At 71.1% G+C, this 56,433-nt stretch carries 53 protein-coding genes and 1 pseudogene (2 of these 54 cut by a window edge); 38 read left to right on the forward strand and 16 right to left on the reverse strand.

What is annotated here, in order from left to right; translation table 11 throughout:
- The 11 genes from ML340_RS00240 to ML340_RS00290 all read left to right on the forward strand — a co-directional run.
- Positions 1–326, forward strand: the 3' end of a protein-coding gene (locus ML340_RS00240; protein ID WP_240095488.1) for a prolyl oligopeptidase family serine peptidase. The gene continues 1,765 nt to the left of window position 1, outside the view; 326 of the gene's 2,091 nt are visible here — the last part of the coding sequence; its start codon lies beyond the left edge, outside the window; it ends in the stop codon at positions 324–326.
- A complete protein-coding gene (locus ML340_RS00245) occupies positions 323–2,515 on the forward strand; it encodes a S9 family peptidase (protein ID WP_240095489.1) in 2,193 nt (730 codons plus the stop codon). Before ML340_RS00240 ends, ML340_RS00245 begins: the two co-directional genes overlap by 4 nt.
- Before the next feature lie 20 nt (positions 2,516–2,535).
- Positions 2,536–2,910 (forward strand): YbaN family protein, encoded by a 375-nt coding sequence (locus ML340_RS00250; protein WP_425608245.1) that lies wholly within the window; start codon positions 2,536–2,538, stop codon positions 2,908–2,910.
- Positions 2,911–2,935: 25 nt separating this feature from the next.
- On the forward strand, positions 2,936–3,097 hold the full coding sequence (lptM, locus tag ML340_RS00255) for an LPS translocon maturation chaperone LptM (protein ID WP_240095490.1): 162 nt from the start codon (positions 2,936–2,938) through the stop codon (positions 3,095–3,097).
- 3 nt (positions 3,098–3,100) lie between these two features.
- Entirely contained in the window at positions 3,101–3,943 is an 843-nt protein-coding gene (dapF, locus tag ML340_RS00260; protein WP_240095491.1) for a diaminopimelate epimerase, read from the forward strand.
- Positions 3,940–4,638 (forward strand): DUF484 family protein, encoded by a 699-nt coding sequence (locus ML340_RS00265; RefSeq protein WP_240095492.1) that lies wholly within the window; start codon positions 3,940–3,942, stop codon positions 4,636–4,638. Before dapF ends, ML340_RS00265 begins: the two co-directional genes overlap by 4 nt.
- Positions 4,635–5,516, forward strand: coding sequence for a tyrosine recombinase XerC (gene xerC, locus ML340_RS00270; protein ID WP_240095493.1), 882 nt, complete (start codon positions 4,635–4,637; stop codon positions 5,514–5,516). Before ML340_RS00265 ends, xerC begins: the two co-directional genes overlap by 4 nt.
- Before the next feature lie 144 nt (positions 5,517–5,660).
- Positions 5,661–6,212: an ATP-dependent protease subunit HslV gene (gene hslV, locus ML340_RS00275; RefSeq protein ID WP_240095494.1), complete on the forward strand. Its 552-nt coding sequence runs from the start codon at positions 5,661–5,663 to the stop codon at positions 6,210–6,212.
- A 103-nt stretch (positions 6,213–6,315) separates the two neighbouring features.
- Positions 6,316–7,689 (forward strand): ATP-dependent protease ATPase subunit HslU, encoded by a 1,374-nt coding sequence (gene hslU / locus ML340_RS00280; protein WP_240095495.1) that lies wholly within the window; start codon positions 6,316–6,318, stop codon positions 7,687–7,689.
- A 32-nt stretch (positions 7,690–7,721) separates the two neighbouring features.
- The gene (gene ubiE / locus ML340_RS00285; protein ID WP_240095496.1) at positions 7,722–8,489 is read left to right on the forward strand and encodes a bifunctional demethylmenaquinone methyltransferase/2-methoxy-6-polyprenyl-1,4-benzoquinol methylase UbiE; all 768 of its coding nucleotides are present in this window, start codon (positions 7,722–7,724) and stop codon (positions 8,487–8,489) included.
- Between the two features lie 43 nt (positions 8,490–8,532).
- On the forward strand, positions 8,533–9,408 hold the full coding sequence (locus ML340_RS00290; protein WP_240095497.1) for a GGDEF domain-containing protein: 876 nt from the start codon (positions 8,533–8,535) through the stop codon (positions 9,406–9,408).
- Between the two features lie 18 nt (positions 9,409–9,426).
- Here the strand turns inward: ML340_RS00290 and ML340_RS00295 are convergent, their stop codons facing one another.
- Positions 9,427–9,681 carry a hypothetical protein gene (locus tag ML340_RS00295; RefSeq protein ID WP_240095498.1) on the reverse strand — a complete coding sequence of 85 codons (255 nt, stop codon included), beginning with the start codon at positions 9,679–9,681 and terminating at the stop codon, positions 9,427–9,429.
- Between the two features lie 118 nt (positions 9,682–9,799).
- On the opposite strand from ML340_RS00295, the gene ML340_RS00300 reads away from it, so the two are divergent.
- Genes ML340_RS00300 through ML340_RS00310 form a run of 3 tightly spaced genes read left to right on the forward strand, consistent with a single transcriptional unit; the run spans position 9,800 to position 13,497 of the window.
- Positions 9,800–11,794: a M1 family metallopeptidase gene (locus tag ML340_RS00300; protein WP_240095499.1), complete on the forward strand. Its 1,995-nt coding sequence runs from the start codon at positions 9,800–9,802 to the stop codon at positions 11,792–11,794.
- A 6-nt stretch (positions 11,795–11,800) separates the two neighbouring features.
- Positions 11,801–12,778, forward strand: coding sequence for an alpha/beta fold hydrolase (locus tag ML340_RS00305; protein WP_240095500.1), 978 nt, complete (start codon positions 11,801–11,803; stop codon positions 12,776–12,778).
- Positions 12,775–13,497 carry a hypothetical protein gene (locus tag ML340_RS00310; RefSeq protein ID WP_240095501.1) on the forward strand — a complete coding sequence of 241 codons (723 nt, stop codon included), beginning with the start codon at positions 12,775–12,777 and terminating at the stop codon, positions 13,495–13,497. Before ML340_RS00305 ends, ML340_RS00310 begins: the two co-directional genes overlap by 4 nt.
- Before the next feature lie 1,170 nt (positions 13,498–14,667).
- Here ML340_RS00310 and ML340_RS00315 read toward each other — a convergent pair.
- Positions 14,668–15,603 carry a carbohydrate kinase family protein gene (locus tag ML340_RS00315; protein ID WP_240095502.1) on the reverse strand — a complete coding sequence of 312 codons (936 nt, stop codon included), beginning with the start codon at positions 15,601–15,603 and terminating at the stop codon, positions 14,668–14,670.
- 208 nt (positions 15,604–15,811) lie between these two features.
- On the opposite strand from ML340_RS00315, the gene ML340_RS00320 reads away from it, so the two are divergent.
- The 16 genes and pseudogenes from ML340_RS00320 (at position 15,812) to rarD (ending at position 33,007) form a co-directional block, all read left to right on the forward strand.
- Positions 15,812–16,855, forward strand: coding sequence for a rod shape-determining protein (locus ML340_RS00320; RefSeq protein WP_240095503.1), 1,044 nt, complete (start codon positions 15,812–15,814; stop codon positions 16,853–16,855).
- Positions 16,856–16,943: 88 nt separating this feature from the next.
- Positions 16,944–17,780: pseudogene (gene mreC, locus ML340_RS00325) on the forward strand (rod shape-determining protein MreC); the annotation flags it as partial.
- Positions 17,781–17,830: 50 nt separating this feature from the next.
- Entirely contained in the window at positions 17,831–18,310 is a 480-nt protein-coding gene (gene mreD / locus ML340_RS00330) for a rod shape-determining protein MreD (RefSeq protein WP_240095504.1), read from the forward strand.
- A gap of 3 nt (positions 18,311–18,313) precedes the next feature.
- A complete protein-coding gene (gene mrdA / locus ML340_RS00335) occupies positions 18,314–20,308 on the forward strand; it encodes a penicillin-binding protein 2 (RefSeq protein ID WP_338064396.1) in 1,995 nt (664 codons plus the stop codon).
- The gene (gene rodA, locus ML340_RS00340) at positions 20,305–21,432 is read left to right on the forward strand and encodes a rod shape-determining protein RodA (protein ID WP_240095505.1); all 1,128 of its coding nucleotides are present in this window, start codon (positions 20,305–20,307) and stop codon (positions 21,430–21,432) included. The genes mrdA and rodA overlap by 4 nt, the downstream gene beginning before the upstream one ends.
- A gap of 61 nt (positions 21,433–21,493) precedes the next feature.
- The gene (gene mltB, locus ML340_RS00345; protein WP_240095506.1) at positions 21,494–22,627 is read left to right on the forward strand and encodes a lytic murein transglycosylase B; all 1,134 of its coding nucleotides are present in this window, start codon (positions 21,494–21,496) and stop codon (positions 22,625–22,627) included.
- The gene (locus tag ML340_RS00350; RefSeq protein ID WP_240095507.1) at positions 22,624–23,817 is read left to right on the forward strand and encodes a septal ring lytic transglycosylase RlpA family protein; all 1,194 of its coding nucleotides are present in this window, start codon (positions 22,624–22,626) and stop codon (positions 23,815–23,817) included. The genes mltB and ML340_RS00350 overlap by 4 nt, the downstream gene beginning before the upstream one ends.
- Positions 23,818–23,896: 79 nt before the next feature.
- A complete protein-coding gene (locus tag ML340_RS00355) occupies positions 23,897–25,108 on the forward strand; it encodes a D-alanyl-D-alanine carboxypeptidase family protein (RefSeq protein WP_240095508.1) in 1,212 nt (403 codons plus the stop codon).
- A 227-nt stretch (positions 25,109–25,335) separates the two neighbouring features.
- The gene (locus ML340_RS00360) at positions 25,336–25,983 is read left to right on the forward strand and encodes a hypothetical protein (RefSeq protein ID WP_240095509.1); all 648 of its coding nucleotides are present in this window, start codon (positions 25,336–25,338) and stop codon (positions 25,981–25,983) included.
- 120 nt (positions 25,984–26,103) lie between these two features.
- Positions 26,104–26,760 carry a CPBP family intramembrane glutamic endopeptidase gene (locus ML340_RS00365; protein ID WP_240095510.1) on the forward strand — a complete coding sequence of 219 codons (657 nt, stop codon included), beginning with the start codon at positions 26,104–26,106 and terminating at the stop codon, positions 26,758–26,760.
- A 64-nt stretch (positions 26,761–26,824) separates the two neighbouring features.
- On the forward strand, positions 26,825–27,103 hold the full coding sequence (locus tag ML340_RS00370; protein ID WP_240095511.1) for a DUF493 family protein: 279 nt from the start codon (positions 26,825–26,827) through the stop codon (positions 27,101–27,103).
- Positions 27,091–27,792, forward strand: a complete 702-nt coding sequence (gene lipB / locus ML340_RS00375; RefSeq protein ID WP_240095512.1) for a lipoyl(octanoyl) transferase LipB — start codon at positions 27,091–27,093, stop codon at positions 27,790–27,792. The genes ML340_RS00370 and lipB overlap by 13 nt, the downstream gene beginning before the upstream one ends.
- Positions 27,789–28,781 carry a lipoyl synthase gene (lipA, locus tag ML340_RS00380; RefSeq protein WP_240095514.1) on the forward strand — a complete coding sequence of 331 codons (993 nt, stop codon included), beginning with the start codon at positions 27,789–27,791 and terminating at the stop codon, positions 28,779–28,781. The genes lipB and lipA overlap by 4 nt, the downstream gene beginning before the upstream one ends.
- A 157-nt stretch (positions 28,782–28,938) precedes the next feature.
- A complete protein-coding gene (locus tag ML340_RS00385) occupies positions 28,939–31,128 on the forward strand; it encodes a carboxy terminal-processing peptidase (protein WP_240095516.1) in 2,190 nt (729 codons plus the stop codon).
- Between the two features lie 98 nt (positions 31,129–31,226).
- A complete protein-coding gene (yedA, locus tag ML340_RS00390; protein WP_240095518.1) occupies positions 31,227–32,111 on the forward strand; it encodes a drug/metabolite exporter YedA in 885 nt (294 codons plus the stop codon).
- Positions 32,108–33,007 (forward strand): EamA family transporter RarD, encoded by a 900-nt coding sequence (gene rarD, locus ML340_RS00395; RefSeq protein WP_240095520.1) that lies wholly within the window; start codon positions 32,108–32,110, stop codon positions 33,005–33,007. Before yedA ends, rarD begins: the two co-directional genes overlap by 4 nt.
- Positions 33,008–33,016: 9 nt before the next feature.
- Here rarD and ML340_RS00400 read toward each other — a convergent pair whose 3' ends face one another.
- The 4 genes from ML340_RS00400 to ML340_RS00415 are packed head-to-tail and all read right to left on the reverse strand — an operon-like array spanning position 33,017 to position 37,513.
- Positions 33,017–34,324 carry an ABC transporter permease gene (locus ML340_RS00400; RefSeq protein WP_240095522.1) on the reverse strand — a complete coding sequence of 436 codons (1,308 nt, stop codon included), beginning with the start codon at positions 34,322–34,324 and terminating at the stop codon, positions 33,017–33,019.
- Between the two features lie 10 nt (positions 34,325–34,334).
- Positions 34,335–35,492, reverse strand: a complete 1,158-nt coding sequence (locus ML340_RS00405; RefSeq protein WP_240095524.1) for an ABC transporter permease — start codon at positions 35,490–35,492, stop codon at positions 34,335–34,337.
- 13 nt (positions 35,493–35,505) lie between these two features.
- On the reverse strand, positions 35,506–36,198 hold the full coding sequence (locus ML340_RS00410) for an ABC transporter ATP-binding protein (protein WP_240095525.1): 693 nt from the start codon (positions 36,196–36,198) through the stop codon (positions 35,506–35,508).
- 55 nt (positions 36,199–36,253) lie between these two features.
- Positions 36,254–37,513, reverse strand: a complete 1,260-nt coding sequence (locus ML340_RS00415) for an efflux RND transporter periplasmic adaptor subunit (RefSeq protein ID WP_240095527.1) — start codon at positions 37,511–37,513, stop codon at positions 36,254–36,256.
- 207 nt (positions 37,514–37,720) lie between these two features.
- Here ML340_RS00415 and ML340_RS00420 point away from each other — a divergent pair, with 207 nt between their 5' ends.
- Together ML340_RS00420 and ML340_RS00425 are read left to right on the forward strand one after the other, a co-directional pair.
- A complete protein-coding gene (locus ML340_RS00420; protein ID WP_240095529.1) occupies positions 37,721–38,923 on the forward strand; it encodes a sensor histidine kinase in 1,203 nt (400 codons plus the stop codon).
- Entirely contained in the window at positions 38,920–39,522 is a 603-nt protein-coding gene (locus ML340_RS00425) for a response regulator transcription factor (RefSeq protein ID WP_240095531.1), read from the forward strand. The genes ML340_RS00420 and ML340_RS00425 overlap by 4 nt, the downstream gene beginning before the upstream one ends.
- Positions 39,523–39,589: 67 nt before the next feature.
- On the opposite strand, the gene ML340_RS00430 is transcribed toward ML340_RS00425, so the two are convergent.
- The 10 genes from ML340_RS00430 to ML340_RS00475 form a co-directional block, all read right to left on the reverse strand.
- A complete protein-coding gene (locus ML340_RS00430) occupies positions 39,590–40,831 on the reverse strand; it encodes a type II restriction endonuclease (protein WP_240095533.1) in 1,242 nt (413 codons plus the stop codon).
- Positions 40,828–41,274, reverse strand: a complete 447-nt coding sequence (locus ML340_RS00435) for a very short patch repair endonuclease (protein ID WP_338064397.1) — start codon at positions 41,272–41,274, stop codon at positions 40,828–40,830. Before ML340_RS00435 ends, ML340_RS00430 begins: the two co-directional genes overlap by 4 nt.
- A 5-nt stretch (positions 41,275–41,279) precedes the next feature.
- On the reverse strand, positions 41,280–42,539 hold the full coding sequence (gene dcm / locus ML340_RS00440; RefSeq protein ID WP_275672545.1) for a DNA (cytosine-5-)-methyltransferase: 1,260 nt from the start codon (positions 42,537–42,539) through the stop codon (positions 41,280–41,282).
- An 83-nt stretch (positions 42,540–42,622) separates the two neighbouring features.
- The gene (locus tag ML340_RS00445) at positions 42,623–43,999 is read right to left on the reverse strand and encodes a leucyl aminopeptidase family protein (protein WP_240095535.1); all 1,377 of its coding nucleotides are present in this window, start codon (positions 43,997–43,999) and stop codon (positions 42,623–42,625) included.
- Positions 43,996–44,742, reverse strand: a complete 747-nt coding sequence (locus ML340_RS00450) for an HAD family hydrolase (RefSeq protein ID WP_425608246.1) — start codon at positions 44,740–44,742, stop codon at positions 43,996–43,998. The genes ML340_RS00445 and ML340_RS00450 overlap by 4 nt, the downstream gene beginning before the upstream one ends.
- Entirely contained in the window at positions 44,739–45,845 is a 1,107-nt protein-coding gene (locus tag ML340_RS00455) for an AI-2E family transporter (protein WP_240095539.1), read from the reverse strand. Before ML340_RS00455 ends, ML340_RS00450 begins: the two co-directional genes overlap by 4 nt.
- Complete coding sequence (locus ML340_RS00460; protein ID WP_240095542.1) at positions 45,842–46,174, reverse strand: hypothetical protein; 333 nt, start codon at positions 46,172–46,174, stop codon at positions 45,842–45,844. The genes ML340_RS00455 and ML340_RS00460 overlap by 4 nt, the downstream gene beginning before the upstream one ends.
- Positions 46,165–46,656 carry a phage holin family protein gene (locus tag ML340_RS00465; RefSeq protein ID WP_240095544.1) on the reverse strand — a complete coding sequence of 164 codons (492 nt, stop codon included), beginning with the start codon at positions 46,654–46,656 and terminating at the stop codon, positions 46,165–46,167. The genes ML340_RS00460 and ML340_RS00465 overlap by 10 nt, the downstream gene beginning before the upstream one ends.
- A 5-nt stretch (positions 46,657–46,661) precedes the next feature.
- On the reverse strand, positions 46,662–47,018 hold the full coding sequence (locus tag ML340_RS00470; RefSeq protein ID WP_425608247.1) for a hypothetical protein: 357 nt from the start codon (positions 47,016–47,018) through the stop codon (positions 46,662–46,664).
- Between the two features lie 77 nt (positions 47,019–47,095).
- Positions 47,096–48,532: a trypsin-like peptidase domain-containing protein gene (locus ML340_RS00475; protein ID WP_240095547.1), complete on the reverse strand. Its 1,437-nt coding sequence runs from the start codon at positions 48,530–48,532 to the stop codon at positions 47,096–47,098.
- Positions 48,533–49,019: 487 nt separating this feature from the next.
- On the opposite strand from ML340_RS00475, the gene ML340_RS00480 reads away from it, so the two are divergent.
- The 6 genes from ML340_RS00480 to ML340_RS00505 all read left to right on the forward strand — a co-directional run.
- On the forward strand, positions 49,020–51,170 hold the full coding sequence (locus ML340_RS00480; RefSeq protein WP_240095549.1) for an adenosylcobalamin-dependent ribonucleoside-diphosphate reductase: 2,151 nt from the start codon (positions 49,020–49,022) through the stop codon (positions 51,168–51,170).
- A gap of 112 nt (positions 51,171–51,282) precedes the next feature.
- On the forward strand, positions 51,283–51,771 hold the full coding sequence (locus tag ML340_RS00485; RefSeq protein ID WP_240095551.1) for a hypothetical protein: 489 nt from the start codon (positions 51,283–51,285) through the stop codon (positions 51,769–51,771).
- Between the two features lie 61 nt (positions 51,772–51,832).
- Entirely contained in the window at positions 51,833–52,567 is a 735-nt protein-coding gene (locus ML340_RS00490) for a TSCPD domain-containing protein (RefSeq protein ID WP_240095553.1), read from the forward strand.
- Between the two features lie 604 nt (positions 52,568–53,171).
- Positions 53,172–54,710, forward strand: coding sequence for a type I restriction-modification system subunit M (locus ML340_RS00495; RefSeq protein ID WP_240095556.1), 1,539 nt, complete (start codon positions 53,172–53,174; stop codon positions 54,708–54,710).
- Entirely contained in the window at positions 54,707–55,915 is a 1,209-nt protein-coding gene (locus ML340_RS00500) for a restriction endonuclease subunit S (RefSeq protein WP_240095558.1), read from the forward strand. The genes ML340_RS00495 and ML340_RS00500 overlap by 4 nt, the downstream gene beginning before the upstream one ends.
- Before the next feature lie 2 nt (positions 55,916–55,917).
- On the forward strand, positions 55,918–56,433 hold the start of the coding sequence (locus tag ML340_RS00505; protein ID WP_240095560.1) for a GmrSD restriction endonuclease domain-containing protein. The gene runs 1,221 nt beyond the window's last position; the window shows 516 of its 1,737 coding nt (coding positions 1–516); its start codon is at positions 55,918–55,920; its stop codon lies off the right edge, out of view.

The raw sequence follows: 56,433 nt of genomic DNA on the forward strand, positions 1-56,433 counted from the left end.
GCCACCTCTTGGCCGGCGCCTCGTGGATGGCCGAATACGGCAACCCGGACACCGCGGACTGGGAATTCATCAAGACCTTCAGTCCCTACCACCTGTTCGACCCGGCGCGCCGCTACCCGCCGGTGCTGCTGCTGACCTCGACCAAGGACGACCGCGTGCACCCCGGGCATGCGCGCAAGATGATGGCCAAGCTGGAAGCGGCCGGGAAGGACGCGCACTACTACGAGAACATCGAGGGTGGCCACGGCGGCGCCGCCGACAACGCGCAGGCCGCGCACATGGCCGCGCTGGCCTACACCTTCCTGTGGCAGCGGCTGGCGCGATGAACGCCCGCCGCCGCGCCGCCGCCCTCGCCCTCCTGATCGCAGGCGCCCTGTCGATGAGCATGCCCGTGACCGCCCAGACCCCGCCGACTCCGCCCCAGGCCGCGCAGCGCCCGCACGTGGTGAAGGCGCCATTCGGCGCCGAACGCAGCGACCCGTACTACTGGCTACGCGACGACCGCCGCCAGGACCCGCAGGTGCTGGGCTACCTCGCGGCCGAAAACGCCTATGCCGATGCGGTGCTGGCGCCGCTGAAGCCGCTGCAGGACGCGCTGTACGCCGAGTTCACCGCGCGCATCCAGCAGGACGACGCCAGCGTGCCCTACCGCGAGCGCGGCTGGTGGTACTACACCCGCTTCGAGGCCGGCAAGGATTACCCGATCCACGCCCGCCGCGCCGATGCTGCGGGCGTGGACGCCGCGGCCATCTTGGCCGCCAACGCCGCCGGCGACTTCGCCGGCGAACAGGTGCTGCTGGACGTCAACGCACTGGCCGCGGGCAAGGACTACTACGCCATCGGCGGGCGCGCGGTCAGCCAGGACAACCGCTGGCTGGTGTACGCCGAGGACACCAACGGCCGCCGCCAGTACACCCTGCGGATCAAGGACCTGGACAGCGGGCGGGTGCTGGACGAGGCGATCCCCGGCACCGCCGGCGACGCGGTGTGGGCGGACGACAACCGCACCTTCTTCTACATCGAGAACGATCCGGTGACCCTGCTCGGCAACAAGGTCCGCCGCCACGTGGTCGGCACCGATCCCAAGCAGGATCCGGTGGTGTACGCGGAGCCGGACGACAGTTTCTACATGGGCTTGGGCCGCACCCGCGACGACCGCTACCTGCTGATCGTGCTCGACAGCACGGTCTCCAACGAGGTGCGCTATGCGCCGGCCGACGCGCCGGACGCGTTCGCCGTGCTCGCTCCGCGCGAGCGCGGGGTGGAGTACGACGCCGACCACCACGGCGGGCGCTGGGTGATCCGCACCAATGCCGACGGCGCCACCAACTTCAAGCTGGTCACCGCCGCCGACGGCAGCACCTCGCGCCGCGACTGGCAGGACTGGATCGCGCACGACCCGCAGGTGTTCATCGAGGGCTTCGAGCTGTTCGACGGCTTCACCGCGGTCGCCGAGCGCAGCGGCGGGCTGGAGCGCGTGCGCGTGCATCGCGCCGACGGCAGCGAAGAGTACTTGGCCGCCGACGAGCCGGCCTATGCGATGGGGCTGGACGTCAACAGCGAGCCGGACAGCGACTGGCTGCGCTACGGCTACACCTCGCTGACCACCCCGGCCACGGTGTACGAGACCAACGTGCGCACCGGCGAGCGCCGCCTGCTCAAGCGCCAGCCGGTGCCGGGCTACGACCCCGCGCAGTACGTCACCGAGCGCGTGTGGGCGCCGGCCCGGGACGGCACCCGGGTGCCGGTGTCGATCGTCTACCGGAAGGGCTTCGCGAAGAACGGCAAGGCGGCGCTGCTGCAGTACGGCTACGGCAGCTACGGGCTGTCGATGGACCCGGCGTTCTCGCCGACCGTGGTCAGCCTGCTCGACCGCGGCATGGTCTATGCCATCGCCCACATCCGCGGCGGCCAGGAGCTGGGCCGGCAGTGGTACGAGGACGGCAAGCTGCTCAAGAAGCAGAACACCTTCACCGACTTCATCGACGTCACCGACTTCCTAGTGCGGGAAGGCTATGCCGCGCCCGACCGCGTGGCCGCCTACGGGGGCAGCGCCGGCGGGCTGCTGATGGGCGCGATCGCGAACATGGCGCCGCAGAAATACCGGGTGATCCTGTCGCAGGTGCCGTTCGTGGACGTGGTGACGACCATGCTCGATCCCAGCATCCCGCTGACCACCAACGAATACGACGAGTGGGGCAACCCGGAGCAGCCGGAGTACTACCGCTACATGCTGGGCTATTCCCCGTACGACAACCTGCGCGCGCAGGCCTACCCGGCGATGTTCGTCGGCACCGGGCTGTGGGACTCGCAGGTGCAGTATTGGGAGCCGGCCAAGTACGTGGCGCGCCTGCGCACGCTGGACACCTCCGGGCAACCGGTGGTGTTCCGGATCAACATGGAGGCCGGCCACGGCGGCAAGTCCGGGCGCTTCCGCCGCTACCGCGAGCAGGCGGAGATGTACGCCTTCCTGCTCGATCGCCTGGGCGTGCCGGCGCGCGCGGACGCGCGCTGAGGGCCACGCGCGGGGGGCGCGTGACGCCGCCGGCCATGCGCGCGCTGTGGTGGCTGCTGGCGTGGGCGAGCCTGGCGCTCGGCCTGCTCGGGGTGCTGCTGCCGGGACTGCCGACCGTGCCGTTCGTGCGGCTGGCCGCGTTCGCGGCGGCGCGCGGCTCGCCGCGGCTGCGCGCGCGCCTGCTGGCGCACCGCCGGTTCGGGCCGCTGATCCGCGACTGGGAGCGCCACGGTGCCGTCGGCCGCCGCGCCAAGTGGCTGGCCACGGCGATGATGGCGGCCAGCGCCGTGCTGCTCGGGCTGTTCGCCGCGCGCGCCTGGCAGGCCGCGCTCGGTATCGCCGCGATGGCGGCCGTCGCGGCCTGGCTGTGGCGGCGCCCGGAGCCGCCACCGTGAGCGGGCACGCAGGTACACTGCCGGCATGACCAAGCGCCTGGCCCTGCTGACCGTGCTCGCCTGCCTGCTCGCTGCCTGCGGCAACAAGGGGCCGCTGGTGCGGCCGCCGCCGGCGGAGCCGCAGGACGCGCCCGCGCCGAGCGCCCCGGCCGCGGAGCCGGCCACCGGTGACGGCGCCCCGGCCTGAGCCATGGCCGGCATCCGCCGCTTCAGCAAGATGCACGGGGCGGGCAACGACTTCGTCGTGCTCGACCTGCGCGACGGCCAGCCGCCGCCGACGCCCGCCGAGTGCGCGCGGATCGCCGACCGCCATCGCGGGGTCGGCTGCGACCAGCTGCTGACGATCGAGCCGGCGTCCGGCGCGGACGCGGTCGCGGCCTACCGGATCTGGAACGCGGACGGCAGCGTGGCCGGGCAGTGCGGCAACGGCGCGCGCTGCGTGGCGGCCTGGCTGGTGCGCGCGGGCGCGGCGCCGGCCGACGGCGGCTTCGCGATCGCCAGCCCGGCCGGCCTGCATCCGGTGCAGCGCGACGGCTCCGGCGAGTTCGTGATCGACATGGGCGCGCCGCGCTTCGCCCCGGAGGCGATCCCGCTGCTCGGGTTCGCGCAGGCGCAGGACGCCTACCCGCTGCAGGTGGACGGCCGCGTGCTCACGGTCGGCGCGGTCTCGATGGGCAACCCGCATGCGCTGCTGGAGGTGGACGATCTCGCCGCCGCGGACGTCGCCGGGATCGGCGCCGCCCTGCAGCGGCACCCGGCCTTCCCGCAGTCGGTCAACGTCGGCTTCGCGCAGGTGCTCGCGCCGACGCGCATCCGCCTGCGCGTGTACGAGCGCGGCGCCGGCGAGACCCTGGCCTGCGGCAGCGGGGCCTGCGCGGCGGTGGCGGTGCTGGACCGGCGCGGGCGGGTGGCGGCCGCGGACGGGGTGGCGGTGGCATTGCCGGGTGGGGTGCTGCGGATCCGCCGCGACCGCGACGGCCACCTGTGGATGGCTGGTCCGGCCGTGTTCGTATTCGAGGGAGAATGGGCGTGAGCAAGGACCTTGACGGCATCACCGAGAAGCTGGGCGCGCACGAGGTCGCCGCCTGGCTGCGCCGGCATCCGACCTTCCTGCAGCAGTTCCCGGATCTGGCGCTGACCCTAGTGGTGCCGCGCGAGCAGGGCCAGACCGCCTCGCTGGCCGGCTACCAGCTGGAGATCCTGCGCGAGAAGAACCGCGAGCTGACGCGCCGCCTGCACGAGCTGATGGCCAACGCGCAGGAAAACGAGCGGCTGGCCGTGCGCACCCACCAGCTCACCCTGGCCCTGCTCAAGCAGCCGACCGCCGCCGCCAGCGTGCGCGCGCTGGCCGCCGGGCTGGCCGAGGATTTCCACGGCGATCTGGTGCGGGTCGTGCTGTTCCACCCCGTGCCGGGCCTGGGCGAGGCCGACTGGCTGCAGGTGATCGCCGAGGACGATCCGCGCCTGGCCGGTTTCCGCGACCTGCTGGCCAGCGGCGAGCCGGTGTGCGGGCGGCTGCACCCGGACAAGCTCGCGCTGCTGTACGGCGCGCAGGCGGGGCAGGTGCACAGCAGCGCACTGCTGGTGCTGCCGGGCACCGGCCTGGTCGCGGTCGGCAGCCATGATCCCCACCGCTTCTACCCGGGGATGGGCACGCTGTTCCTGCGCATGATGGGCGAGGCACTGCAGGCCGCGCTGCAGCGCGGGGACTGCGTGCCGCCGCGATGAGCGCGGCGGACGACCCGGTCGCGGCCTACCTGGCGCACCTGGCCGAGGAACGCCGCGGCTCCCCGCATACGCTGGACGCCTATCGCCGCGACCTCGGCGCGCTGCAGGCCTGGGCCGCGGGGCGCGATCTGCTGGCGCTGGGCGAGGCCGACCTGCGCGCCTTCATCGCCGCCGGCCACCGCGCGGGGCTGGCCCCGACCTCGCTGCAGCGGCGGCTGTCGGCCTGCCGCGGTTTCTACCGCTGGCTGCTGCGGCACGGCCGGGTCGCGACCGATCCCTGCGCCGGGGTGCGCGCCCCGAAGGCCGCGCGCAAGCTGCCGCAGGTGCTGGACGTGGACGAGGCGGTGCAACTGGTCGAGCTGGCGCCGGACGGCCCGCTCGGCCTGCGCGACCGCGCCCTGCTGGAGCTGTTCTATTCCTCCGGGCTGCGCCTATCGGAGGTCTGCGCGCTGCGCTGGCAGGACCTCGACCTCGACGGCGGGCTGGTGACGGTGCTCGGCAAGGGCAGCAAGCAGCGCATCGTGCCGGTCGGCCGCCACGCGCGCGCGGCGCTTCAGGCCTGGCGCGCGGCCTGCGCGGCGGGCGAGGCGGCCTACGTGTTCCCCGGGCGTGGCGGCGCGCGCATCAGCGCGCGCGCGATCCAGCTGCGCCTGCGCCGGCTGGCGCAGCGCCAGGGCATCTTCAAGCGCATCCATCCGCACCTGCTGCGGCACAGTTTCGCCAGCCATCTGCTGGAATCCTCCGGCGACCTGCGCGGCGTGCAGGAGCTGCTGGGCCACGCCGACATCGCCACCACCCAGATCTACACCCACCTCGACTTCCAGCACCTGGCCAAGGTGTACGACGCCGCGCATCCGCGCGCCAGGCGCAAGCGCTGAATGCGCGTCGCTGTTTCCCAACACGCGCGATGGGGGCGCCGCGCGTTCCCCGTTCGCGCATCGGCGCGCTGGCAGGGACGCCGCCGGATACCCGCTTGAAGCCGCGGTGCGCGGCCCCACATCGGCTGTTCCAAGGAGATGCCGATGGATCCCCGCCAGAACCCCCAGGTGTTCCACGCCACCACCATCGTCTCGGTGCGCCGCGGCGGCCAAGTGGTGATCGCCGGCGACGGCCAGGTCACGCTCGGCCACACGGTGATGAAAGCCAACGCGCGCAAGGTGCGCCGGCTGGGCAAGGACGGCCGCGTGCTGGCCGGCTTCGCCGGCGCGGCGGCGGATGCGTTCACCCTGTTCGAGCTGTTCGAGGCCAAGCTGGAGAAGCACGGCCAGCTGACCCGCGCGGCGGTGGAAATGGCCAAGGATTGGCGCACCGAGCGCCGCTTCGGCAAGCTCGAGGCGCTGCTGGCGGTGGCCGATGCCGACACCTCGCTGGTGATCTCCGGCACCGGCGACGTGATCGAGCCGGAGGACGGCCTGATCGCGATCGGCTCCGGCGGCATGTACGCGCTGGCCGCGGCGCGCGCGCTGCTGGCGCATACCGCGCTCGACGCGAAGGCCATCGCCACCGAGGCGCTGGGCATCGCCGGCGACATCTGCATCTACACCAACCGCAACATCGTGGTCGAGACGCTCTAAAGCCCGCGCTGCGGCGTGCCGAGGGCAGACCGATCAACCAAGCGAGTATCGGGGAGCGACTTGATCGGTCTGCCCTCGGTGCGCCGCCTCCAGGACATCCGACATGACCGATTCCTCCTCCATGACCCCGCGCGAGATCGTCGCCGAACTCGACCGCCACATCGTCGGCCAGCACGCCGCCAAGCGCGCGGTGGCGATCGCCCTGCGCAACCGCTGGCGGCGCGCGCAGCTGCCGCCGGAGCTGCGCAACGAGGTGATGCCGAAGAACATCCTGATGATCGGCCCCACCGGCGTGGGCAAGACCGAGATCGCGCGCCGCCTGGCCACGCTGGCCAACGCGCCGTTCGTGAAGGTGGAAGCCACCCGCTTCACCGAGGTCGGCTACGTCGGCAAGGACGTGGAGCAGATCATCCGCGATCTGGCCGACACCGCGGTGAAGCTGTACCGCGCGCAGGCCAAGCAGCGCGTGCGCACCCAGGCCGAGGAGCGCGCCGAGGAGCGCCTCCTCGACGCGCTGCTGCCCAAGCGCGAGGCCGCGCCCGCGTTCGGCTTCAACCCGGCGCAGGCCGCCACCATCGACATCGGCGCCGAACCGTCGGCGCAGGAGTCCGCGACCCGGCAGAAGCTGCGCCGGCAGCTGCGCGCCGGCGAGCTGGACGCGCGCGAGATCGAGCTGGATCTGAGCACCCAGCTTGGCGTGGACATCCTGGCCCCGCCCGGCATGGAGGAAATGGGCCAGCAGCTGCGCCAGATGTTCAGCCAGCTCTCCGGCGGCAAGACCCACAAGAAGCGCATGACCATCGCCGCCGCGCGCCCGCTGCTGGTCGAGGAGGAGGCCGGCAAGCTGGTGAACGAGGACGAGGTGCGCGAGGCCGCGATCGAGGCCTGCGAGCAGCACGGCATCGTGTTCATCGACGAGATCGACAAGGTCGCCAAGCGCAGCGAGGGCATGGGCGCCGACGTCAGCCGCGAGGGCGTGCAGCGCGACCTGCTGCCGCTGGTGGAGGGCAGCACGGTGAGCACCAAGTACGGCCCGGTGAAGACCGACCACATCCTGTTCATCGCCAGCGGCGCGTTCCACCTGGCCAAGCCGTCCGACCTGATCCCGGAGCTGCAGGGCCGCTTCCCGATCCGGGTGGAACTGGACGCGCTCGGCAAGGACGAGTTCGTGCGCATCCTCACCGAACCCAAGGCCGCGCTGACCCGCCAATACGTGGAGCTGCTGGCGACCGAGGGGGTGAGCCTCGCGTTCACCGCGGACGGGGTGGAGCGGATCGCCGAGATCGCCGCGCACGTCAACGAACGCCAGGAGAACATCGGCGCGCGCCGCCTGCACACCGTGCTGGAGCGGCTGCTGGAGCCGCTGAGTTTCGAGGCTCCGGACAAGGGCGGCAGCGTCACCATCGACCGCGCCTACGTCGATGCGCGCCTGGGCGCGCTGGTGCAGGATCCGGACCTGAGCCGCTACATCCTGTGACGCGCGCGCCCGGACGGGGCCATAATCGCGGCATGGACGCGCACGGCGACACCGACAAGGGCACCACCCACTTCGGCTTTCGCGAGGTGCCGGTGGCGGACAAGCAGAAGCTGGTCGGGGCGGTGTTCTCCTCGGTCGCCGGCAAGTACGACCTGATGAACGATGCGATGTCGCTGGGCATCCACCGGCTGTGGAAGCGCCACTTCGTGGCGACCGCGCCGGTGCAGCAGGGCGATTGCGTGCTCGACCTGGCCGGCGGCACCGGCGACATCGCCGCCCTGCTGCAGCCGCGGGTCGGCGCGCGCGGGCGGGTGGTGCTCGGCGACATCAACGGCGACATGCTGCGGGTCGGGCGCGACCGCCTGACCGACCGCGGGCGCGTGCGCGGGCTGGACTACGTGCAGTGCAACGCGCAGGCGCTGCCGTTCCCGGACGCCTGCTTCGACCTGGTCACGATCGCGTTCGGGCTGCGTAATGTGACCGACAAGGACGCCGCCCTGCGCGAGATGCGGCGGGTGCTGCGCCCCGGCGGGCAGGCGCGGGTGCTGGAGTTCTCGCAGGTCACCGCCGGCTGGTTCCGCCCGCTGTACGACTTCCATTCGTTCCAGGTGCTGCCGCGCCTGGGGCGGCTGCTGGCGGACGACGCCGACAGCTACCAGTACCTGGCCGAGTCGATCCGCCGCCATCCGCCGCAGCGCGAACTGCAGGCGATGATGGAGGCGGCCGGGTTCGCGCGCTGCGGCTACCGCAACCTCAGCGGCGGGATCGTGGCGATCCACACTGGCTACGCGGTCGGGTAAGCTGGCGACGGGTAGGCCGGATGGGAGCGCGGGGGGCGCGGACATGCTGGCGGCGGGCAAGTTCCTCGGGGTGCTGAGGCGCTCCTACACCGCGAAGATCTTCGCGGTCGCGTTCTTCGGCACCCACGTGCCGCTGCTGGCGCTGCTGGTTTGGAGCCTGGCGCGCGGCTGGGGCCGGGACGTGCTGCTGGTGCACGTCGTGCTGGTCGCGCTGGCGGCGACCCTGGTCGGGTTCGGGTTCACCCTGGTGCTGCTGCACCGGCTGCTGGCGCCGCTGCGCGCGGCCGTGCGCGCGCTGGATGCCTACGATCTGCGGCGGGAATTGCCCAATCTGCCGGAATCCGGCGCCGACGAACTGGCCGCGCTGGGGCGCGGCCTCAACCGCAACCTGCGGCGCCTGGACGACGGCCTGCGCCAGCTCGAGCACCTCGCCTCGCACGACCCGTTGACCGGGCTGCTCAACCGCCGCGGGGTCGAAGCGCGGGCGGAGCTGGCGGCGCCGGCCGGGGCGCATGCCGATCCGTTCTGCCTGGTCTTGATCGACCTGGACGGCTTCAAGCAGGTGAACGACCGCGAAGGGCACCAGGCGGGCGACCGGCTGCTGGTCGCCACCGCGGAGCGCCTGCGCGCGCGGATGCGCCCGCAGGACTGGATCTGCCGCTGGGGCGGGGACGAGTTCCTGCTCGGGATGCAGGCCAACGCGGACAACACCCGCGCCGTGCTCGCGCGCTGGGCCGCGGAGCTGGCGGGCGAGCAGCCGCCGATCCGCTTCAGCGCGGGCATCGCCGAACGCCGCCCCGGGGAGGACTTCGCGGCCCTGTACCGGCGCGCCGACGAGGCGATGTACGCGGACAAGGCGCGCCGGGCGGCGCCCGGTTCGGGCGGCGCGCTGTCGCCGCAGGCGCAGCAGCCGGCCTGAGCGCGTCCCGCCCGTGGCTCACGCCGCGGGCTGCAAGCCCCAGCTGAGCTTGAGGAACAGGCTGCGGGCGTTGCCGAACAGGTCGGGGTTGCCGTCGTCCATGAACGCCCCGTAGCTGCCGCCGGCGTACAGCGCGGTGCGCGGATCGACCTTGTAGGAGTACACCAGCTGCCCGGCCCAGTCGCGGCTGCGCGCGTCGACCCCGGGCGGATGGCGCGCGGGGTCGCGCTGCACCCGGCTGCCCTCGAATCCGGGCAGCTGGCGGCAGGACATAGGCGCGCGCCGGACGCGTGCGCCGGGCAGTGCCACACGTCAGCACGACCAAGGTCATGCCCGCCGGCCGCGGGGTCGGGCGCTACACTGGGCGCTTCCCCGCCCGCAGGTATCCCCCATGCGTCCGATGCTCCTCTCGGTTTCCGTTGCCGCCGCGCTCGGGCTGCTCGCCGGTTGCGAACGCGCGCCCGCGCCGGCCGCGGCCACCCCGCCCGCCGCCCGCCCCGCCACCGCCCAGGAGCGCATCGTGGACGAGCATTCCTACGCCCAGCCGGACAAGGTCCGCACCACCGACCTCGCGCTCGACCTGGCGATCGACTTCGACCACAAGGTCATCCGTGGCACCGCCACCTACACCCTCGACTGGCTGGACAAGTCCGCGCCGGCGCTGGTGCTGGACACCCGCGACCTGACCATCGACAAGGCCGAGGGCCTGGGGGCCGACGGCCAGTGGACGCCGCTGCGCTTCAGCCTCGCGCCCAAGGATCCGGTCCTCGGCAGCAAGCTGACCATCGAGGCCCCGTCGCACCCGCGCCAGATCCGGGTCACCTATGCCACCTCGCCGCAGGCCTCCGGCCTGCAGTGGCTGGAGCCGGCGATGACCGAGGGCAAGAAGCAGCCGTTCATGTTCAGCCAGTCGCAGCAGATCCACGCGCGCTCGTGGGTGCCGCTGCAGGACACGCCGCAGATCCGCTTCACCTACAGCGCGCACGTGACCGCGCCGAAGGACGCGATGGTGCTGATGAGCGCCGACAACGACCCGAACGCGGCGCGCGACGGCGACTACCACTTCAAGATGCCGCAGAAGATCCCGTCCTACCTGCTGGCGATCGCGGCCGGCGACCTGGTGTTCAAGCCGATCTCCGCGCGCAGCGGGGTGTGGGCGGAGCCGGCGATGGTGGACAAGGCGACCGCCGAGTTCGCCGACACCGAGAAGATGATCGAGACCGCCGAGTCGCTGTACGGCCCGTACCGCTGGGGCCGCTACGACCTGCTGGTGCTGCCGCCGAGCTTCCCCTACGGCGGCATGGAGAACCCGCGCCTGACCTTCGCCACTCCGACCGTGATCGTGGGCGACAAGTCGCTGGTGTCGCTGGTCGCGCACGAGCTGGCGCACAGCTGGTCGGGCAACCTGGTCACCTTCGCCACCGACAAGGACGCCTGGCTCAACGAGGGCTTCACCACCTATGTGCAGGGCCGCCTGACCGAGGCGCTGTACGGCAAGGACATGGCCGACATGGAGCAAGTGATCGACCGCGACGAGCTCAAGCAGGAATACAAGACCCTGCGCCCCGAGCTGCAGCGGCTCTCGCTCAAGCCCGGCACCCTGGCCGACCCCGACGACCAGTCCAGCGCCACCGTGTACACCAAGGGGGCGTGGTTCCTGCAGTTCCTCGAGCAGCGCTTCGGGCGCGAGGCGTTCGACGCCTTCCTCAAGGGCTATTTCGACCACTTCGCGTTCCAGAGCATCACCACCGCGCAGTTCCGCGACTACCTGAAGACCCACCTGCTCGACAAATACCCGGGCAAGGTCAGCCTGCAGGAGGTGGACCAGTGGCTGTACGCGCCGGGCATCCCGGCCGACGCCCCGCAGGTGGAGTCGCGCCGCTTCAGCACGGTGGACGCCGCGCGCATCGCCTGGCAGGGCAGCGGCCAGCTGCCGGCGCCGGCGATCACCGGCGCGTGGAGCACCCAGGAGTGGGTGCACTTCCTGGAGGGCATGCCGGCGACCCTGAAGCCGGAGCAGCTGGCGCAGCTGGATGCCGCCTACCACTTCACCGGCACCCCGAACGGCGAGATCGCGATGCGCTGGTACCCGCTGGCCGAGCGCAGCGGCTATGCCGCCGCGCGCCCGGCGATGGGCCAGTTCCTGGAGCGGGTCGGGCGGCGCAAGCTGATCCTGCCGATCTACAAGGCGCTGGTGGCGACCCCGGACGGGCTGGCGTTCGCCAAGGCGGTGTTCGCCAAGGCGCGCCCGGGCTACCACCCGATCACCACCGGCTCGGTCGAGGCGCTGATCGCGCAGGCCTCGCCGCAGGCCCCGGCGCGCGCGGAGGTCCCGCCCGGGCTGCATCCGGTGGATCCGGCGCCGGCGCCCGCGCAGACCCACTGACGGCCGATGGCGCTGCTGGCGCAGCTCGCGCTGGTGCTGGCGCTGACCGCGCTGCTGCTGCTCGCGGTCGCGCTGGCGCGCGAGCCGTACCGGCTGGTGCGCGCGGCGTTCGCCCTGCAGCGCTGGCGCGCCGGCTGCCGCCGCCGCAGCCTGCGCATCGGCGGCTGGCGCTGGGTGTATGCGGAGCGCCCGGGGCGGGATCCGGCGGCGCCGCCCTTGGTGCTGCTGCACGGCTTCACCGGCAGCAAGGAGAACTGGTACCCGCTGGTGCGCGCGCTCGGCCGCCGCCACCGCGTGCTGGTCCCGGACCTGCCCGGCTGGGGCGAGAGCGAGCGCCGGCGCGGCGAGGACTACGGCTATTCGGCGCAGGCCGCGCGGGTCGCCGAATTCCTGGCCTGGCTCTGCCCGCAGCAGCCGGTGGTGCTGCTCGGGCATTCGATGGGCGGCGGCATCGCCGCGCTGGTGGCCGCGCGCGCGCCGCAGCGGGTGGCCATGCTCGGGCTGCTGAACGCCGCCGGCGTGCGCTTCGCCGACAACGCCTTCGGGCGCGCAGTGCAAGCCGGCGCCAATCCGTTCGCGGTGGAGGACGCCGCGTCGCTGCGGTGCTACCTCGATACCGTCTTCCACGTCCGCCGCGCGCGCCCGTGGATCCCGTGGCCGGCCGCGGCCGCCTACATCGCGCGCCGGCGCGCGGACTCAGGCTTCGAGCAGGCGGTGCTGGACGCGATCGGGCGCGGGCCGGAGGCGCTGCAGCCGGGCGAGGAGGCGGCCGCGATCCGGCAGCCGGTGCTGCTGCTCGGCTGCCGCGCGGACGCCGTGGTCGACCCGAGCGCGCTGGCGGCCTATGCCGCGCGCCTGCCGCAGGCGCGCCAGGTGCTGCTCGAGGACTGCGGGCACATGAGCCTGATGGAGCGACCGCGCGACGTAGCGGCGGCAATACTGGACTGGATGGCGGCCGCGGCGCCGCCGCGGAGGACGGCATGAACACCCCACGCAGCGCGGGACTTTGGCTGTGCCTGCTGCTGGCAGCCTGCCAGCGCGGGCCGGACCCGGCGCAGGCGGCCCAGGCCGCCGCGCAGGCCGCCGCCCAGGCGCAGGCCGCGGCCGAGCTGGAGGCCAAGCTCGAGGCCGCGGAGCAGGCGCAGGACTGGCGGCTGGCCAAGGGCTATGCCGAGGTGCTGCTGGCCGAGCATCCGGCCAGCGCCGCCGCGGCGCGGGTCAAGCCGCGGCTGGACGGGCTGCGCGCCAAGGCCGAGGCGCAGGCGCAGCAGCGCCGGCTGGCCGCGCTGTGGAGCTACGACGACATCGCCGTGCCCGGCGGGCGCCAGCGCTCGGCCGCGATCTATTCGCAGCGGCCGGTGGACACCGACGGCCGCGGCGCGCACCCGGTGCGGCTGATCTTCCGCGACCATCCCAGCTGGGGCCGCAGCGCCTACCTGGTGCTGCAGGCCGGCGACTTCGACTGCTACCGCGGCTGCCGGCTCAAGGTCACGCTGGACGGCCAGGCCCACACCCTACCCGGCTCGCGCCCGAAGACCGACGAGGCGATCGCCATGTTCATCGAGGACTGGAAGGGCCTGTGGAAGCTCGCCAAGTCCGGCCGCGAGTTGACCATCGAATTCCCGACCAAGGCGGTCGGCCGCCGCAGCGCGACCTTCGAGGTCGGCGGCCTGGACCCGGCCCGGCTGCCGAAGTGGAACTGAAGGCGCTCATGCATGCCCCGCCTCAGCCTGGCGCACAAGGCGCACAAGAGGGCTCTCCGGCTGCAGGCGCCTTTTCAATACCGACGCGCAGAGTTTGGGCCGGTTGTGGTAGGGTGCAGATGCAGGGGGCATTCTGACAACGGGTAATTTACGATGATGGCGCGAGTCTCATCGGGATTGTTGCTATTGGCCGTTGCCGGGCAAGCAGGTGCGCAAACTGCTGTTGCATCTAGCGAGGGGGCGGATCAGCCACAATTCGGCCCGGTCAAGAGCGAGTTATGTAGGTGCGATTCAACAACGGGCTGACTCTTTTGCTTGACGACAGACGGAGCAAAATCTCCGTCAACAATGGGCGGGGGGTGCAGGATATAGATCTTGATGCTGCCCTGCTTGCTATGAGTCATGGGGATGCAGCGCTAGCCGGTGCAATCCGGACCCGTTTCCGCGCCACACTTGAAGCCCCTGCGCGCGCGATCACGCTGACGTCAGACGACTTCCCTTCTGCTTTTTCGCAATGGGGCTCAGACACGGGCTGCTTGTCGGTAGACAACGATTGCTGGCATGACCCTGGGCTCAGCTCATATTGGACAGGCGTGTCGGATTTCACGGAGTTTGGCTGGGGTGGTTATTCCCTCACTTTCCTGGCATACGGCGCGCCGAATACGCAGGATGGAAAAGACAGAAGGGACTGGGATCGCTGGCGGAAGAGCCGTTGCGATGATGCCGTCAACAGCGCTTTTTACATGGCCGGGGCTGCGATTGGTGCTGTCGTGCTCTGTCCGACAAGCGCGACAGTTGCCACAGCCGCCACATTGCGGTGTCGCTGCTGCGACCTTCTTCTGGGAGCTTGACAATTGGGCGGACGCAAGTGTTGATTGCAGAGCCCCATATCCCGGGCCGGGGAGGTGGTGACGATATGATCGCAACGTGTCCTTGGGTTGCGTTGATGATGATATTGGTTTACGGGGTGTTGCTGGTGCTAGCGCTGCGGATGCTGCCCGATCGGCCGGAGGCTAAGCTGTTGAAGCGGGTGGCCTATGCGGCGTTCCTGGCGCCAATATTGCTTGCGTGGGCAAAAAACTGGTTTTCGGGGTGAATTGGGCCGAACGCAAGATGGCATCCCCGGCGCATGCGCCGGGGATTGCTTATTGAATAAGCAAGGCCGGTTGTTCAGGCCAGCGCGTAGCCGAACTGCTGGCGGAACTGGTCGGCGAACTCGGCGTAGTCGAAGCGCTGGTTCTGGGTGCCCGGGTGCTCGACCTTGAGCGCGCCCATCAGGTTGCCCATGCGGCCGATGGTCTCCCAGTCGTAGCCCTTCTCGATCCCGAACAGCAGGCCGGCGCGGAAGGCGTCGCCGCAGCCGGTGGGGTCGACCACCCGCCGCTCGTGCGCCGGCGGGATGCGGTGGGTGGTGCCGCCGGCGTGGATCTCCGCGCCCTTGGGGCCGCGGGTGGTGATGTAGGCCTTGACCCGCGCGGCGATCTCGCGCTCGCCCCAGCCGGTGCGCTGCTGCAGCAGGTTGGACTCGTAGTCGTTGACGCAGACGTAGTCGGCCAGCTCGATGAAGCGGCGCAGTTCCTCGCCGTTGAACAGCGGCATGGCCTGGCCGGGGTCGAAGATGAACGGGATGCCGGCCTCGGCGAACTCGCGCGCGTTCTGCAGCATGCCCTCGTAGCCGTCCGGGCTGACGATGCCGATGGTGACGCCCGGCACGTCCTTCACATGGTTCTCGTGGCTGCGCATCATCGCGCCGGGGTGGAAGGCGGTGATCTGGTTGTTGTCGTGGTCGGTGGTGATGAAGGCCTGCGGGGTGAACAGCTCCTCGATCACCTTCACGTGGGCGAGGGTGATGCCCTGCTCGGTGAACCACTCGCGGTAGGGGCCGAAGTCCCCGCCGACGGTCGCCATCGGGATCGGCTCGCCGCCCAGCAGCTTGAGGTTGTAGGCGATGTTGCCGGCGCAGCCGCCGAACTCGCGGCGCATCCGCGGGACCAGGAAGGACACGTTCAGGATGTGCACCTTGTCCGGCAGGATGTGGTTCTTGAACTGGTCGGGGAACACCATGATGGTGTCGTAGGCCAGGGAGCCGCAGATCAGGGCAGCCATGCGCAGGTCTCGGGGCGGGCAGACGGACGGCCGCACAGGGTAGCGTCCCGGCCCGCCCCCGGCCAGCCTCGGGCGCGGTTTTGTTGCCCGCCCCCGGCGCGGTTGCTAGGCTAACCGCCCCCGGCGGCCATGCCCCAGGCGCCGGGCCCCGTCCCCTTCCCGCGTTCCCCCGCGCGCGGCGTCCTCCCCCAGCCGGCAGCCTTCCCGCATGTTCAAGTTCCTCGGGCGCTATTTCTCCAGCGACCTTTCGATCGACCTCGGCACCGCCAACACCCTGATCTACGTGCGCGGCCAGGGCATCGTCCTCAACGAGCCGTCGGTGGTGGCGGTGCGCCAGGACCGCGGCGGCGGCGCCAAGGCGGTGGCGGCGGTCGGCAGCGAGGCCAAGCAGATGCTCGGCCGCACCCCCGGCCACATGACCACGGTGCGGCCGATGAAGGACGGCGTGATCGCCGACTTCACCTATACCGAGGAGATGCTCAAGCACTTCATCCGCAAGGTGCACAAGAGCCGCATCCTGCGCCCCAGCCCGCGGGTGCTGGTGTGCGTGCCGGCCGGCAGCACCCAGGTCGAGCGCCGCGCGATCAAGGAGTCGGCCGAGGAGGCCGGCGCGCGCGAGGTGTACCTGATCGAGGAGCCGATGGCCGCCGCGATCGGCGCCGGCATGCCGGTGACCGAGGCGCGCGGCTCGATGGTGGTGGACATCGGCGGCGGCACCACCGAGGTCGCGGTGATCGCGCTCAACGGCATCGTCTACTCGCAGTCGGTGCGGATCGGCGGCGACCGCTTCGACGAGGCCATCATCAACTACGTGCGCCGCCACCACGGCATGCTGATCGGCGATGCCACCGCCGAGCGGATCAAGCTGGATCTCGGCAACGCCTACCCGCAGCAGCAGGTGCGCGAGGTCGAGATCTCCGGCCGCCACCTCGCCGAGGGCGTGCCCAAGATCATCACCATCAACTCCAACGAGGTGCTGGAGGCGCTGCGCGAACCCTTGGCCGGGATCGTCTCCGCGGTCAAGCTGGCGCTGGAGCAGACCCCCCCGGAGCTGTGCGCGGACGTGGCCGAGCGCGGCATCGTGCTGACCGGCGGCGGCGCCCTGCTGCGCGACCTCGACCGCCTGATCAGCGAGGAGACCGGCCTGCACGTACAGGTGGCGGACGATCCCCTGACCTGCGTCGCGCGCGGCGGCGGGCGGGCGCTGGAACTGGTGGACATGCACGGCAACGAGTTCTTCACCCCGGACTGAGCGCGGGCCTGCGCCCGTCCCGCGCGGGCGGCACGCGCCGTCCGCGCCCCATCCGCCTCCCGCCGCGTCAGGTCACTCCCGCCCGCCCATGTCCCGCGCCGGACCCCCCGCCGCCCGCCCCGGTGACGTCACCGACGTGCTGCGGCTGCTGGCCTACCTGGTGCTGGCCGCGGTGCTGATGCTGCTCGACCACCGCGGCGGCTGGCTGCGCGCGCTGCGCACCCACGCCGAGGTCGCGGTGCAGCCGCTGTGGTGGCTGGCCGAGCTGCCGGGGCGGATCGGCGCCGGCGTGCGCGAGAACCTGGCCAGCCGCGCGCAGCTGGCCGAAGACAACCGCGTGCTGCGCAACGCGCTGCTGCTGCAGGCCGCACGCAATGCGCGCCTGCAGGCGGCGGCGGCGGAGAACGCGCGCCTGCGCGCGCTGCTCGGCGGCGCCGAGCGCAACCGCCTGGACGTGCAGCTGGCCAGCATCCTCGACATCGACCTCGACCCCACCCGCCAGCGCCTGGTGCTGGATGCCGGCAGTGCGGACGGCGTGCGCGTCGGGCAGGCGGTGATCGACGCCGGCGGCCTGCTCGGGCAGGTCACCGCGGTCACCCCCTCCAGCGCGCACGTGCTGCTGATCACCGACCCCGACCACGCGTTGCCGGCGATGGTCGCGCGCAGCGGGGTACGGGTGATGGTGTACGGCAGCGGCCGCAGCGACCTGCTGCGCGCGGCCGACATCCCGCTGTCGGCGGATGTGCGCGAGGGCGATGTGCTGCTGACCTCCGGGCTGGGCGGGCGCTTCCCGGCCGGCTTCGCGGTCGGCACCCTGGGGAGGCTGCGCACCGACGACAGCCGCGCCTTCCTGGAGGCGGACGTGACCCCGGCCGCGCAGCTCGACCGCGGCCGCGACGTGCTGCTGCTGCGCGGCTACCGCCCGCCGCCGCCGGCCCCGCCGCCGTCGCCGGCGGCCCGCGCCGGAGCGCCGCGATGAGCCGCGCGCGCAACCCGTGGGTGCTGCCGGTCAGCCTGCTGCTGGCGATCCTGCTCGGACTGGTGCCGCTGCCGGGCGTGCTGCAGCCGCTGCGCCCGTACTGGCTGGCGCTGGTGCTGGCCTACTGGGTGCTGGAGGCGCCGGCCAAGGTCGGGCTGGGCGCGGCGTTCCTGCTCGGGCTGGCGGCCGACCTCGCCTATGGCGGGCTGCTCGGTGAGCAGGCGATGCGCCTGACCATCCTGACCTTCATCCTCGAGCGCTTCCGTGCGCGCCTGCGCTTCTTCCCGGTCTCGCAGCAGGCGCTGGCGATCGGCGTGCTGCTGTTCAACGACCGCGTGGTCAGCCTCGCCATCCACCTGGTGGTGGGCGCGGTGCTGCTGCCGTGGACGTTCTGGATCGCGCCGCTGGTCGGCATGCTGCTGTGGCCGCCGCTGCGGCTGGTGCTGGATGCGCTGCGCCTGCAGCGGCGGGGCTGAGCCGTGGCGCGCGCGTCCCGCCCGCTCAAGGACCACGCCGGCGAGGCGCGCCTGCTGCGCGCGCGCGCGCTGGCCGGGTTCCTGCTGGTGCTGGCCGGGATGCTGGCGCTGGCCGGCTGGTACTTCCACCTGCAGGTGGTGCGCCACGCCGAGTTCGCCACCCGTTCCGACGCCAACCGCCTGCGGCTGGTGCCGGTGGTGCCGGCGCGCGGGCTGATCTACGACCGCAAGGGGCGGATCCTGGCCGAGAACGTCTCCGCCTGGCGGCTGGACGCGGTGCCCGAGCGCGCCGGCGACGGCGCCGCCCTGCTGCAGCGCCTGCGCACGGTGGTGGCGATCGACGACGAGCAGGCCGAGCGCTTCCTGCGCGACTACCGCGCCGCGCGCCCGTTCCAGCCGGTCACGGTCAAGCTCAAGCTGAGCGACGAGGAGGCGGCGCGCTTCGCGGTCGACCGCTGGCGCTTCCCCGGGGTCGAGCTGGTGCCCTACCTGAACCGGGTGTACCCCTACGGCGAGCTGTTCGCGCACGTGATCGGCTATGTCGGCCGGGTGGACGAGAAGGACCTGGCCGCGCTCGGGCCGGCCGGCGCGGTCTATACCCACATCGGCAAGACCGGGCTGGAGCGCTACTACGACGCCCAGCTGCGCGGGCGCCCCGGCTACCGCCGGCTGGAGACCAATGTCGCCGGGCGCACCGTGCGCGTGCTCGACACCGTGCCGGCGGTGCCCGGCACCGACCTGCGGCTCTCGATCGACCTCGACCTGCAGCGGGCGATGGTGCAGGCGTTCGGCGACCTGGAGGGCACCGCGGTCGCGCTCGATCCGCGCACCGGCGAGATCCTGGCGATGGTCAGCCTGCCCGCGTTCGACCCCAACCTGTTCGTCAACGGCATCAGCCACGCCGCCTACCGCGCGCTGGTCGAGAACCCCTCGCGCCCGCAGTTCAACCGCGCGGTGCTCGGCGGGGTCGCGCCCGGCTCCACCATCAAGCCGTTCATCGGGCTGGCCGGGTTGGACAGCGGCCTGCGCACGCCGGAGGACAAGGTGCTCTCCACCGGCATGTTCTACCTGCCGGGGCAAAGCCGCGGCTACGGCGACTCCCACCGCGGCGGGCACGGCTGGACCGACCTGCGCAAGTCGATCTACGAGTCGGTCAACACCTACTACTACAAGCTCGCGCTCGACCTCGGCATCCAGCGCCTGGACGAATACCTGGCGCGCTACGGCTTCGGCGCGCCGACCGGGGTCGACCTCGCCGGCGAGACCGCCGGCATCCTGCCCTCGCCGGAATGGAAGGCCAAGAACGCGCCGCGCCAGGGCAAGTGGTACCCGGGCGACACCGTCATCACCGGCATCGGCCAGGGCTTCTGGAAGGTGACCCCGCTGCAGCTGGCGCAGGGCACCGCGGCGCTCGGCAACGGCGGCTGGCTGCGCCGCCCGCACCTGGTGAAGGACACCCGCGCCGGCGTGACCGCGCCGTGGCAGCCGGTGCCGCTGGCGCCGCCGCGCCGGATCAGCGAGCGTGCCGACCACCTGCAGGCGGTGCGCGAGGGCATGATCGGCACCGTGCACGGCCCCGGCACCGCGACCAACATCCGCGCCGGCCTGACCTACCTGATCGCCAGCAAGACCGGCACCGCGCAGGTGATCAGCCGGCGCGGCACCGCCGCGCTCGACCCGCGCAGCCTGCCGCTCAACCTGCGCCACCGCGGGCTGTTCATCGCGTATGCGCCGGCGCAGGACCCGCAGATCGCGATCGCGGTCGCGGTCGAGGGCGGCGGCTACGGGGCCTCCAGCGCGGCGCCGATCGCGCGCAAGGTGCTGGACGCCTGGCTGCTCGGCAAGTTCCCGGCGCCGGAGGCCACCGACACCGGCGAGGCCGCCGCCAAGCCGGACTTCAGCAATGTGCGGGGCAGCCCGGACGCAACCCCGGTTATGCCCGCGCCGCAGGCATCGGGCCGGACGCCGCCTGCCGCCGCCAGCGGAGAACGGCGATGAGATGGCTGCTGCGCTGGCTGCTGGACCTGGCGCGGCGGCTGCTGGCGCCGTTCGACCTGCCGCTGCTGGCGGCGCTGCTGGTGCTGATGGGCATTGGCCTGGCCACCCTGTACAGCGCCAGCAACGGCTCCCTGCGGGTGGTGCTGGCGCAGTCCACCTATTTCGCGGTCGGCCTGGCCGGGCTGTGGGTGGCCGCACGCCTGCCGCTGCCGCTGCTCAGGCAGTTCACCCCGGCGATCTACGCCGCCTCGATCGTGCCGCTGCTGCTGGTGCTGGTGATCGGCAAGGGCAAGTACGGCAACCACTGGATCAGCCTCGGGGTCTTCAACGTGCAGCCGGCCGAGCTGGCCAAGCTGACCCTGCCGATGATGCTGGCCTGGGTGTTCGACCGCCATCGGCTGCCGCCGCGGCTGCCGGTGCTGGCGCAGGCGCTGGCGGTGATCGCGCTGCCGGTCGGGCTGATCCTGCTGCAGCGCGACCTCGGCACCGCGGTGCTGGTGCTGGCCAGCGGCGTGATCGTGCTGTTCCTGGCCGGGGTGTCGTGGTGGTGGTTCGCCAGCGCCGGGATCGCCGGGCTGGGCGCGTTCGCGTTCGTGATGCTGGCGCCGGTGGAATGGATGGGCTTCCTGCGCCCGTACCAGCAGGAGCGCCTGCTGATGTTCCGCAACCCGGAGAACGACCCCATGGGCGCCGGCTGGAACATCATCCAGAGCAAGATCGCGATCGGCGGCGGCGGGCTGGCCGGCAAGGGCTGGGGGCAGGGCACCCAGTCGCACCTGAACTACCTGCCCGAGCACACCACCGACTTCGTGTTCTCGGTGCTGGCCGAGGATTTCGGCTGGCTCGGGGTGGTGCTGGTGCTGGCGCTGTACCTGTTCGTGATCGGCCGCTGCCTGTGGATCGCGGCCGAGGCGCGCGACGGCTACGGCCGCCTGCTGGCCGCGGCGCTGGGCCTGGCCCTGTTCGTGTACGTGCTGGTGAATGGCGGCATGGTCTCCGGCCTGCTGCCGGTGGTCGGGGTGCCGATGCCGCTGCTCAGCTACGGCGGCACCGCGCCGGTCACGCTGCTGCTGGGGTTCGGGGTGGTGATGGCAGTGCGCGCGCACCGCCCGGTGCATCGCTGAGGCCCCACTGGCTGAATGCGCGGTTCGGGTCGCGCCGGGGCCGCGTGCTACCCTCGCGCCGATGATCCGCCGCGTCCTGCCCCCGATCGCCGCGTTGGCCCTGGCGGCCTGCGCGGTGACCCCGCCGAAACCGGCCCGCGCCGGTGCCATCGCGCCGACCGCCGCTCCCGCAGCCGCGCCGGGCCCCGTCGCGCCACCGCCACCGGCAATGCCGGCGCCCGCGGATCTGGCGGCCGCACGCGCGGCGTTCGTGCGCGAGACCGCGCAGCGCTTCGGCATCCCGGCAGCGCAGATCGAGGCGACCCTGGCCCGCGCCCAGATCCGCGAGGGCGTGATCCGGGCGATGGCGCGCCCGGCCGAGGCCAAACCCTGGCGCGAGTACCGTCCGATCTTCATCCAGCCCAAGCGGATTGACGACGGGCGTGCCTTCCTGGAGGCGCACCGCGCCGCCCTGCAGCGGGTCGAGGACCGCTACGGCGTGCCCAAGGAGATCATCGTCGCCATCCTCGGGGTGGAGACCAGCTACGGCCGCAACCAGGGCAACTGGCCGGTGCTGGATGCGCTGTACACCCTGGCCTTCGCCTATCCGCGCAGCGGCGATCCGGCCCGGGTCGAGTACGAGAACCGGCGGCAGGCCTTCTTCCGCGACGAGCTGGCGCAGCTGTTCGCGCTGGGCAAGGAGGAGGGGCTGGACATCACCGCGCTCAAGGGCAGCTATGCCGGGGCAATGGGCTGGGGCCAGTTCATGCCCTCCAGCTACCGCCAGTACGCGGTGGACGGCGATGGCGACGGCCGGCGCGACCTGTTCGGCGACCTCGACGACGTGTTCGCCTCGGTCGCCAACTACTTCGCGAAGAAGGGCCAGTGGCAGCGCGGCGGGCCGGTGATGGCGCGCGCGCTGCGCGCCCGGGACGCCGCGGCCTTCGCCAATCCCGGCAACGCGGTCACCCTCGACCAGTCGCTGGCGGGCCTGCAGGCGCAGGGCTACCGCGCCGCGGATCCGGCGGCGGTGCTGCACCTGGACGGCGGCCAGCCGGTGACCCTGATCACCCTCGACGGCGCGGACGGCCCCGAATACTGGATCGTGTACAACAATTTCCGCGCGATCACCGCCTACAACGTCTCGCGCCTGTACGCCACCGCGGTGTACCAGCTGGCGCAGGCGATCGCCGGGCCGCGGAGCGGCGGGGCATGACGCGCGGCTGGCGCCTGGCGGGGGCGCTGCTGCCGCTGGTGTTGGCGGCCTGTGCGACCCCCCACGGTACCCGCACGCCCGGCCCGCTGGTGCACGTGCCGACCCCGCCGCCGGTGCCGGCGCAGCCGGCGCGCAAGGTCTCGCCCTACGCGCCGGCGCAGGAGGACCCGTCCAAGCGCGGCGACTACGTGGCCGGCGGCCTGTTCCGCCCCGGCGAGCCGGACACCGTGCCCGCCGACATCCCGGACGTGGACGCCATCCCGGAGCCGGAGGTGCGCGCCGAGCCGCGCGCCGCCACCGGCAACCGCGACTACGTGGTGCTCGGCAAGCGCTACCGGGTGCTGGATTCCGAGCACGGCTACGTCGAGGAGGGGCTGGCCTCGTACTACGGCACCAAGTTCCACCGCCGCCGCACCTCCAGCGGTGAGGTGTACGACATGTACGCCTTTACCGGCGCGCATCGCAGCCTGCCGCTGCCGAGCTTCGCGCGGGTGACCAACCTGGACAACGGCAAGTCGGTGATCGTACGCATCAACGACCGCGGCCCGTTCCATTCCGACCGCCTGATCGACCTCAGCTACGCCGCCGCGGTCAAGCTCGGCTACCGCGAGCGCGGCACCGCGCGGGTGCGGGTGGAGGCGCTGGTCCCGGAGGACGCGCCGCCGGCGGACGCCGCGCCCAGCGGGCTCGACCGCTGGGTCGCGCAGGCCGGCCCCGCCGCCGCCACCGGACCTGCGGCCAGCGCCGCCGGCGACCCGCCGGTCCCGGCTCCGGCTTCGGCCCAGGCGGCAGCGCGGTTCGAGGCCCGCGCGCCGGACGGGCAGGCGCGCAGCGCGGATGAATTCGAGGCGTGGATGCGTGCGCGCGGGATCCGCGTGGCCCGCGGCCGGCCGGCCGATCCGGCACCCACGCCGGTCGCGGCGACAGCGCCTGCCGCGCAGGCCGCGGCAGCGGCGGAGGCCGGCGTGGTCCTGCAGGTCGCCAGCTATGCCAGCGAGGACGCCGCGCGCCAGGCCCAGCAGCGGCTGGCGCAGGCGGCGATCGCCGGGGCCAGCGTGCGCGACGCCGAGCTCGGCGGGCGCCGGCTGTGGCGGCTGCGGATCGGGCCGGTGCCGGAGGCGCAGGTCGCGGAACTCCGCGCCCGCCTCGCCGGTCTGGGCTTCGGCCCGCCGCTGCGCGTGCGCGAGTGATGCCGCGGCGGGCGCCCACCGCGCCTTACAATCCCGTCCTTTGACCGCGCGCCGCCGCGCGCGCCCGGAGCCGTCCCCGATGCCCTCCCGCCTTGCCGTCCCCGCCCTGGCCAGCGCCGCCTTCGTCCTCGCCGCCGGCCTCGCCCTCGCCCAAGCCCCGGCGCCCGCCCCGGCGCGCCCGGCCGCGCTGAGCGACAGCCTGCCGATCCCGGAGGCACCGGCGCCCAAGGTCAGCAAGGCCTGGCTGGTGATGGACTACGCCACCGGCCAGGTGCTGGCCGGCGAGAACATCCACGCGCCGGTCGAGCCGGCCAGCATCACCAAGGTGATGACCAGCTACGTGATCGCCGCGGAGATGGCCGCCGGCAAGATCAAGCCGGACGACCCGGTGCTGATGAGCGAGCACGCCTGGCGCACCGGCGGCGCCGGCACCGACGGCAGCTACAGCGGGTTCGAGGTGAACAAGACCGCGCCCTTGGTGGAGATGGAAAAGGGCATGGTGGTGCAGTCCGGCAACGACGCCGCGATCGCGCTGGCCGAGCACGTGGCCGGCAGCGAGCAGGCGTTCGCGCAGCTGATGAACGCCTATGCCAAGAAGCTCGGGATGAAGAACTCCCACTTCGTCAACCCGCACGGGCTGTCCGCCGAGGGCCATCTCACCACCGCCTACGACCTGGCCCTGCTCGGGCGCGCGCTGATCCGCGACTTCCCGGTCGCCTACAGCTACAACAAGATCAAGGAATTCACGGTCGGCCCGATCACCCAGCCCAACCGCAACCTGCTGCTGTGGCGTGACCCGTCGGTGGACGGCATCAAGACCGGGCACACCTCCAGTGCCGGCTACTGCCTGATGGCCTCGGCCAAGCGCGGCGACATGCGCCTGATCACGGTGGTGATGGGCGATAGCAGCGAGAACCAGCGCGCGGTGGATTCGCAGGCGCTGCTGAACTGGGGCTTCCGCTTCTTCGAGACGCATGCCCTGTACGGCCCGGGCAAGCCGCTCGCCACGCCCAAGGTGTGGAAGGGCGAGGCGCGCACGGTGCCGGTCGGGGTCGCGCAGCCGCTGCTGGTGACCACCCCGCGCGGCCAGTACGCGCGCCTGAAGGCGAGCATGGACCTGCCGAAGTCGCTGGTGGCGCCGATCGCCAAGGGCCAGCGGCTGGGCACGGTCAAGGTCACCCTCGACGGCAAGCCGGTCGCGCAGGCGCCGCTGGTGGCGCTGGCCGCGGTCGAGCAGGGCGGCTTCTTCCGCCGCCTGTGGGACGCGCTGCTGCTGTGGTGGCAGGGCTGAGGCCCGATCGGGCTGCGTTGCAGCATGACACTCTAGGGTCGATGCCTTAGCTTGCTAATGCCCATAAGGGCAATGCTAGGGGTGACCAGAGATGACGCACATTAAACAGAAGGCCGGGCTGCGACTCGCGGTTGGACTGATTTGTGTCTGTATGTCTACTCAGGTGTTCGGGCAGCAGTGGGGGGGGGGAGACTATATTTGAGGCGAATGGAGACGAACGATTTTTCTTGATCGATGGTGCTTTTGGTTTTGGTGAGATCAAGGCTCCGTTCGGCTCAGCAGTCATCGATATGGCCTCCGGTGGAATGCTGGTGAATACCGAATCGGGAAGCTTCCAAGTCGGGCTGAGTGATGTGGTTGCTGAGGCTTCAAGGTACGATTCAGCGCTCCAGGGGTACATCAATAGTCAGTTAGATTTCTATTTCATGCGCGGAGGAGTGTCGCTGTATGCTGAAAGCAGGGGGGATTCGCACTCCTTGAATGGGCCGCGTGAGTATTGCAACTTTGTTGGCTGCGATCCAATGTTTTCTGGCTGGTATCCTGGTTACGATGACCAGTTCTTTTTCGAGCTATTTCAAAAAAGGCCGCCAGGGGTTCCGCCGGCGCCACGGCCTCCATCCCATGAAGAATGTGTGGCTGCATTTGAGGATGTCGTAGAAGCCAGGCTGGCGGTTGATCAGGCCGAGGAAGTATGCAAATTGGCCGCGCGTTCAGGCAGTAAAGCCAAAGGCGTCGCGTGTGGTTTAATGCTGCTCTACGGCGCCATTAAAACTTCCCAGGCTGCCAATCGGGGCGCGGGCTGCGCGGTGCCGCCGGAACCACCGCCGCCGCCGCCAGAGCACGGGTATTACACCTGGTGGGGGTGGACGAACTAACGAACTAAAAGAATCGGCGCTAATGCGGGCCTAGCTCGGGTTGGTCGGGGCTGAGGGCCTGCCATGCTTCGGCCTCACTGAGCCGACAGCGGAGCGGATTGCGACTGACGCGGTGAATTGATGGCCGTTCTTCGATGGCTAATCGTTGCGCTCCTGCTGCTGGGCGATCTGCTTAGCCCCTTTTCGATGCTATTTCTCCATCGCTCCGGTGCTGCTGGAGCGATGGCTTTCGCCTTGCTGCTGGTCGTGTCCATGGTTGCGTTCTTGGCGGCGGCCGTGCAAGGGCTGCGACTGCACTATCCGTCTCCGCACGGACTGCATTTTCCCGCTGCGGGAATGTGGCGGATGTTGCTTGGTGGCTTGATCCCGGTTCTGGTGTTTTCGGCGTGCTGGTGGAACTTGTTTTTGCATGCGGGCCCGTTTCCCAGTGATGCCGGTTGGATGGAGGGGATGGCTGGCTGGCAGAAGTATTTCTATGTTCTGTTGGTCGCGCCGATGGCGGAGGAAGCGGCGTATCGCGCTTGGTTGCTTGGGCCGCAGTGGAATGGGCGGGCGTTGCCGCTGCGGCTGTTCGTTGCATGCTTCGGCTTCGCTTGGGGGCATCTGCTTTTCTCGGATTCAGGGTCAGCGTGGTTCCAGTTTGGCCGCTTGGTCGACTATCTCGCCTTCTCCTGCGTCGTGACTTTCTTGTGGTTACGTACCCGTAATTTGTGGGTGTGTGTCGCGATGCATTTCGCGAGTAATTTGTTGGCAGAGGTTTTGAAGTTTGCCGGATAGCTCGCGCCTGGCTCTTTGCGGGCGGTACTTGAGCCGCGCCGGCGGCGCCCCCATCATCGCGGGCATGGCCATCCATTCCGACAATCCCGAACACGGCTTCCAGTTCCCCGGCACCTTCGAGCTGTCGGCGATGGGGGCCGCCGACCAGCATCTGGAGGCGGTGTTGCCGCAGCACCTGCTGGAGGCTGGGATCGACGTTCTGCACGAAAGTGTCAGCTGGCGGCATTCGTCCAGCGGCAAGTACGTCTCGGTGCGGATCGCCTTCCGCGCGCGCTCGCGCGAGGAGTACGAGCGCGCGCACCAGGCGCTGCGCGACCACCCGGAAGTGAAGTGGACGCTGTGAGCGCGGCCTGCGCGGGCGCGCCCGTGCAGGGGCCCGCTACCGGCGTGGTGCGCGACCTCGGGCGCCGGCCCTACGCGCCGGTCTGGCGCGCCATGCAGGCGTTCACCGATGCGCGCGGCGCGGACACCCCGGACGAGCTGTGGCTGGTCGAGCACGAGCCGGTGTTCACCCTCGGCCAGGCCGGCAAGCCGGAGCACGTGCTGATGCCGGGCGAGATCCCGGTGCTGCACGTGGACCGCGGCGGCCAGGTGACCTACCACGGCCCCGGCCAGCTGGTGGCCTATCCGCTGCTGGACTTAAAGCGCCTGAAGCTCGGCGTGCGCGACTACGTGTGCCGGATCGAGCAGGCGGTGATCGACACCCTGGCCGAGTGGAACATCGGCGCCGCGCGCCGCGACGGCGCCCCCGGGGTCTACGTCAACGGCGCCAAGATCGCCTCGCTGGGCATCCGCGTGCGCCGCGGCTGCAGCTTCCACGGGCTGGCCTTCAACATCACCGGCGAGAGCACCCCGCCGTTCGCGCGGATCAACCCCTGCGGCTACGCCGGCCTGCAGGTGGTGGCGCTGGCCGACCTCGGCGGGCCGTCGTCGCTGGAGGCGGTCAAGCCGGTGCTGGTGGCGCAGCTTGGGCGCCAGTTCGGGATCGACTGGCAGGCGGGCGCGGCCGACTCTGCGATAATCGCGGCATGAGCCAAGCCCCCCGCAGCATCCCCCTGGCCGTGGTCGACGACGCCGGCGGCGCGCCCGCGCCCGGGGTGCCGCAGCGGGCGCAGGACAAGATCGCGCGTTCGCCGGTGGAGTTCGCGCCGGCACCGGTGCTGCGCAAGCCCGGCTGGATCCGGGTGCGGCTGCCGAGCGGCAACGCGGTGCAGGCGCTCAAGGGGCGCCTGCGCGCGCAGCGGCTGGTCACGGTGTGCGAGGACGCCAGCTGCCCCAACATCCACGAGTGCTTCAGCCACGGCACCGCGACCTTCATGATCATGGGCGCGGTCTGCACCCGCCGCTGCAGCTTCTGCGACGTGGCCCACGGCCGCCCGCTGCCGCTGGACGCGGACGAACCGCGCCGGCTGGCGGAGACGATCGCGCAGATGGGGCTGCGTTACGTGGTGATCACCAGCGTCGACCGCGACGACCTGCGCGACGGCGGCGCCGGGCACTTCGTCGCCTGCATCCGCGCGGTGCGCGCGGCCGCCCCCGGCATCCGGATCGAGATCCTGACCCCCGACTTCCGCGGCAAGGGGCGCATGGAGCGCGCGCTGGAGGTGCTGGCGCAGGCGCCGCCGGACGTGTTCAACCACAACATCGAGACGGTCCCGGCGCTGTACCGCAACGTGCGCCCCGGCGCCGACTACGCGTGGTCGCTGGAGCTGCTGCAGAGGTTCAAGGCGCAGCATCCGGACATCCCGACCAAGAGCGGCATCATGCTCGGCCTCGGCGAGACCCTGGAGCAGGTGCACGCGACCCTGCGCGACCTGCGCGCGCACGCGGTGGACATGGTCACCATCGGCCAGTACCTGCAGCCCTCGCCGGCGCACCACCCGGTGCTGCGCTACTGGACCCCGGAGGAGTTCCAGGCGCTGGCCGCGTACGGGCAGGAGTTGGGGTTCGCCCACGTCGCCTCCGGGCCGATGGTGCGCTCCAGCTACCACGCCGACCGCCAGGCCGCCGGGCTGGGCTGAGCGGCCGCGCCGGCCGGTCCTGCCGGGCCAGGCTGGACGCCGGCTGACCGCCGCCCGCGCGGTTCGCGGCCTGCACGCCTTGACAGCGCAACTTGCGGCACTATGTCGGTGTCGCATGCGCGGGCATCCCGCCCCGTGCCGCCCGCCGGACCCCCCGATGAAGCCGACCCGCCCCCTGCTCGCCCTCGCTCTCGGCCTGGCCCTGACCGCCCCGCTGGCGCTGCTGGCGCGCGCCGATACCGCCGTCGCCCCCACCGCCGCCGGCCCCACGCCCGACCAGGCCACCACCGCGCGCCTGGTCTACGGCCTGCTGTCGGACAGCCGCTACGCCTACCGCCCGCGCCCGCTGGACGCGCAGCTCTCGCGCGAGGTGTTCAAGCGCTACCTGGAGGCGCTCGACCCGAACAAGATGTTCTTCACCGCGCAGGACGTGGCCAGCCTCGGCGCGCGCTACCAGGACCGCCTCGGCGATGCCATCCGCAGCGGCGACGTGGCCCCGGCATGGACGATCTTCGCGCTGTACCGCCAGCGCGCGGCCGAGCGCCTGGCCTATGCGCGCGCGCAGCTCAAGGGCGGGTTCGACTTCGGCAAGGACGAGCGCTTCGCATTCGACCGCAAGGACGCGCCGTGGGCGGACGCGGCCGCGCTGGACGCGCTGTGGCGGCAGTCGGTGAAGAACGACTGGCTGCGCCTGAAGCTGGCCGGCAAGTCGCCGGAGGAGATCCGCAAGATCCTCGACAAGCGCTACGCCACCAGCGCCGAGGACATCGCCCGGATCAAGAACGAGGACGTGTTCCAGACCTTCATGAACGCCTATGCGGAGTCGATCGACCCGCATACCGACTACCTCACCCCGCGCAGCGCGGAGAACTTCAACCTCAGCATCTCCAACTCGCTGGAGGGCATCGGCGCGGTGCTGCAGCGCCAGGACGACGTGACCGTGGTGCGCGAGATCGTGCCCGGCGGCCCGGCCGCGCTCAGCGGGCGGCTCAAGCCGGGCGACCGCATCGTCGGCGTCGGCCAGGGCGGCAAGGGCGAACTCAAGGACGTGGTCGGCTGGCGCACCGACGACGTGGTGCAGCTGATCCGCGGCCCGGCCAACACCCAGGTGCGGCTGGAGGTGGTGCCGGCCGAGGCGCCGCTGGACAGCAAGCCGCAGCTGTTGACCCTGACCCGCGCCAAGGTGCGGCTGGAGGACGCGCGCGCCAAGGCCGAGACCATCACCATTCCCGCCTCCGGCGGCCAGCCGGCGCGCCGGATCGGGGTGATCAAGCTGCCCGGCTTCTACCAGGACTTCGAAGCGCGCCGCCGCAACGAGTCCGACTACGCCTCCGCCACCCGCGACGTGGCGCGCATCCTCGCCCAGTTCCGCCAGCAGAAGGTGGACGGGGTGGTGCTCGACCTGCGCGGCAACGGCGGCGGCTCGCTGAGCGAGGCGGTCGAGCTGACCGGGCTGTTCATCGACCAGGGCCCGGTGGTGCAGGTGCGCGAGTCCGGCGGCCGGGTCAGCGTGGAGAGCGACCGCCGCCCCGGCGTCGCCTGGGACGGCCCGCTGGCGGTGCTGATCAACCGCGGCTCGGCCTCGGCCTCGGAGATCGTCGCCGGCGCGATCCAGGACTACGGGCGCGGGCTGGTGATCGGCGAGACCAGCTTCGGCAAGGGCACGGTGCAGAACATGGTCGACCTCGACCGCTGGCCGGCCAACGAGCAGCCGCGCTACGGCCAGGTCAAGCTGACCATCGCCCAGTTCTTCCGCCCGGACGGCAGCAGCACGCAGAACAAGGGCGTGGTGCCGGACGTGAGCTTCCCGGCCAGCGTGGACGCCAGCCAGTTCGGCGAGAGCACCTACGACAACGCGCTGCCGTGGACCCGGATCGCGGCGGTGCCGCACCTGCGCTACGGCAACTTCACCCCGCTGCTGCCGGCGCTGGAGGCGCGCCACCAGGCGCGGGTGGCCAACGACGTCGAGTTCCAGTGGTGGATGCAGGACGTGCGCAAGTTCCGCGAGGACAGCGCCAAGAAGTCGGTCTCGCTCAACGAGGCCGAGCGCCGCGCCGAGCGCGACGCGTTCGATGCCCAGCGCAAGCAGCGCGCGGAGCTGCGCAAGCAGCTCGGGCTGGCGCGCGACCCGCTGCTGGACGAGCGCGAGGACGACGGCCTGCGCGCGGACGAGCGCGACGTGGCCAAGGACGCCGCGCGCGAGCAGGCGGCCAAGAATGCGCCGGACCCGCTGCTGCACGAGTCCGCGGCGATCCTCGCCGATGCCATCGGCCTGCTCGGTGCGGACGCCAAGCTGGCCGCGCAGGTGCTGCCGGAGTCGCGCACCAGCGGGCACTGGACCGACTGACCGCACTGGACGCCGGTCGCGCTTGCGGCGATCATCGCCGGCCACACGAGGGGCGCCTGCGGGCGCCCTTCGCGCATCCGGCGCCCGAGCCTGCCTGCATGTCCACCGCGTCTGCCCCCGTCGCCCGCGTCGCCCTCGCGCTGGCCGCGGTCTACCTGATCTGGGGCTCCACCTACCTCGCGATCCGGTTCGCGCTGGAGGGCGGTTTCCCGCCGTTCCTGCTCGGCGGCCTCCGCTTTCTGCTCGCCGGTGCGCTGATGTACGCCCTGCTGCGCGCGCGCGGGGTACCGCCGCCGAGCGCCGCGCAGTGGCGCAACGCCGGCGTGCTCGGCCTGCTGCTGCTGGTGCTCGGCAACGGGCTGGTGAACGTGGCCGAGCGCGAGGTGGCCTCCGGCATGACCGCGGTCGCGATCGCCTCCGCGCCGCTGTGGATGGCGGTGTTCGCCGCCGGCCGCGGCGAACGCCCGGCCGGAGTCGAATGGCTGGGCCTGGCGCTCGGCTTCGCCGGGGTGGTCGCGCTGCAGGCCGGGCCGGGCGGGATGCAGGCCGCCCCGCGCGGGATGCTGGCGCTGCTGGTGGCGACCCTGGCCTGGTCGTGGGGCTCGGTCTGGAGCCGCGGCCGCGACCTGCCGTCGCCGTTCATGGCCGCGGCCGCGCAGATGCTGCTGGGCGGGGCGATGATGCTGGGCCTCGGCCTGCTGCTGGGCGAGCGGCTGCACGCGTGGCCGCGCGCGGGCGGGCTGGCCGCGTTCGCCTACCTGGTGCTGGCCGGTTCGATCGTCGCCTACTCCGCCTATGCCTGGCTGCTGCGCCACGTACGCCCGGTGCTGGCCGGCAGCTATGCCTACGTGAACCCGGTGATCGCGCTGGCGCTGGGCGCCTGGCTGGCGCACGAGCGCTTCGGCCGCCAGCAGTTGGTGGCGATGGGGGTGATCCTGGCCGGGGTCATGGCGATCAGCCTGGCGCGGGCGCGCGCGCGATGAGCACGCGCGACCGCCGCGGCCTGTGGATGGCGATCGGCGCCTACGCCCTGTGGGGCGTGATGCCGCTGTACTGGCACCTGCTGAGCGCGGTGCCCGCGCTGCAGATCGTGCTGCACCGGATCGTGTGGAGCGCGCTGTTCGTCGGCGGCTACCTGCTCTGGCGCGACGGCCGCCACTGGCTGCGGCGCACCCTGGCGCAGCCGCGGCTGTGGTGGATGCTGCTGCTCAGCGGGCTGCTGATCGCCTGCAACTGGGGGCTGTACATCTGGGCGGTGAACGCCGGGCACGTGGTCGAGAGCGCGCTCGGCTACTTCATCAACCCGCTGTTCAACGTGCTGCTCGGCGTGCTGCTGCTGCGCGAGCGCCTGCGCCCGCTGCAATGGCTGGCGGTCGCGCTGGCCGCGCTGGGCGTGCTGTGGCTGGCGCTGCAGCACGGGCGGCTGCCGTGGATCGCGCTGGCGCTGGCCGCCTCGTTCGGGTTGTACGGGCTGCTGCGCAAGCTGGCGCACGTGGACGCGGTGGCCGGGCTCGGGGTGGAGAGCGCCTACCTGCTGCCGCCGGCGCTGCTGGGGCTGGCCTGGTACGCGCTGCACACGCCGGGCGGGCTGTTCGCCGGCAGCGGCGCGGGCGGGGCCGCGCTGCTGGTGTTCGGCGGGGTGGTCACCGCGCTGCCGCTGGTCGGCTTCGCCTATGCGGTGCGGCGGGTGCCGCTGGCGACCATCGGCCTCTTGCAATACCTGTCGCCGACCCTGCAGTTCCTGATCGGCGTGTTCGTGTTCGGCGAGCCGTTCGACCGCACCCGCCTGGTCGGCTTCGCCTGCATCTGGCTGGCGCTGGCGGTGTTCGCGGCCGACGGGCTGCGCCGCGGGCGCGCCGCGCCGGCGCCGCCGGAGTGAGGGCGCGGCTCAGGCCGCGCGCAGCGCCTCGGTCACCGGCAGCCGCGCCGCGCGCAGCGCCGGCAGCAGACCACCGATCAGACCGATCCCGAGCGCCCACTTCAGCCCGGTCCACAGCAGCGCGGGGGTGACCCGGAACTGGAACACCACCTGGCTGAAGTTCTGGCCGAGGGTGCTGACCGTGTGCCCGTTGAACAGCCCCCAGGCGATGGCCGCGCCCAAGAGCCCGCCGAGCAGCGCCAGCAGCATGGTCTCCAGCATCACCGCGGTCACCACCGGCAGGCCGCGGAAGCCGAGCGCGCGCAGGGTGGCGATCTCGCGCGCGCGCCCGGCCACCGCCGCGTACATGCTGTTGAGCGCGCCGAACACCGCGCCGACCGCCATGATCACGCCGATCACGCTGCCGAGGATGCGGATCAGCCGGGTCAGCGCCTGCGATTGCCGCCCGTAGTAGTCGCGGGTGGTCAGCACGTCGAGCTTGAGCCGCGGGTCGGCCGCCAGCGCCGCCTTCAGCTGCGAAAAGCCGGTCCTGCCGTCCAGCTTCACCGTCACCGACTGGAACGCGCTGCGCTGGTAGGCCGGGCCGAGCGCGTCGGCGTCGGTCCACAGCTCCGAATCGTGCGCGTCCCCGGAGGCGAACACGCCGACCACGGTCCACTGCTGGTTGGCCAGCTTCAGCGGCCGGCCCACCTTGAGCCCGCGGAACTGGCGCTGCGCGCCGCGCCCGACCACGATCTCGCGCAGGCCCGGGGTGAACCGGCGGCCCTCGACGATGCGCAGCTGCGGGCGGATCGCCCAGCCGGCCGGGCCGACCCCGCGGAACTGCACGTTGGCGTCGGTGCCGTCGGCGCGGCTCGGCAGGTTCACCACCTGCGACAACTCCGGCGAGGCCAGTGCCTGGCCGTCGGCGCCGCGCGCGATGCCCGGCAGCGCGGCGATCAGCGGCGCCTGGTCGCGGGTGATCACCGAATTGGTCTCGGCCTGCGAACCGCCGCGCAGGATGATCGCGGTGGCCGCATCGCCGGTGCGGTCGAGGGTGGCCTTGAAGCCTTCCGCCATCGCCAGCATCGCCACCAGCACGCCGACCACGCCGGCGATGCCCACCACGACCACGCTGGAGGCGCCCCAGCGCTGCGGCAGGCTGGCGATGCCGATCTTTGCGGCCTCCCATGCCAGCCGGCCGCTGCGGGTCAGCGCCAGCCACAGCGCGACCGCCAGCGCCAGCGCCAGCACGCCCTGCCAAGGCAGCGCGATCCACACTGCCAGCAGCAGCGCCAGCAGCAGAAGGGTGAGCAGGCCGGAAACGAAACGCGTCATGGCAGTCCCCTCAGCGCCCGGCGAGGGCATCGACGATGTTCAGGCGCATCCCGCGCAGCGCGGGCAGCAGGCCGACCACCAGCCCGATCGCCACCATCAGCGCGATCCCGCTGGCCCAGGTCTGCGCCAGCAGCCCGGGCAGCTGCACCATGCCGCCGCTGGCGGCGGACACCATCGGCACGATCGCGGCGGCCAGCAGCAGCCCGAGGGTGCCGCCCAGCACCACCAGCAGCACCGATTCGGCCAGCACCAGCCACAGCACGCTGCGGTTCGTGAAGCCGATGGTCTTGAGCACCGCCAGCTCGGGGATGCGCTCGCGCACCGCCTGCGCCATGGTGTTGCCGGTCAGCAGCAGCAGGGTGAAGAACACCGCGCCCATGATCGCCGACACGATCAGCCCGATGTCCGCGAACTGCTTGGCGAAGCTCTGGTTGAACGCGGCCTCGCTCTGGGTCTTGGTTTCGTGGTCGGAATTGGCCGAGAGCGCGTCGATGGCCTTGGCCACGCGCGCGGCCGCGCCGGCGCCGGTCGGCTCCACCACCCACCAGCCGACCCGGCCCTTCACGTAGTCGTTGGCCTCGTCGAAGTACTTCCAGTGGAAGAACAGCACGCGCTCCTGCGCCTTCTGCTTCGGGTCCGCGACCTTGTAGATGCCGCGCAGGGTGAACTGCCAGTCGTTGCTGCCGCGGGTGGGGAAGATGGTGGCCTGCAGCGGGATGGTGTCGCCGATCTTCCAGCCGAAGCGCTTGGCCAGCGACTCGCCCACGATCGCGCCGCGCTGGTCGGCCAGCCAGGCGTCCTTCTGCGCCTTCGGCAGCTGGTACTCGGGATACAGGTCGAGGTATTCGGGGCTGACGCTGAAGTTCGGGAAGAAGTTCTTCGGGTCGCGGTAGATGCCGCCGAACCAGGCCGCGTAGGCCGCCTTCTTCACCCCCGGCACCGCGCGCAGCTGCGCGTCCAGCCGGTACGGCAGCATCTGCGTGATCGACAGCCGCGACATGGTGATCATGCGGTTGGCACCGGCCACGCTGCCGCCGGCGTTGAACGCCACCCGCACCGAGTCGAGCAGGCCGAACAGCAAGAACGCGGCCAGCACCGACAGCAGGGTGAGCAGGGTGCGGGTCTTGCTGCGCATCAGCGCGGCCCAGACCAGGGGCAGGTACTTCATGGCTGTCTCCCGCTCAGGCCGCCTGCGCCGCCGGGGTGACCAGCACGCCCTTGTCGAGGTGCAGGGTGTGGGTGGCGTATTCGGCGGCCTTCGGGTCGTGGGTGACCATCACGATGGTCTTGCCATGCTCGCGGTTGAGCTGCTGCAGCAGGCCCAGCACCTCCGCGGCGGAGGCGCGGTCGAGGTCCCCGGTGGGCTCGTCGCAGATCAGCAGGGTGGGGTCGGAGACGATCGCGCGTGCGATCGCCACCCGCTGCTGCTGGCCGCCGGAGAGCTCGTTCGGGCGATGGCGGCCGCGGTCGGGCAGGCCGACCAGCTGCAGCGCAATCTCGGCGTTGCGGCGGCGCTGCGCGGCCGACAGCGGGGTCAGCAGCAGCGGCAGCTCCACGTTCTTCTGCGCGCTGAGGGTCGGCATCAGGTTGTAGAACTGGAACACGAAGCCGACGTGCTGGCTGCGCCAGTGCGCGAGCTGGCCCGAGCTCAGGCGGTCGATGCGCTGGCCTGCGATCTCGATCTCGCCCGAGGTCGGCGTGTCCAGCCCGCCGATCAGGTTCAGCAGGGTGGTCTTGCCCGAGCCGGAGGGGCCCATCAGCGCGACGAAGTCGCCCTCGGCGATGTCGAGGTCGATGCCGCGCAGCACGTCCACGGTCTCCGGGCCGCGCCGGTAGGTCTTGTGCAGGTCGCGGATGCGGACGAGGGCGGTCATGGCGTGGATCTCCGGTCAGGGAACGCGCCGGTGGCGGCGCGCGCGGAAGCGGTCGTCATTGGTCGTTCGTATCGGCCGGCGCATCCTCGCGCGTCGCCGCCACCCGGGCGCCGTCGGCCAGCGCCGGCGGCGGGTCGAGCACCACCTGCTCGCCGCCGGCCAGCCCCGCGAGCACCTCGCGGTCGTCGCCGAGGGTGCGGCCGAGGGTGAGCGCGCGCTGCACGGCCTTGCCGTCCTGCACCACGAACGCCACGTCCTTGCCGCCGCGCTCGCTGATCGCGCTGGCGGGCACCAGCACGCCCGGCTTGCGCTGCGCCTGCGCGGGCGCGTCGTCGAGGAAGCTGACCCGCGCGCCCATGTCGGGCACGATCCGCGGATCGCCCTTGGCGTCCAGCGCCACCCGCACCTTGACCGTGGCCTTGCCGCGGTCGGCGGCGGGGATGATCGCGATCACCCGGCCCGGGATCTTCCAGTCCTGGTAGGCGTTGAGCACGGTCTGGGTGGGCATGCCCGGCTTGACCCGGCCGATGTAGGCCTCGCCGACCTCCACTTCGACCTCCAGCGACTCCATGTCGACCACGGTGCCGATGCCGGTGCGGGTGAAGCCGCCGCCGGCCGACAGCGGCGAGACGATCTCGCCCGGCTGCGCGGCCTTGGCGATCACCACGCCGGCGAACGGCGCGCGCACCACGGTGTTGTCCACGCCGTTGTCGGCGATGCGCAGGGAATCGGCCGCGACCTGCGCGTTGCGCTGGGCGGTGGCCAGCTGCGCGCGCAGGGCGTCGCGCTGGGCGATCGCCTGCTCGGCCTGCGCGCGCGACACCAGCTGCTGCCCGGCCAGGGCGGACAGCCGCGTGGCGTCCGCCTCGGCCTGCTTGAGCTGCGCCTGCACGCTGCCGATCTGGCTGCGCGCGGCGGCCAGCTGCGAGGCCGCAAGCGCGCGCTGGGCCTCGGCGTCCACCGGATCCAGCCGCGCCAGCACCTGCCCGGCCGCGACCTTCTGGCCTTCCTCGATCAGCACCTCGCGCACGCGCCCGGTGACCTTGGCGGAGACCGTCGCCATCCGCCGCGCCACCACGTACCCGCTGGCGTCCAGTACCGCCGGCGCGGACGCCGCGCCGCCGCCGATCGCGGTCGCCTCGGCCACCTGCACCGGGGTCGGCTGGCCGCCGCGCAGGGCGAACCCGGCGGCGAGCGCCAGCACCACCGCGCCCGCCACCGCCAGGGCGATCCACAGCGGGCGGCGCGCAGCCCGCGGTGGCGGCGCGCTGCGGTCGATGCGGAGGGATTTCAGCAGGTCGGCGTTCTGGGGCATGGCGGGATCCGGTGGTGGACGGGCGGCAGTGTGCGGGTGTGCCGGGCGCGCGACCAGCCTCCGGAGGTGGGGCGACGGTCGGCACAGGCTAGGAGGCGGGGCGCTGCGGGTCAGCTGACAGGCGTCATCCGTCGGCGCTGACGCCCGCGGCTGGCATACGCGCCCGCGCGCGCGCAGGATGCGTGCGTGCCCCCCGCCCGCGCCCGCATGCCGCTCCCCGATCGCCTCCGCCGTTGGTTCGCGCCCGCGCCCGATTCCGCCCTCGCGCAGACCCTGCGCCGCGGCAAGTCGGGCTGGAGCGAGGCGGTGCACCTGCTGTGGTCGGCCTGGATCTTCCTGACCCCGCTGTTCGGCGGCGGCTTCGGCCTGCGCTGGGTGCTGCTGACCGCGCTGTCCTATCCGCTGTTCCTGCTGCTCTACCTGCGCGCGCTGGTCGCGCCGGCGCGGCGGCTGCAGCCGGCGGCGCTGGGCATGGTCGCGCTCGGGCTGGGGCTGCTGCCGTGGTATCCCTCGGCGGTGACCTACTTCGTGTTCGGCGGGGTGATGCTGCAGGTCGGCTGCCGGCGCACGGCGCTGCTGCCCTACCTCGCGCAGGTCGCGGTGCTCGGCCTGCTCTACCTCGGCGTGGCCTGGTGGGCCGGCTATCCGTGGCAGATGTGGGTGTGGGTGCCGGTGATGACCCTGATCATCGGCATCATCGTGCACGTCGAGGACGCCGCCCAGCAGCGCGAGGACATGCTGCGCCTGTCGCAGGAGGAAGTGCGGCGGCTGGCCGCCAGCGCCGAGCGCGAGCGCATCGGGCGCGACCTGCACGACCTGCTCGGGCACACCCTGTCGCTGATCGCGCTCAAGCTGGAGCTGGCGCGCAAGCTGGGCGCGCGTGATCCGGCCGCGGCCGCCGCGCACGTGGCCGAGGCCGAACGGGTCGCGCGCCAGGCGCTGGCGGAAGTGCGCAGCGCGGTCAGTGGCATCCGCGCCGCCGACCTCGCGGCCGAGCTGGCGGCCGCGCGCCTGCTGCTGGAGTCGGCCGGGGTGGCGTTCGCCGCGCCGCCGCTCCCGCAGGCCCTGCCGCCGGCGCTGCAGGCGCCGCTGGCGCTGGTGCTGCGCGAGGCGGCGACCAACATCGCCCGGCATGCGCGCGCCCGCGCGGTGCGGGTGGCGCTGCGGCGCGAGGACGGCGGCATTGTGCTGGAGATCGCCGACGACGGCCGCGGCGGTGTGCGCACCGAGGGCAACGGCCTGGCCGGGATGCGCGAGCGCGTGGCGGCCCTCGGCGGGCGGCTGGCGTTGGTCTCCCCGCCCGGCGCCGGGACCCGGCTGCGGGTCTGGCTGCCGTGGCCGGAGGACAGGCCGGCCGCTGCGACGCCGGACGGCGTGCCCGCCGCCGTCGCGCCGGAGCAGCCGGCATGATCCGGATCGTGCTGGCCGAGGACCAGGCCATGCTGCGCGGCGCGCTGGCGGCGCTGCTGGGGTTGGAGTCGGATCTCCAGGTGGTGGCCGCGGTGGGTGACGGCGAGGCGGCCTGGCGCGAACTACAGCGGCATCGCCCCGACCTGTTGCTGACTGACATCGAGATGCCCGGCCTGACCGGGCTGGAACTGGCGCAGCGGATCGCCCGCCACGAGCTGCCGGTGCAGGTGGTGGTGGTCACCACCTTCGCCCGCGCCGGCTACCTGCGGCGCGCGCTGGAGGCCGGCGTGCGCGGCTACCTGCTGAAGGACGCCCCGGCCGAGCAGCTGGCGCAGGCCCTGCGCAACGTCCACCGCGGCGGCCGCGCGATCGACCCGCAGCTGGCGCTGGAGGCCTGGGGCGAGGCCGATCCGCTCAGCGACCGCGAGCGCCAGGCCCTGCGCCTGGCCGGCGAGGGCCTGTCCGCGGGCGAGATCGCGCAGCGCCTGAACCTCTCGCACGGCACCGTGCGCAACTACCTGTCCGAGGCGATCGGCAAGCTCGGCGTCGGCAACCGCATCGAGGCCTACCGCCTCGCGCGCCAGAAGGGCTGGCTGTAGCGCGCGATCACCCCGCCGCGCGCGCCTTCAGCAGCGTGTAGGCGGCGCGCAGGCTGATTTTTCTGGTCTATCCTGGCATTTGCCGATGCTTCACCAGCCGGGTGAATGACTCCACATCCATGAGCCAGGCCTGCTGTGCCGCCGTGTAGGTCGGGTGCAGGCTCTTGGGCAGCACAAGCTGAACCCGTTCAGCCTTCATCTCGTCCGTCTGGTTCTCGCTGATGCTGGGTTCAAGTGTCAGGAGGTGCTTGTCAGGAATGCGGGCGGCTTCGTTGAGGATTTGCCGCCACCTGTCCTTGCAGGTCGATTTCGATGCCAGCATCGTCAGCCTTGCCTGTGGGAAGGCCGCATTGTGGTATTGGCTGATGCCCGGAAAGATGAAGTCAGGTTTCAGGTTGTTTTCGGTGACGCCGGTTCGCGTGTAGGTCACGCCGTGATCGGTGAACACCTGTTCAAGATGGTTTTCCAGCGCCGAGCCGGCCCGTGATTTCCTGCGTTGCAGGGCGCTTTGAACCAGCTTGATAAAGGGTTCCGTGTCCTCGGTGCCGGACTGCGTGAGGCTGCGCAGCTTCTCGCCGAGCAGGTGCTTTTCGAGCGTGCGGAACAGGATTTCTTCCCGTTCCATCCATGCGACCAGCGCAGCATCCGGGTCGTCACGGCTGGAAAGATCGCGGATCGTGCTTCTGGCATAGGCCGAGAACTCGACGGTCTTCGGGAATCTGCCATCAAACCTTGCCAGCATGTCGTCCAGATAGTTCGGCGCTTCCTCTTCCGGTTCGATGCCGATCTGTTCGAGGATCACCCTTGCCGCAAAGCCGATCCTGTCCTGTTCCGTTTCCAGCTCCGACTTGACGGAGAATCCGGGATGCGTGAGATCGGAAAATCCGAACAGCCACATGAGCTGCCGCTCGATGGTCGTGTCCTTCTCGGCCACGATGGCGAGCAGGTCGCCATCGGCCCGCCTTGCAATCACCAGCAGGTCGCCTTCCGCCGCGCACTGCGAGACAAGATTGGTCGGGAAATACAGTCGGTATTCCCAGCGCATGACACCGCGTTCTTCCCTTGCCTTCTGGCGGGCGTCATACCACGTCAGGAATCCGTCCTCGATGACCGGTTCATCGTCCTGGTCGGAGAGATAGAGAAACCTTGCTGCGAAGCGAACCTTCCCGGAAGGCTCACCAAGGATCGAGCGAAGCGATTCCACGCCGTTGAATTCGTGCTGGTTCGACCGGATGACATCGGCCTCGACGGCGCTCAGGCGCTTGAGCGCGACACCCTCGAAATACTGCGACAGATAACCCTGTTTCATTTCCTGATCCCTGTTTCCGGTTCATTGCCACGCAGCCACACCGCAAGGCGCTGCGCTACCTGGCCGGGATCGGTTCCTGCCCCACGAAGGGCACATTCCCAGACCACGGCAACACGCCAGCCGGCCGCAAGGAGCGCATCCCGTGCCCTGCGGTCGCTGGCCCGGTTGCGGTCGATCTTGTTCCGCCAGAAATCAGGCCGGGTGCCTGGAAGCCGGTAGAGCGGGCAGTCGTGACCGTGCCAGAAACAGCCATGCACGAAGATGGCAGCGCGGTATTTTGGCAGCACGATATCAGGCTTTCCGGGCAGTTCCCGGACGTGAAGGCGGAACCGGAAGCCTTCGCGGTGCAGCAGGCTCCGCACGAGGATTTCCGGCTTCGTGTTCCGCCCCCGGATGCCGGACATGATCCGGCTTCGGGTTGCGGCATCCACCACGTCCGCCACGGGATTCAGGCAAATGCCAGTGGCGGCTGGACGACGCCGGCCTGCTCCTGTTCGATCAGGGTTTCGACATGCGGAACCATGATGCGGGCCACCTCGCGCATGACCGGCATTACCACGCTGTTCCCGAACTGGCGGTAGGCCTGCGTGTCGCTGACGGGAATGCGGAACGTATCAGGGAATCCCATGAGGCGTGCGCATTCGCGCGGGGTCAGGCGGCGCGGCCGCTTGCGGCTGCCCTGCGAGACGAGGATTTCCGAGCCATCCTTGTAATACCGGGCTGAAAGCGTGCGGGCCACGCTGTCCGGTGTGACCAGCCCGAAGCCGAAGCCGTTGCCGGCGGCACGGTGCTTTTCCGCATAGGCCTGGAGATAGGCCCACAGCTTGGGCGTGAGGGTGTATTTGGGCTGGACAGTCTGCCGGTCGTGATCGAAGTACCGGTCGCCATCCCACGGCAGCACGGGTTCGGTGCCGTCCGTCCGGTGCAGGATCGAGGAAAGACGCGGCCCCTCGGACGGCAGTTGCAGATCGTCCCATGAAAAGCCGGTTTTCTCGCGGAAGCCAACGATGATGATCCGTTCGCGGTGCTGTGGGGTGAAGTGCTGGCCGTCGATGATCCGGTGGTGCACGTCATAGCCCAGCTCGTCGCGCAGGGTTTGCAGGATGACGCGGAACGTGTTGCCCCGGTCGTGTGAAAGCAGGTTCTTGACGTTCTCCAGCAGGAATGCCTTGGGGCGCTTGGCGGCGATGATCCGCGCCACGTCAAAGAACAGCGTTCCTTGTGTTGTGCATTCAAAGCCATGGGGTCTCCCCAGCGCATTTTTTTTGCTCACACCAGCAATGCTGAATGGCTGGCATGGGAAACCCGCAAGCAGCACGTCATGATCCGGAACATCTTCAGCGTCAACCTTGGTGATATCACCAGTGATGTGGTGAGCCGCGACTGGAAAATTTTCTAGGTAGGTTCTTTGGGCGTAAGGGTTCCATTCGCTCGTAAATACGCATCTTCCGCCAGCCGCTTCAAATCCGAGCCGGATTCCACCGATTCCGGCAAAAAGATCAATGATCCTTATTCCGGAGAACTCTTCACGGGGAGATCTCAGCGGAAGCAGTCTCTGACGTATGGCATCCACGGCGTATGCCGGCGGCTTGGTCTCTCCTACCTGCCAGCGTCGTAAGGTGCGGGTGGTAATGCCGAGAATTTCGGCAAGTTCACTCAGTGAGTACCGTCCCCGTAAAGTGCCAAGTATGCTCTGGATGTCATGCATTGGAGTAATGGGGGGGTAGGGGAAAAGGTCAGGACAGTATGTCCTATTTGCGTCTCACAAGAAGAGACGGAGGGCGGATGTTTTCACCCCGCCGCGCGCGCCTTCAGCAGTGCGTAGGCGGCGCGCAAACCCTGCGCTTCGCCGCCGGCCGGCTTGCCGGGGCGGTCGCCGTCGTTCCACGCGTACACGTCCACGTGGCCCCAGCGCACGCCGTCTGCGACGAAGCGCTCCAGGTACAGCGCGGCGGTGACGCTGCCGGCCATCGTGGTGTTGCTGCTGTTGGCCAGATCGGCGATGCCGCTGGCGAGGTAGCGCAGGTACGGCCGCCACAGCGGCATCCGCCACAGCGGGTCGCGCACCTGCTGGCCGGCGGCCAGCCAGTCCTGCGCCAGCGCCTCGTCGTTGGCGTACAGCGCGGGCAGGTCCGGGCCCAACGCGACGCGCGCGGCGCCGGTGAGGGTGGCGAAGTCCAGCAGCAGGTCGGGCGCCAGTTCGCAGGCGCGGGTCAGCGCGTCGCCCAGCACCAGCCGGCCCTCGGCATCGGTGTTGTCGATCTCCACGCTCACGCCCTTGCGGGTGGCGATGACCTCGCCCGGACGCAGCGCGTTCGGGCCGACGGCATTCTCCACCGCCGGGATGAGCAGGGTCAGACGCAGCGGCAGCCGGCGCGCCATCACCAGCCCGGCCAGCGCCAGCGCGTGCGCGGCGCCGCCCATGTCCTTCTTCATGTGGCGCATGCCGGCGGCGGGCTTGAGGTCCAGCCCGCCGGTGTCGAAGCACACGCCCTTGCCGCAGATCGCCACGTGCGGATGCGCCGCCTCGCCCCAGGTGAGTTCGATCAGGCGCGGCGCCCGGTGCGAGGCGCGGCCGACCGCGTGGATCGCCGGGTAGTTCTGCGCCAGCAGCGCGTCGCCGGCGACCACCGCGACCGCCGCGCCGTGCGCCTGCGCGAGTTCGCGCACGGCCGCTTCCAGGTCGTCCGGGCCCATGTGCTCGGTGGGCGTGTTGACCAGGTCGCGCACGCGCACGCAGGCGGCCAGCAGGTCGAAGGTCTCGGCGTCGAAGTGCTCCGCGGCCAGCCGCGCGGCGGGTGCCGGTGGCGCCTTGTAGCGGGCGAAGCGGTACAGGCCCAGGCCCCAGCCCAGCTGCAGCGCGCGGCGCGCGCCGCCGTCCAGGTCGGAGGCGATGCGCCAGTCGCCGCCGGGCAGCGCGCGCGGCGCGTGCGCCCAGGCGAATGGGTCGTGCAGGTCGTCCACGCCCAGCACCGCGCCGGCCACGCGGCCGTCGCCGTCGGCCCAGCTGCAGGCGCTGCCGGCGGCCCCGTCGAAACGCTGCGCCGCCAGCCACGCTTGCACCGGCGCCGGCTGCGCCTGGCACCAGGCGGGGAAGTCGGCGTGGCGCACCGCGTGCAGCGGCCGCGCGTGGGCGGTGTCGTGGGTGAAGCCGGGGGGCAGGCTCATGCGGCGTCCTCGAAGCGGGCGCCCGCGTCCAGCCAGTCGGCCAGCGCGGTCAGGGTGGTGACGCGAAGGTCGGCGCGGGGCAGGCCGTCCGGCCAGGCGTGGTCGCCGCGGTCGATCCAGCAGGTGCGCAGCCCGGCGCGCGCGGCGCCGGCCACGTCCATCTGCGGGTGGTCGCCGACGTGCAGGACTTCGCCGGGTGCGCACTGCAGCCGTCGGCAGGCCTCCAGGAACAGGCCGGGGTCGGGCTTGGGCGCGCCGTATTCGCGCGCGCCGAGCTGGAAGCGGAACAGCCCGGCGATGCCGATCACCGCCAGGTCCGCATTGCCGTTGGTGAGCGCGGCGATCGGCCAGCGCGCGGCGATCCGGTGCAGGCCGTCCTGCGCGTCGGGATAGAACTCCACCCGGTTGCGCTCGCGGAAGAAGATCGCGTAGGCGGCGCTGGCCAGCGCCGGGTCGTCGCCGCTTTCGCGCAGCGCGCGCTCGATCGTCAGCCGCCGCAGCAGGCCGAGGTCGTGCGCGTGCTCGGGGAACTCCGCGAACACCCGCTCGCGCAGGGCGCGCATCTCGGCGATCGGGAAGCGTTCGGCGGTGCGCGGGCTGTGCGCGACGAACCAGGCGTGCAGGGCGTTCTCGATGCGCGCCCCGATCGGGGCGAACGGCCACAGGGTGTCGTCGAGGTCGAAGGTGATGGCGCGCAGGGGGGGATTCACCGGGGCATTGTAGGCCGTCGCCGGCACCTTCATTCCAGCAGCCGGGCCCAGCCCTGCAGGCCGTCGATCCGCGCCAGCACCAGCTTCGTGCAGACCAGCAGCGGCACCGCCAGCAGCAGCCCGATCACGCCCCACAGGCCGCCGAACACCATCAGCGCGAGGATCAGCACCAGCGGCGAGAGCGCCATCGTGCGCCCCAGCACCACCGGGGTCACCAGCTGCCCTTCCAGCAGGTGCAGGCCGAGGTAGAGTCCGGCCGGCGCCAGCACCTGCAGCGGCTCGCGGAAGCTGACCACGCCCATCGCCAGCAGCGCCAGCACCCCCAGCAGCGGGCCGAGGTAGGGCGCGAAGTTCAGCAGCATGGCCAGGGTGCCCCACAGCAGGGCCTCGTCCAGGGCGATCCCGAGCAGCAGGTGCAGGCCGGCCGCCAGCAGCAGGCCGAGCGCGGCGTTGATCAGGCTGATGGTGAGCACGTAGCGGCTGATCTCGCGTTCGATCGCCTGCACGATCCCGACCGTGAGCTTCTGCTGCTGCGCGTCCGGCAGCAGCATCAGCGCGTGCCGCAGCAGGCGCTGGCCGTAGACCATGAAGAAGAAGGTGAGCAGGATGACCGCCAGCAGCGCGGCCAGCACGCGTGGGGTGGCGAACAGCGCGCGGTAGGGATCGCCGGCGTCGGCGCGTACCACGGTCGCCGGGCGGCCGGCGTCGCCGCCGGCGGCGCGTGCGATGTTCTCCGCGGCGCGCCCGGCCTCCTGCACCGGGCGGGTCAGCTTCTGCAGGCGCGGCGCCAGTTCGCGCAGTTCGCGCGGGGCCTCGCGGACCCAGGCGGTAGCGGGTTTCACCAGCTGCGCGGCCAGCAGCGCTGCCAGCGCCAGTCCCGCGCACAGCACCGCCAGCGCGGCCAGCGCGCGTGGCACGCGCAGCCGCTGTAGCAGGCGCAGGATCGGGTTGCCGACCAGTGCGAAGAACATCGCCAGCAGCACCGGCAGCACCACCGCCTGTGCCAGCCACAGGGTGTAGCCGAGCGCCAGCAGCATCAGCACCACCACGGCCAGCGGGGCGCGCGGGCGCGGCGTCCGCGGGACGGGTGGATGCCGCGGTGCCGGCGCAGGCGGCTCCGGATTGGAAGGGGTCATGCCGGCTCGGTCGGTTCGGTCGCCGGCGTGGATGGGCGCGGCGCGGTGGCGGCGCGCAGCGCGGCCAGCTGCGCCTCGGCGCCCGCGACCAGCCCGGACAGGGTGCCGAGCAGGCGCAGTGCACTGCTGGCGCGGCCGGCCCAGCGCACGGGCCGCGCCCGTCCCAGCGCGAGGCCGAGCACCAGCCCGGCCGCCACGATCCGCCCCGGCGTCCATGCGCGGCGCCAGCTGGCGAGCGCGCCCTGCCAGTGCGCGAGGGTCTGCTGCTGGAGCGCTTCGAACACGCGCTCGGCGCGCTGCACCCGTTGCAGCTGGCGCGTCAGACGCATCGCGGCGGCTCCGTCGTGGCGGGGGGCGGGGCGTCGCTGCCGCCGCCGTCGCCATCGCCATCGCCCAGGCCGAGCCGCGCCAGCTGGCGGCGGGTCGCGCTCAGGCGGGTGTGGCGCAGGTAGCGCAGGGTGCCCCAGGCCGCCAGCGCGGTCACGGCGAGGCTGAGGGCAGCGGCCACCAGCAGGGCCGCCAGCCAGGACAGCCCGGCCAGGCGCAGCGCGGCGACCAGCGCCGCCAGCAGCAGCAGCGAGCCGGACGCACCGAACGCGACCGCGACCGCGGCCAGCGCCAGCGCGCGCCCGAGCGCCGCGCGCGCCAAGGCGATGTCTGCCACGGCCAGGCGCCGCAGTGCGACGAGGGTGTCCAGGCTGCCGCGCAGGCCGGCGCCGCCGTCGGCGCGCAGCCGCGCCCACAGCGTGGCCAGCCCGTCGTCGCCGGGCGCGGCGTCGGCCGAGGCCGGGTCCTGCGCGCCGTCCTGCATCGGACTTACTTGTCGCTGCGGGCGAGCTTGGAAATGATGAAGCCAGCAGCGAACGCGATCCCGAACGCGGCCAGCGGGCGCTCGCGGATCAGCTCGGCGGCGCTGTCGAGCAGGTCGCGGCCCTTCTCCATCAGGGCGTCCACCTGCTCGCCGGCGGCCCCGCCGAGGTGCTCGGCGGCGGCCAGCCCGGCCAGCGCGCCGTCGGCCAGTTCCGCCTTGGCCTCGGCCTTGCCGAGCTTGAGTTCGTCGCCGGCGGCGGCGCCGGCGTGCTTGAGCGCGGCGCCCGCCGCGCTGGCGGCCTGCTTGAGGTGGCTGCCGGCTTCGCCGAGGTTGCTCTTGAGGGCATCGGTGTGGGTGCTCACGGGGGACTCCTCGCGGACAGGGAAATCAGGGCCATCATGCCGGTGCGGATGTGAGGCCGCCGTCATCGCGACGCGCTTCAGCGCATCAGCAGGTCGCCGGCGGCCTCGCCGCGCAGCACGCGCAGCACCAGCGGCTCGGGCGCGCGGGCGAGGCTGGCGCGGAAGCCGGGCAGGTCGCCGAAGCCGCCGCTGCTGGCGGCCACCACCACGTCCCCGGCGCGCAGGCCGTTGGCGGCGGCGCGGCTGCCGCGCGCGACCGCCTCCACCAGCACGCCCGACAGCCCCTGCCGGCGCAGCGTCTCCGGCAGCTCGGCGAAGCGCGCGCCGGCCAGGCGCGGATCCAGCTGCACGCCCTCCAGCTGGCGCGGTGCCTCGCGCAGGCCGGTGGTCAGGCGCAGCGCGCGGCCGTCGCGGCGTACGTCCAGGGTGATCCGCGCGTCCGGCGCCTGCAGGCCCTGGAAGTTGCGCAGCGCCTCGGCGCCGTCGATCGGCTGGCCGTTGGCGGCCACGATCACGTCGCCCACGCGCAGGCCGGCGGCGGCGGCCGGCGAGTCCGGGTACAGCCGGGTCACCACCGCGCCGCGCGCCTCGGCCAGCCCGAGCGCGCGCGCCAGGCGCGCATCCACGTCCTGGGTGTCGATGCCGAGCGTGCCGCGCCGGACCACGCCACCGGCCAGCAGCTGGTCCTTGATGCTGCGCGCGAGGTTGGACGGGATCGCAAAGCCCAGGCCGATGTTGCCGGCCATCGAGCCGCGCGGGTTGAAGCTGGCGGTGTTGATCCCGACCAGTTCGCCCTTGAGGTTGACCAGCGCGCCGCCGGAGTTGCCGGGGTTGATGCTGGCATCGGTCTGGATGAAGTTCTGGTAGCCGGCGCCGGGCAGGTTGTTGCGGCCGACCGCGGAGACGATCCCCGAGGTCACCGTCTGCCCCACGCCGAACGGATTGCCGATCGCCACCACGAAGTCGCCGATCTGCAGCTGGTCGCTGTCGGCCAGCGGGATTGCGGTCAGGCCCTGCGCCGGGATCCGCATCAGGGCAACGTCGGTGTCCGGGTCGGAGCCGAGGAACTCGGCCTTGACCGTGCGCCCGTCGGCCAGCTGCACCTGCACCGCGTCGGCGTTCTCGATCACGTGGTTGTTGGTCAGCACCAGCCCGCGCTGGGCGTCCACGATCACCCCGGAGCCGAGCGAGCGCGCGATGCGCTCCTCCGGGATGCCGAACATGCGCCGGAACAGCGGGTCGTCGCCGAACGGGGTGTTGACCCGCACCCGCTGCTCGGTGGTCACGCTGACCACCGCCGGCAGCACCCGCTTGAGCATCGGTGCCAGCGACGGCATCGGCGCGCCGTCGACCGCGTTCGGCAGCGCCCCGGCGACCGGCACGCTGGCGCTGGTGGCCGGCGGCGGCGTGGCCCGCGCCGGGCGCTCGAGCAGGGCGTTCAGGCCGGTCGCGGCGAAACCGCCGAACGCGGCGGCAGCGGTCAGGGCGAGCAGGGTCTTGGTCGCGGTCCGCATGGGCGGGCAAGGCTAGCAGTTGGAGTCGGCCGGCATTCAGTCTTGTGGCGGGTGCTGCAATCGCGGCTGAAGCGGCCGGTGGCCTCATCCGCGCCGCGCGCCGCGCCGCCCACCGCATTCAGTTCCACGCCCGAACCGCCGCGACGCCGTGGAACCCGCATTGCCGCGCGGGTGCCGCTGCGCGGCGCATTCGAGCGTTGACAGGGGGCGGCGGCGTGGCTAAGGTCACTCCCCGCGTTGCCACAACATCTTGTGGTCGATGCGAACAGCAAGCCCAAGCCTTGTGCTTTGCGGCAGCAAGGCCTGGATCGGTCGGCGTCCGTCGGGGAGCGGCGCAGGATGGTTGAGGCGGGCACACAGACAGACCGGCAGGCGGCGTGCCGCGGGCGCGCCGCGTCGGCGTCGGCGTGCCCCGGGGCGGTGCAGGGATAGGACGATGGCCGCGGCCCGCCTGCGCGGGCCGCTCGATCAGGAGCGAAGACACCACATGAGCACGGCGAGGCTGGAGGCGGTGATCGGCGAACACGGACAGGACATCCCGATGCAGCCGGCGTCGGTGGACATCTGGGACAAGAAGTACCGCTTGAAGACCAAGCAGGGGGTGCCGCTGGATGCCGACATCGACGGCACCTACCAGCGCGTCGCCAAGGCCCTGGCCGAGGCCGAGCCGACCGCGGAGCTGCAGCAGTACTGGCAGGAGCGGTTCCTGTGGGCGCTGCGCCGCGGGGCCATCCCGGCCGGGCGGATCACCTCCAACGCCGGCGCGCAGGAGCACAAGCCCGCGACCTCGACCATCAACTGCACCGTCTCCGGCACCATCGAGGATTCGATGGACGGCATCCTGCAGAAGGTGCACGAGGCCGGCCTGACCCTGAAGGCCGGCTGCGGCATCGGCTACGAGTTCTCCACCCTGCGCCCGCGCGGCGCGTTCGTCGCCGGCGCCGGCGCCTACACTTCCGGCCCGATGTCCTTCATGGACATCTACGACAAGATGTGCTTCACCGTGTCCTCCGCCGGCGGCCGCCGCGGCGCGCAGATGGGCACCTTCGACGTGTCGCACCCGGACGTGAAGGACTTCATCCGCGCCAAGCGCGAGGACGGCCGGCTGCGCCAGTTCAACCTGTCCCTGCTGATCACCGACGGCTTCATGCAGGCGGTGGAGCACGACGCCGACTGGCCGCTGGTGTTCCCGCTGACCGCGCAGGAGGCCGCCGAGCACGACCTCGCCGATCCCGCGCAGGTGGTCTGGCGCGAATGGCCGACCCACCGCAACTACATCGTGCGCGACGACGGCCTGGTGGCCTGCAAGGTGTACGGCCACATCCGCGCCCGCCACCTGTGGGACATGATCATGGTCTCGACGTACGACTACGCCGAGCCGGGCTTCATCCTGATCGACCGCGTCAACGAGATGAACAACAACTGGTGGTGCGAGACCATCCGCGCCACCAACCCCTGCGGCGAGCAGCCGCTGCCGCCGTACGGCGCCTGCCTGCTGGGCTCGGTCAACCTGACCAAGTTCGTGCGCGACCCCTTCACCCCCCAGGCCCGCTTCGACTGGGAGGAGTACCGCGAGGTGGTGCGGGTGTTCACCCGCATGCTCGACAACGTGGTCGAGGTCAACGGCCTGCCGCTGCCGCAGCAGCGCGCCGAGATCCTGCGCAAGCGCCGCCACGGCATGGGCTTCCTCGGGCTGGGCAGCGCCATGACCATGCTGCGCATGAAGTACGGCAGCCCGGAGTCGTGCGCGTTCACCGAGCAGGTCGCGCGCGAGATGGCGATCGCCGGCTGGGAGACCGGCTTGGCGCTGGCGCGCGAGAAGGGCCCGGCGCCGATCATGGACGAGGTGTTCACGGTCACCGCCGAGATGCTGCGCAAGCGCCCGGAGATGGCGCGCGACGGCTGGAAGGTCGGCCAGCAGATCCAGGGCAAGACCCTGCACGCGCGCTACAGCCGCTACATGCAGAAGATCGCGGAAGTCGCGCCCGAACTGGTGGACGAGCTGGCCGAGGTCGGCGCGCGCTTCACCCACCACAGCTCGATCGCGCCGACCGGCACCATCTCGCTGTCGCTGGCCAACAACGCCAGCAACGGCATCGAGCCCAGCTTCGCCCACCACTACAGCCGCAACGTGATCCGCGAGGGCAGGAAGACCAAGGAGAAGGTGGACGTGTTCTCCTTCGAGCTGTTGGCCTACCGCGCGCTGGTCAACCCGAAGGCGATGCCCTACGCCGAGGATCCGGCCGCCAAGCTTCCCGATTACTTCATCGCCGCCGACGACATCAGCCCGAAGGAACACGTGGACGTGCAGGCCGCGGCGCAGAAGTGGGTGGATTCCTCGATCTCCAAGACCGCCAACGTCCCCACCGACTACCCGTACGAGGACTTCAAGGACATCTACCGCTACGCCTACCAGCAGGGCTTGAAGGGCTGCACCACCTTCCGCTTCAACCCCGCGGCCTTCCAGGGCGTGCTGGTCAAGGAGAAGGACCTGGAGAACACCACCTACCGCTTCGAGCTGGAGGACGGCAGCGTGGTCGAGCTCAAGGGCAACGAGCAGGTCGAATACGACGGCGAGGTCCATACCGCGGCGAACCTGTTCGATGCCCTCAAGGAGGGCTATTACGGCAAGTTCTGAAGGCGCGCCGGCGCCGTCCGCGGAGGCCGGCCCCGGCGTGCTGCACGCCCGCCCTGCGCGGGTATAGGATCGCGCTGCGGTACCCACCAACCACGCCCGACGAGGAGGGCACATGAGCAACGGGAATGGAGTGGCGGCCACGATCTCCGATGCCGCCGAAAGCGTGAAGGACAAGGCCGCCGAACTCGGCGACGCCGTCACCAGCACCGCCAGCGAGGTGGTCAGCAAGGCCCGCCAGGTGGTGCAGCAGGCCGAGCAGAAGGTCAAGCGCCGGGTCGGCCAGGCCAAGAAGGCGGTCAAGAAGACCGTGGCCAAGGCCAAGAAGAAGCTCGCCTCCGCCAGCGCCGCCGCGCGCAAGGAAGCGGCCGGGCTGAAGCAGAAGGTCGCCGCCAAGAAGGCGGCGAAGAAGGCCGCCAAGAAGGCCGTCGCGAAGAAGGCGCCGGCCAACAAGGCGGCCGCCAAGAAAGCCCCGGCCAAGAAGGTCGCCAAGAAGGCGGTGAAGAAGGCCGCCGCCAAGAAGGTCGCCAAGAAGTCCGCGGCGAAGAAGGCGCCGGCCAAGAAGGCCGCCAAGAAGGCGGCGAAGAAGGCCGCCAAGAAGTAACCCTCCCCCGGCCCGGCCGATGCCGGGCCGGCGTTCCACCCCACCGCCAGCGCCAGACACCATGACCGTCAGGATCGACAAGAAGATCAAGGGCTACGCCGTCGTCACCCCGGAGGACAAGGCCAGGGCCGCCGCCCCGGCTGCGCCCGCGCCGTTGGCGCCGGCCAACGACGTCGTGCAGATGCACGAGCGCATCGAGCGCCCGGAGGTGCTGGTCGGCGCGACCTACAAGATCAAGTCGCCGCTGGTGGAGCACGCGATGTACGTGACCATCAACGACATCGTGCTCAACCCGGGCACCGAGCACGAGCAGCGGCGTCCGTTCGAGGTGTTCATCAACTGCAAGTCGATGGAGCACTTCCAGTGGATCGTGGCGCTGACCCGGATCCTGTCGGCGGTGTTCCGCAAGGGCGGCGACGTCACCTTCCTGGTCGAGGAGATGAAGGCGGTGTTCGACCCGCGCGGCGGCTACTTCAAGGCCGGCGGCGTGTACATGCCCTCGCTGGTCGCCGAGCTGGGCAGCATCATCGAAGAGCACCTGAAGTCGATCGGCCTGCTGCAGGCGCCGGAGCTGAGCGAGGCGCAGCGTGCGCTGATCGCCGAGAAGCGCGCGCAGGCCGCCGGGCAGGAAAAAAAAAGCCCTGACGCCGCCCGCGCCGAGGACATCGCGGTGACCGGCGAGGGCGCCGTGTTCCCGCCCTCCGCCACGCTATGCCACAAGTGCAGCACCAAGGCGGTGGTGATCATGGACGGCTGCGCGACCTGCCTGAACTGTGGCTACAGCAAGTGCGGGTGAGATCCGACGTGCGGTGATTGCGGCATAGGCTTGGCGTTGCGGCGCCTGCGCCGCGTGCGGGCGCTCATTCCAGTCGCGATGGCTGGGCCAGCCGTGTGGTCTTGGCCGGCATTTGGGCTGGATCCGCACAGCGCGATGGGGGGGCAGATACCCTGATTGCGCATGGAGGGAGAGTCGCCTTGCATCCCGTCGCCCATGCCGACCGGCAATGGCAGCGGCATTGCCCTGCGTCCCCGCGGGTGCGGCGCGCCGGCCGCCTCCGCGGTAGCCTCATGGCGCTGGGCGACCGAGGGGCGCTCCCCCTGGTCCGCGCCGCAAGACGCGCCGGGCTATGCGGGCCTTGGCCACAGCGCCAGCCTGCGACCGGGTTCTGCTCGATTGTCGCCTGTTGGCGTGCGTCGCGGACACACATGCCGCGCATCTTGGTGGGATCCCGCTTGCCGTCGCATGTAGCGGGCTCGGATTCCTGCTCCCGGCCCCACCGGCCTGGTTTCGCTGGCGGCATGCCGCCGCTAGAGTGCGGAATGGGCAACGCGCCTGGTCGCCACCCGGGCGCCATCAAGGGCCGATCGGCCCAGGCCAAACAAGGAAAGACTGCAAACGCATGCTGACCGGCGAACTCCGCTCCCAAGTCGACGCCATCTGGAACGCCTTCTGGTCCGGCGGCATCTCCAACCCGATGGAGGTGCTCGAGCAAATCACCTACCTGCTGTTCATCCGCCGCTTGGACGACGCGCACACGCTGGAGGAGAACAAGGCCCTGATGCTGGGCCGGCCCATCGAGAACCGCGTGTTCCCGCCGGGCAAGGACGAGCGGGGCCGCGACTACCAGGACCTGCGCTGGTCGCGCTTCAAGAACCTCGCGCCGGCCGAGATGTACCAGGTGGTGGCCGAGCACGTGTTCCCGTTCATCCGCAACCTGGGCAACGCCGGCAGCAGCTACGCCCAGCACATGAAGGACGCGCGGTTCACCATCCCCACGCCCGGCCTGCTGGCCAAGGTGGTGGACATGCTGGACCACGTGCCGATGGAGGACCGCGACACCAAGGGCGACCTCTACGAGTACATGCTCAGCAAGATTGCCGCGGCGGGGCAGAACGGCCAGTTCCGCACGCCGCGGCACATCATCAAGCTGATGGTGGCGATGACGCAGCCCACGCCCCAGGACGTCATCTGCGACCCGGCCAGCGGCACCTGCGGCTTCCTGGTGGCCGCCGGCGAGTACCTGCGCGAGCATCACCCCGGGCTGTTCCGCGACGCCGCCGCCCGGGCGCACTTCCACCACGGGATGTTCCACGGCTATGACTTCGACAACACCATGCTGCGCATCGGCAGCATGAACATGGCCCTGCACGGCGTCGAAAACCCGGACATTCGCTACAAGGACTCCCTCGCACAGGACCACGCGGCAGACGAGGAGAAATACAGCCTCATCCTCGCCAATCCACCCTTTGCCGGCAGCCTGGACTACGAGAACACCGCCCGCGACCTGCTGGCCATCGTCAAGACGAAGAAGACCGAGCTGCTGTTCCTGGCCCTGTTCCTGCGGCTGCTCAAGCCCGGCGGCCGTGCCGCCGTCATCGTGCCCGACGGCGTGCTCTTCGGCAGCAGCAAGGCCCACAAGGCGCTGCGCCGCACGCTGGTGGAAGACCACAAGCTCGATGGCGTGGTGTCGCTGCCGGCCGGCGCCTTCAAGCCCTATGCGGGCGTGTCCACCGCCATCCTGCTGTTCACCAAGACCAACTCCGGCGGCACGGACCAGGTGTGGTTCTACGACATGCAGGCCGACGGCTGGAGCCTGGACGACAAGCGCCAGCCGCTGCTGGACGAGGCCAAGCTGGGCCCGACGCCGGCCTCACCGCTGACCGAAGCCGAGCACGCGAAGAACAACCTGCCCGATGCGCTGGCGCGCTGGGCGCAGCGCGACGGCAGCGAGAGAAGCCGCCCGCGCACGGCGCAGAGCTTCTGCGTGCCCAAGGCCGAGATTGCCGCGCAGGGCTACGACCTGAGCCTCAACCGCTACAAGGAGGTCGTGCACGCGGCGGTCGAGCACGAGCCGCCGCTTGTCATTCTGGCGAGGCTGAGGGCCTTGGAGGCGGAGATACAGGCGGGGATGGCGGAGCTGGAGGGGATGCTGAGGTGACGTACCCGACCGTGAAACTTGGTGACGTCGCCGAGTTCATCCGGGGTATCACTTTCAAGCCCGAGGATGTAGTGCCCCTTGACGCGGACGACGCCGTGGTCTGCATGCGGACCAAGAACGTTCAGACTCTCCTCGATTGCGATGACTTGCTGGCCGTTCCGTCAGAGTTCGTTCGCCGTAAGGACCAGTATCTGCAGGAAGGCGACATTCTGGTCTCCAGCGCGAACAGCTGGAATTTGGTTGGAAAGTGCTGCTGGGTGCCGGCATTGCCATGGAGAGCTGCCTTCGGTGGCTTCATCTCTGTCCTACGCGGTAACCACACGCGAGTTGATAGGCGATACCTCTACTGGTGGTTCGCTTCGGAACGTGTACAGGCACTGCTTCGCAGTTTCGGCCAGAAGACGACCAACATCTCAAACCTGAACATCGATAGGTGTCTGCAGCTGGAGCTGCTTCTTCCCGCCCTCCCCGAACAACGCCGCATCGCCGCCATCCTCGACAAAGCCGACGCCCTGCGCACCAAGCGCCGCGAGGCCTTGGCCCAACTCGACTGTCTCGCGCAGTCGATTTTTGTGGAGATGTTTGGGGACCAGCGGCTGGGCGTTGACTCGCATTTGCCGAGAGTAATGCTTTCGGACTTAGTTGAGGTAAATCCGCGCATTTCACCAGACGAGCGTCGATTGCTGGCCAGCACCAAAGTCACATTTCTGCCGATGGCCGCAGTCAGCGATAGTGAAAAGCGCGTTATCAATGCCGAGCTGAGAGATTATGAAGATGTCGCGAAAGGTTACACACCATTCAAGCGAGGCGATGTCTTGGTGGCGAAAATTACGCCCTGCTACGAGAACGGCAAGATGGCGTTGGCGCTGAATTTGCCCACGGAGTATGGGTTCGGTTCAACTGAGTTTCATGTCTTCAGGGCGCCATCTGAGCAGTTAGCTCTATTCACGTTCCACTTGCTTGGGCAAGCATGGGTTTTCGAGGCTGGTGCAAAGTCGATGAAGGGTGCCGCTGGTCAACGCCGTGTTCCTGCCGACTTTTTCAGTGAGTTAAGGGTTCAAAGACCCGAGCAAAGTCAGCTTGAGAAATTTGCGGCAAGAGTTTCCAAGATAGAGGCGTTAAAGAAAAGTCTTAGACACGGGCTGCTGGATACAGAGAATCTTTTCTCATCACTTCAACACCGCGCCTTTCGGGGAGAGCTCTGACCGTGCAGCAACAGAACATCCCCATCGGCACCCTCGTCGACATGTACAAGCGCGGCGAGCTGCGCTTGCCGGAAATCCAGCGCCACTACGTCTGGCGCGCGACCCGGGTGCGGGACCTGCTGGACTCGCTGTACCGGGGCTATCCCAGCGGCTCCATCCTGATGTGGGAGACCGACGAGCCGGTGCCCACGCGCGACTTCGCCATCGCCCAGGAGACCACCGCCTTCGCCGGCCGCAAGCTGCTGCTGGACGGCCAGCAGCGCCTGACCTCGCTGACGGCGGTGCTGGGCGGTGAGCTGGTGCAGGTGCGCGGGCGCAAGCGCCCCATCGACATCCTCTTCAACCTCGACCACCCCGACGGCCCGCCCGCCGACGATACCGAAGTCACCAGCGACGAAGACTCGCCCGTGGCGGCCGACGACGAGCTGGCGGACGACGCCGACGCCGGGGAAGACGCCGACGACAGCGAACAGGGCCTGCAGGAGAAGCTGAACCGCCGCACCTTCGTCGTCGCGAGC

Origin of the sequence: Thermomonas flagellata (assembly GCF_022419185.1) — a bacterium.
GTDB lineage: Bacteria > Pseudomonadota > Gammaproteobacteria > Xanthomonadales > Xanthomonadaceae > Thermomonas > Thermomonas flagellata.

Coding starts and splice junctions, on each gene's coding strand:
- ML340_RS00245 (WP_240095489.1), top strand. CDS start 323: ATGAACGCCCGCCGCCGCGCCGCCGCCCTCGCCCTCCTGATCGCAGGC.
- lptM (WP_240095490.1), top strand. CDS start 2,936: ATGACCAAGCGCCTGGCCCTGCTGACCGTGCTCGCCTGCCTGCTCGCT.
- dapF (WP_240095491.1), top strand. CDS start 3,101: ATGGCCGGCATCCGCCGCTTCAGCAAGATGCACGGGGCGGGCAACGAC.
- xerC (WP_240095493.1), top strand. CDS start 4,635: ATGAGCGCGGCGGACGACCCGGTCGCGGCCTACCTGGCGCACCTGGCC.
- hslV (WP_240095494.1), top strand. CDS start 5,661: ATGGATCCCCGCCAGAACCCCCAGGTGTTCCACGCCACCACCATCGTC.
- hslU (WP_240095495.1), top strand. CDS start 6,316: ATGACCGATTCCTCCTCCATGACCCCGCGCGAGATCGTCGCCGAACTC.
- ubiE (WP_240095496.1), top strand. CDS start 7,722: ATGGACGCGCACGGCGACACCGACAAGGGCACCACCCACTTCGGCTTT.
- ML340_RS00290 (WP_240095497.1), top strand. CDS start 8,533: ATGCTGGCGGCGGGCAAGTTCCTCGGGGTGCTGAGGCGCTCCTACACC.
- ML340_RS00295 (WP_240095498.1), bottom strand. CDS start 9,681: ATGTCCTGCCGCCAGCTGCCCGGATTCGAGGGCAGCCGGGTGCAGCGC.
- ML340_RS00300 (WP_240095499.1), top strand. CDS start 9,800: ATGCGTCCGATGCTCCTCTCGGTTTCCGTTGCCGCCGCGCTCGGGCTG.
- ML340_RS00305 (WP_240095500.1), top strand. CDS start 11,801: ATGGCGCTGCTGGCGCAGCTCGCGCTGGTGCTGGCGCTGACCGCGCTG.
- ML340_RS00310 (WP_240095501.1), top strand. CDS start 12,775: ATGAACACCCCACGCAGCGCGGGACTTTGGCTGTGCCTGCTGCTGGCA.
- ML340_RS00315 (WP_240095502.1), bottom strand. CDS start 15,603: ATGGCTGCCCTGATCTGCGGCTCCCTGGCCTACGACACCATCATGGTG.
- ML340_RS00320 (WP_240095503.1), top strand. CDS start 15,812: ATGTTCAAGTTCCTCGGGCGCTATTTCTCCAGCGACCTTTCGATCGAC.
- mreD (WP_240095504.1), top strand. CDS start 17,831: ATGAGCCGCGCGCGCAACCCGTGGGTGCTGCCGGTCAGCCTGCTGCTG.
- rodA (WP_240095505.1), top strand. CDS start 20,305: ATGAGATGGCTGCTGCGCTGGCTGCTGGACCTGGCGCGGCGGCTGCTG.
- mltB (WP_240095506.1), top strand. CDS start 21,494: ATGATCCGCCGCGTCCTGCCCCCGATCGCCGCGTTGGCCCTGGCGGCC.
- ML340_RS00350 (WP_240095507.1), top strand. CDS start 22,624: ATGACGCGCGGCTGGCGCCTGGCGGGGGCGCTGCTGCCGCTGGTGTTG.
- ML340_RS00355 (WP_240095508.1), top strand. CDS start 23,897: ATGCCCTCCCGCCTTGCCGTCCCCGCCCTGGCCAGCGCCGCCTTCGTC.
- ML340_RS00365 (WP_240095510.1), top strand. CDS start 26,104: ATGGCCGTTCTTCGATGGCTAATCGTTGCGCTCCTGCTGCTGGGCGAT.
- ML340_RS00370 (WP_240095511.1), top strand. CDS start 26,825: ATGGCCATCCATTCCGACAATCCCGAACACGGCTTCCAGTTCCCCGGC.
- lipA (WP_240095514.1), top strand. CDS start 27,789: ATGAGCCAAGCCCCCCGCAGCATCCCCCTGGCCGTGGTCGACGACGCC.
- ML340_RS00385 (WP_240095516.1), top strand. CDS start 28,939: ATGAAGCCGACCCGCCCCCTGCTCGCCCTCGCTCTCGGCCTGGCCCTG.
- yedA (WP_240095518.1), top strand. CDS start 31,227: ATGTCCACCGCGTCTGCCCCCGTCGCCCGCGTCGCCCTCGCGCTGGCC.
- rarD (WP_240095520.1), top strand. CDS start 32,108: ATGAGCACGCGCGACCGCCGCGGCCTGTGGATGGCGATCGGCGCCTAC.
- ML340_RS00400 (WP_240095522.1), bottom strand. CDS start 34,324: ATGACGCGTTTCGTTTCCGGCCTGCTCACCCTTCTGCTGCTGGCGCTG.
- ML340_RS00405 (WP_240095524.1), bottom strand. CDS start 35,492: ATGAAGTACCTGCCCCTGGTCTGGGCCGCGCTGATGCGCAGCAAGACC.
- ML340_RS00410 (WP_240095525.1), bottom strand. CDS start 36,198: ATGACCGCCCTCGTCCGCATCCGCGACCTGCACAAGACCTACCGGCGC.
- ML340_RS00415 (WP_240095527.1), bottom strand. CDS start 37,513: ATGCCCCAGAACGCCGACCTGCTGAAATCCCTCCGCATCGACCGCAGC.
- ML340_RS00420 (WP_240095529.1), top strand. CDS start 37,721: ATGCCGCTCCCCGATCGCCTCCGCCGTTGGTTCGCGCCCGCGCCCGAT.
- ML340_RS00425 (WP_240095531.1), top strand. CDS start 38,920: ATGATCCGGATCGTGCTGGCCGAGGACCAGGCCATGCTGCGCGGCGCG.
- ML340_RS00430 (WP_240095533.1), bottom strand. CDS start 40,831: ATGAAACAGGGTTATCTGTCGCAGTATTTCGAGGGTGTCGCGCTCAAG.
- dcm (WP_275672545.1), bottom strand. CDS start 42,539: ATGCATGACATCCAGAGCATACTTGGCACTTTACGGGGACGGTACTCA.
- ML340_RS00445 (WP_240095535.1), bottom strand. CDS start 43,999: ATGAGCCTGCCCCCCGGCTTCACCCACGACACCGCCCACGCGCGGCCG.
- ML340_RS00450 (WP_425608246.1), bottom strand. CDS start 44,742: ATGAAGGTGCCGGCGACGGCCTACAATGCCCCGGTGAATCCCCCCCTG.
- ML340_RS00455 (WP_240095539.1), bottom strand. CDS start 45,845: ATGACCCCTTCCAATCCGGAGCCGCCTGCGCCGGCACCGCGGCATCCA.
- ML340_RS00460 (WP_240095542.1), bottom strand. CDS start 46,174: ATGCGTCTGACGCGCCAGCTGCAACGGGTGCAGCGCGCCGAGCGCGTG.
- ML340_RS00465 (WP_240095544.1), bottom strand. CDS start 46,656: ATGCAGGACGGCGCGCAGGACCCGGCCTCGGCCGACGCCGCGCCCGGC.
- ML340_RS00475 (WP_240095547.1), bottom strand. CDS start 48,532: ATGCGGACCGCGACCAAGACCCTGCTCGCCCTGACCGCTGCCGCCGCG.
- ML340_RS00480 (WP_240095549.1), top strand. CDS start 49,020: ATGAGCACGGCGAGGCTGGAGGCGGTGATCGGCGAACACGGACAGGAC.
- ML340_RS00485 (WP_240095551.1), top strand. CDS start 51,283: ATGAGCAACGGGAATGGAGTGGCGGCCACGATCTCCGATGCCGCCGAA.
- ML340_RS00490 (WP_240095553.1), top strand. CDS start 51,833: ATGACCGTCAGGATCGACAAGAAGATCAAGGGCTACGCCGTCGTCACC.
- ML340_RS00495 (WP_240095556.1), top strand. CDS start 53,172: ATGCTGACCGGCGAACTCCGCTCCCAAGTCGACGCCATCTGGAACGCC.